This is a genomic window from Cystobacter fuscus (genome assembly GCF_002305875.1).
Taxonomy (GTDB): Bacteria; Myxococcota; Myxococcia; order Myxococcales; family Myxococcaceae; genus Cystobacter; species Cystobacter fuscus_A.
Genome location: NZ_CP022098.1, coordinates 6425451 through 6481533, shown reverse-complemented (window position 1 = coordinate 6481533; position 56083 = coordinate 6425451). Strand labels below are relative to the sequence as shown.

Annotated in this window: 47 protein-coding genes (2 of these 47 only partly in view); 20 read left to right on the top strand and 27 right to left on the bottom strand. The window is 68.7% G+C overall.

Features of this window, described 5'->3' with window-relative positions; genetic code table 11:
* Together CYFUS_RS26435 and CYFUS_RS26430 are read left to right on the top strand one after the other, a co-directional pair.
* Window positions 1-243, top strand: the 3' portion of a protein-coding gene (locus tag CYFUS_RS26435; protein ID WP_198316076.1) for a Fur family transcriptional regulator. The gene continues 201 nt to the left of window position 1, outside the view; the window shows 243 of its 444 coding nt (coding positions 202-444); its start codon lies beyond the left edge, outside the window; it ends in the stop codon at window positions 241-243.
* Entirely contained in the window at window positions 240-764 is a 525-nt protein-coding gene (locus tag CYFUS_RS26430; protein ID WP_232536811.1) for a peroxiredoxin family protein, read from the top strand. The genes CYFUS_RS26435 and CYFUS_RS26430 overlap by 4 nt, the downstream gene beginning before the upstream one ends.
* Window positions 765-776: 12 nt before the next feature.
* On the opposite strand, the gene CYFUS_RS26425 is transcribed toward CYFUS_RS26430, so the two are convergent.
* A complete protein-coding gene (locus CYFUS_RS26425) occupies window positions 777-2627 on the bottom strand; it encodes a hypothetical protein (RefSeq protein WP_095987754.1) in 1851 nt (616 codons plus the stop codon).
* 99 nt (window positions 2628-2726) lie between these two features.
* On the opposite strand from CYFUS_RS26425, the gene CYFUS_RS26420 reads away from it, so the two are divergent.
* From CYFUS_RS26420 to CYFUS_RS26410, 3 genes are all read left to right on the top strand, one after another.
* Window positions 2727-3002, top strand: a complete 276-nt coding sequence (locus CYFUS_RS26420; RefSeq protein WP_095987753.1) for an FtsB family cell division protein — start codon at window positions 2727-2729, stop codon at window positions 3000-3002.
* A gap of 4 nt (window positions 3003-3006) precedes the next feature.
* Entirely contained in the window at window positions 3007-5172 is a 2166-nt protein-coding gene (locus tag CYFUS_RS26415; protein ID WP_095987752.1) for a diguanylate cyclase, read from the top strand.
* 610 nt (window positions 5173-5782) lie between these two features.
* Window positions 5783-7555 carry a hypothetical protein gene (locus CYFUS_RS26410; RefSeq protein ID WP_095987751.1) on the top strand — a complete coding sequence of 591 codons (1773 nt, stop codon included), beginning with the start codon at window positions 5783-5785 and terminating at the stop codon, window positions 7553-7555.
* A gap of 15 nt (window positions 7556-7570) precedes the next feature.
* On the opposite strand, the gene CYFUS_RS26405 is transcribed toward CYFUS_RS26410, so the two are convergent.
* From CYFUS_RS26405 to CYFUS_RS26395, 3 genes are read right to left on the bottom strand one after another with little or no spacing between them, the layout of a single operon-like run.
* Window positions 7571-9754 (bottom strand): xanthine dehydrogenase family protein molybdopterin-binding subunit, encoded by a 2184-nt coding sequence (locus CYFUS_RS26405; protein ID WP_095987750.1) that lies wholly within the window; start codon window positions 9752-9754, stop codon window positions 7571-7573.
* Entirely contained in the window at window positions 9751-10737 is a 987-nt protein-coding gene (locus CYFUS_RS26400; RefSeq protein WP_095987749.1) for an FAD binding domain-containing protein, read from the bottom strand. The genes CYFUS_RS26405 and CYFUS_RS26400 overlap by 4 nt, the downstream gene beginning before the upstream one ends.
* Entirely contained in the window at window positions 10737-11243 is a 507-nt protein-coding gene (locus CYFUS_RS26395; protein WP_095987748.1) for a (2Fe-2S)-binding protein, read from the bottom strand. Before CYFUS_RS26395 ends, CYFUS_RS26400 begins: the two co-directional genes overlap by 1 nt.
* Window positions 11244-11544: 301 nt before the next feature.
* Between CYFUS_RS26395 and CYFUS_RS26390 the strand changes: the two genes are divergently transcribed.
* A complete protein-coding gene (locus tag CYFUS_RS26390; protein WP_332468289.1) occupies window positions 11545-12159 on the top strand; it encodes a class I SAM-dependent methyltransferase in 615 nt (204 codons plus the stop codon).
* A 3-nt stretch (window positions 12160-12162) separates the two neighbouring features.
* On the opposite strand, the gene CYFUS_RS26385 is transcribed toward CYFUS_RS26390, so the two are convergent.
* The 7 genes from CYFUS_RS26385 to CYFUS_RS26355 form a co-directional block, all read right to left on the bottom strand.
* Window positions 12163-13875 carry an HAD-IG family 5'-nucleotidase gene (locus CYFUS_RS26385; RefSeq protein ID WP_095987746.1) on the bottom strand — a complete coding sequence of 571 codons (1713 nt, stop codon included), beginning with the start codon at window positions 13873-13875 and terminating at the stop codon, window positions 12163-12165.
* Between the two features lie 61 nt (window positions 13876-13936).
* The gene (locus CYFUS_RS26380) at window positions 13937-14557 is read right to left on the bottom strand and encodes a pilus assembly FimT family protein (RefSeq protein ID WP_095987745.1); all 621 of its coding nucleotides are present in this window, start codon (window positions 14555-14557) and stop codon (window positions 13937-13939) included.
* A complete protein-coding gene (locus tag CYFUS_RS26375; protein ID WP_095987744.1) occupies window positions 14554-15828 on the bottom strand; it encodes a PilW family protein in 1275 nt (424 codons plus the stop codon). The genes CYFUS_RS26380 and CYFUS_RS26375 overlap by 4 nt, the downstream gene beginning before the upstream one ends.
* Window positions 15825-16352: a type IV pilus modification PilV family protein gene (locus tag CYFUS_RS26370; protein WP_095987743.1), complete on the bottom strand. Its 528-nt coding sequence runs from the start codon at window positions 16350-16352 to the stop codon at window positions 15825-15827. Before CYFUS_RS26370 ends, CYFUS_RS26375 begins: the two co-directional genes overlap by 4 nt.
* 14 nt (window positions 16353-16366) lie before the next feature.
* Window positions 16367-20635, bottom strand: coding sequence for a DUF4114 domain-containing protein (locus CYFUS_RS26365; protein ID WP_095987742.1), 4269 nt, complete (start codon window positions 20633-20635; stop codon window positions 16367-16369).
* Between the two features lie 21 nt (window positions 20636-20656).
* Window positions 20657-20995, bottom strand: coding sequence for a c-type cytochrome (locus CYFUS_RS26360; RefSeq protein ID WP_095987741.1), 339 nt, complete (start codon window positions 20993-20995; stop codon window positions 20657-20659).
* Between the two features lie 32 nt (window positions 20996-21027).
* On the bottom strand, window positions 21028-21804 hold the full coding sequence (locus CYFUS_RS26355) for a hypothetical protein (RefSeq protein ID WP_095987740.1): 777 nt from the start codon (window positions 21802-21804) through the stop codon (window positions 21028-21030).
* A 400-nt stretch (window positions 21805-22204) separates the two neighbouring features.
* Here CYFUS_RS26355 and CYFUS_RS26350 point away from each other — a divergent pair, with 400 nt between their 5' ends.
* From CYFUS_RS26350 to CYFUS_RS26345, 3 genes are read left to right on the top strand one after another with little or no spacing between them, the layout of a single operon-like run.
* Window positions 22205-23785: a serine/threonine protein kinase gene (locus CYFUS_RS26350; RefSeq protein WP_232536810.1), complete on the top strand. Its 1581-nt coding sequence runs from the start codon at window positions 22205-22207 to the stop codon at window positions 23783-23785.
* Window positions 23758-24321, top strand: a complete 564-nt coding sequence (locus CYFUS_RS52960; protein WP_232536809.1) for a hypothetical protein — start codon at window positions 23758-23760, stop codon at window positions 24319-24321. Before CYFUS_RS26350 ends, CYFUS_RS52960 begins: the two co-directional genes overlap by 28 nt.
* 4 nt (window positions 24322-24325) lie before the next feature.
* On the top strand, window positions 24326-24988 hold the full coding sequence (locus CYFUS_RS26345; RefSeq protein ID WP_095987739.1) for a response regulator: 663 nt from the start codon (window positions 24326-24328) through the stop codon (window positions 24986-24988).
* A gap of 6 nt (window positions 24989-24994) precedes the next feature.
* Here CYFUS_RS26345 and CYFUS_RS26340 read toward each other — a convergent pair whose 3' ends face one another.
* From CYFUS_RS26340 to CYFUS_RS26330, 3 genes are all read right to left on the bottom strand, one after another.
* On the bottom strand, window positions 24995-26236 hold the full coding sequence (locus tag CYFUS_RS26340; protein WP_095987738.1) for a cytochrome P450: 1242 nt from the start codon (window positions 26234-26236) through the stop codon (window positions 24995-24997).
* Between the two features lie 281 nt (window positions 26237-26517).
* Complete coding sequence (locus CYFUS_RS26335; protein WP_232536808.1) at window positions 26518-27072, bottom strand: hypothetical protein; 555 nt, start codon at window positions 27070-27072, stop codon at window positions 26518-26520.
* Window positions 27073-27302: 230 nt separating this feature from the next.
* Entirely contained in the window at window positions 27303-28610 is a 1308-nt protein-coding gene (locus tag CYFUS_RS26330) for a hypothetical protein (protein ID WP_232536807.1), read from the bottom strand.
* 310 nt (window positions 28611-28920) lie between these two features.
* On the opposite strand from CYFUS_RS26330, the gene CYFUS_RS26325 reads away from it, so the two are divergent.
* Together CYFUS_RS26325 and CYFUS_RS26320 are read left to right on the top strand one after the other, a co-directional pair.
* Window positions 28921-30756 (top strand): trehalase family glycosidase, encoded by a 1836-nt coding sequence (locus CYFUS_RS26325; RefSeq protein WP_232536806.1) that lies wholly within the window; start codon window positions 28921-28923, stop codon window positions 30754-30756.
* 126 nt (window positions 30757-30882) lie between these two features.
* A complete protein-coding gene (locus CYFUS_RS26320; protein WP_198316074.1) occupies window positions 30883-32616 on the top strand; it encodes an ATP-binding protein in 1734 nt (577 codons plus the stop codon).
* A 1151-nt stretch (window positions 32617-33767) separates the two neighbouring features.
* On the opposite strand, the gene CYFUS_RS26310 is transcribed toward CYFUS_RS26320, so the two are convergent.
* Window positions 33768-35183, bottom strand: a complete 1416-nt coding sequence (locus CYFUS_RS26310) for a serine/threonine protein kinase (RefSeq protein WP_095987734.1) — start codon at window positions 35181-35183, stop codon at window positions 33768-33770.
* Window positions 35184-35382: 199 nt separating this feature from the next.
* Here CYFUS_RS26310 and CYFUS_RS26305 point away from each other — a divergent pair, with 199 nt between their 5' ends.
* Both CYFUS_RS26305 and CYFUS_RS26300 read left to right on the top strand, forming a co-directional pair.
* Complete coding sequence (locus CYFUS_RS26305; protein WP_157758662.1) at window positions 35383-36009, top strand: DUF4142 domain-containing protein; 627 nt, start codon at window positions 35383-35385, stop codon at window positions 36007-36009.
* Window positions 36010-36053: 44 nt separating this feature from the next.
* Window positions 36054-36887, top strand: a complete 834-nt coding sequence (locus tag CYFUS_RS26300; protein ID WP_095987732.1) for a hypothetical protein — start codon at window positions 36054-36056, stop codon at window positions 36885-36887.
* 51 nt (window positions 36888-36938) lie between these two features.
* Here CYFUS_RS26300 and CYFUS_RS26295 read toward each other — a convergent pair whose 3' ends face one another.
* The 5 genes from CYFUS_RS26295 to CYFUS_RS26275 form a co-directional block, all read right to left on the bottom strand.
* Window positions 36939-38153, bottom strand: a complete 1215-nt coding sequence (locus CYFUS_RS26295; RefSeq protein WP_095987731.1) for a cytochrome P450 family protein — start codon at window positions 38151-38153, stop codon at window positions 36939-36941.
* Window positions 38154-38227: 74 nt separating this feature from the next.
* Window positions 38228-39142, bottom strand: a complete 915-nt coding sequence (locus tag CYFUS_RS54025) for a peptidoglycan-binding protein (protein ID WP_095987730.1) — start codon at window positions 39140-39142, stop codon at window positions 38228-38230.
* Between the two features lie 153 nt (window positions 39143-39295).
* Window positions 39296-39649, bottom strand: coding sequence for a hypothetical protein (locus tag CYFUS_RS26285; protein WP_095987729.1), 354 nt, complete (start codon window positions 39647-39649; stop codon window positions 39296-39298).
* A 225-nt stretch (window positions 39650-39874) separates the two neighbouring features.
* On the bottom strand, window positions 39875-40933 hold the full coding sequence (locus CYFUS_RS26280) for an AraC family transcriptional regulator (protein ID WP_198316072.1): 1059 nt from the start codon (window positions 40931-40933) through the stop codon (window positions 39875-39877).
* A 186-nt stretch (window positions 40934-41119) separates the two neighbouring features.
* Window positions 41120-41617 (bottom strand): NUDIX hydrolase, encoded by a 498-nt coding sequence (locus tag CYFUS_RS26275; RefSeq protein WP_095987727.1) that lies wholly within the window; start codon window positions 41615-41617, stop codon window positions 41120-41122.
* A gap of 299 nt (window positions 41618-41916) precedes the next feature.
* On the opposite strand from CYFUS_RS26275, the gene CYFUS_RS26270 reads away from it, so the two are divergent.
* Entirely contained in the window at window positions 41917-42303 is a 387-nt protein-coding gene (locus CYFUS_RS26270) for a DUF2381 family protein (protein ID WP_157758660.1), read from the top strand.
* 28 nt (window positions 42304-42331) lie between these two features.
* Here CYFUS_RS26270 and CYFUS_RS26265 read toward each other — a convergent pair whose 3' ends face one another.
* The 3 genes from CYFUS_RS26265 to CYFUS_RS26255 all read right to left on the bottom strand — a co-directional run bounded on the left by CYFUS_RS26265 (window position 42332) and on the right by CYFUS_RS26255 (window position 45413).
* Window positions 42332-43087 carry a DUF5953 family protein gene (locus CYFUS_RS26265; protein ID WP_095987726.1) on the bottom strand — a complete coding sequence of 252 codons (756 nt, stop codon included), beginning with the start codon at window positions 43085-43087 and terminating at the stop codon, window positions 42332-42334.
* Window positions 43084-44058 (bottom strand): DUF6310 domain-containing protein, encoded by a 975-nt coding sequence (locus CYFUS_RS26260; RefSeq protein ID WP_095987725.1) that lies wholly within the window; start codon window positions 44056-44058, stop codon window positions 43084-43086. Before CYFUS_RS26260 ends, CYFUS_RS26265 begins: the two co-directional genes overlap by 4 nt.
* Window positions 44059-44507: 449 nt before the next feature.
* Window positions 44508-45413 (bottom strand): LysR family transcriptional regulator, encoded by a 906-nt coding sequence (locus tag CYFUS_RS26255; protein WP_095987724.1) that lies wholly within the window; start codon window positions 45411-45413, stop codon window positions 44508-44510.
* A gap of 316 nt (window positions 45414-45729) precedes the next feature.
* Between CYFUS_RS26255 and CYFUS_RS26250 the strand changes: the two genes are divergently transcribed.
* The 3 genes from CYFUS_RS26250 (at window position 45730) to CYFUS_RS26240 (ending at window position 48908) form a co-directional block, all read left to right on the top strand.
* Window positions 45730-46827, top strand: a complete 1098-nt coding sequence (locus CYFUS_RS26250) for an alpha/beta hydrolase (protein ID WP_198316070.1) — start codon at window positions 45730-45732, stop codon at window positions 46825-46827.
* A 250-nt stretch (window positions 46828-47077) separates the two neighbouring features.
* Complete coding sequence (locus CYFUS_RS26245) at window positions 47078-47890, top strand: cupin domain-containing carboxymuconolactone decarboxylase family protein (RefSeq protein WP_095987723.1); 813 nt, start codon at window positions 47078-47080, stop codon at window positions 47888-47890.
* Between the two features lie 25 nt (window positions 47891-47915).
* Entirely contained in the window at window positions 47916-48908 is a 993-nt protein-coding gene (locus CYFUS_RS26240; RefSeq protein ID WP_095992235.1) for an aldo/keto reductase, read from the top strand.
* Between the two features lie 84 nt (window positions 48909-48992).
* Here the strand turns inward: CYFUS_RS26240 and CYFUS_RS26235 are convergent, their stop codons facing one another.
* The 4 genes from CYFUS_RS26235 to CYFUS_RS26220 all read right to left on the bottom strand — a co-directional run bounded on the left by CYFUS_RS26235 (window position 48993) and on the right by CYFUS_RS26220 (window position 53036).
* Entirely contained in the window at window positions 48993-49490 is a 498-nt protein-coding gene (locus CYFUS_RS26235) for an NUDIX hydrolase (protein ID WP_095987722.1), read from the bottom strand.
* 133 nt (window positions 49491-49623) lie between these two features.
* The gene (locus tag CYFUS_RS26230) at window positions 49624-50094 is read right to left on the bottom strand and encodes an NUDIX hydrolase (protein ID WP_095987721.1); all 471 of its coding nucleotides are present in this window, start codon (window positions 50092-50094) and stop codon (window positions 49624-49626) included.
* Entirely contained in the window at window positions 50091-51317 is a 1227-nt protein-coding gene (locus CYFUS_RS26225; RefSeq protein ID WP_232536805.1) for a TIGR02269 family lipoprotein, read from the bottom strand. Before CYFUS_RS26225 ends, CYFUS_RS26230 begins: the two co-directional genes overlap by 4 nt.
* Window positions 51318-51812: 495 nt before the next feature.
* A complete protein-coding gene (locus tag CYFUS_RS26220; protein ID WP_095987719.1) occupies window positions 51813-53036 on the bottom strand; it encodes a cytochrome P450 in 1224 nt (407 codons plus the stop codon).
* 99 nt (window positions 53037-53135) lie between these two features.
* On the opposite strand from CYFUS_RS26220, the gene CYFUS_RS26215 reads away from it, so the two are divergent.
* The 3 genes in view from CYFUS_RS26215 to CYFUS_RS26205 are tightly spaced (each overlapping or abutting the next) and all read left to right on the top strand, a layout consistent with a single transcriptional unit that may run on beyond the window.
* A complete protein-coding gene (locus tag CYFUS_RS26215) occupies window positions 53136-54488 on the top strand; it encodes a M16 family metallopeptidase (RefSeq protein ID WP_095987718.1) in 1353 nt (450 codons plus the stop codon).
* Window positions 54488-55855: a M16 family metallopeptidase gene (locus tag CYFUS_RS26210; protein WP_095987717.1), complete on the top strand. Its 1368-nt coding sequence runs from the start codon at window positions 54488-54490 to the stop codon at window positions 55853-55855. The genes CYFUS_RS26215 and CYFUS_RS26210 overlap by 1 nt, the downstream gene beginning before the upstream one ends.
* Window positions 55852-56083 carry the beginning of an RluA family pseudouridine synthase gene (locus tag CYFUS_RS26205; protein ID WP_095987716.1) on the top strand. The gene runs 476 nt beyond the window's last position, so 232 of the gene's 708 nt are visible here — the first part of the coding sequence; its start codon is at window positions 55852-55854; the stop codon falls past the right edge of the window. The genes CYFUS_RS26210 and CYFUS_RS26205 overlap by 4 nt, the downstream gene beginning before the upstream one ends.

The window sequence follows — 56083 nt, the reverse complement described above, 5'->3', positions numbered from 1 at the left end:
GCCCACGCCCGCAACTTCGGAGACGGGCAGACGCGCTACGAGGCGGCCGCGGGGCGCCACCACCACGATCACCTCATCTGCACCCACTGCGGCACCATCGTCGAGTTCGAGGACGATCGCATCGAGCAGATGCAGGAGGGCGTGGCGCGCAAGCACGGCTTCACGGTGACGTCGCACAAGATGGAGCTGTACGGGTTGTGCCGGAACTGCCAGCGCGGCGGCAAGGCCAAGAGCGAGGCATGAGGCGCGTGGGCCGGGCCTTGGGACTCGCCCTGGTGCTCGCCCTGGCCGGCTGCCACCACGCGCCCGAGGTGTCTTCGCCCGGACAGGCGGCCTCTTCCCCCTACCTGCGTGCGTTGTGGCTGCCCGCGGTGGGGCCGGCGCCCTGGAACTGGCGCGCCCTGCCGGGGAAGGTGGTGCTGGTGTCCTTCTTCGCCTCGTGGAGTTTTCCCTCCCTGGCCCAGTTGCCCACGTTGCAGGCACTCCAGAAGGAGCACGGCGCCCAGGGTCTCCAGGTGGTGCTCGTGGGGTTGGATCTCGACGGAGCCCTCACCCTGGCCCCCTTCGCCGAGCAGTACGCGCTCGAGTTCCCGGTACTGGTATCCGACACCGCCCTGCAGCAGGGCCAGAGCGCCTTCGGGCTCATCCCCGCGCTGCCCGCCACCTTCCTCCTGGACAGGCAGGGGCAGGTGGCCGGCGCCTGGCAGGGGATGGCCGGCCATGGGGCCCTGTCCGAGGCGGTCCAGACGCTGCTGAAGCGCTGACGTCCCGGGACTTCACTCCACCGGCTCGCCCGTCTTCTGGGTGTACCAGCCCTGGGGATTCATCAGATGGAGCGAGGCCGTGGAGCCCACCTCCACGCCCACGGGGAGGACGCCGAGCTTCACCAACAGCAGCGCGCTCGGCACGCCGCCCGTGCTCGACACCCGGCCCCGCACGTCGAGCCCCTGGCCCCGGGCGTGCAGGGCTTCCACCTTCGCGCCCGCCTCGCCGAGCGAGAGCGTGCCGGACAGCTCCAGATCCTTCGCCTCGAGCAGGGGAGCCAGGAGGCGGGGCAGCACGCCCTGGTGCGTGAGCAGGGCGATGAACGGAACGGCGTTGGAGAAGCGCCCCGTGAAGCGTCCCCGGAAGGAGGGCGGGGACAGGGTGAGTGTGGCCTCGGGGAAGGCGAGGGCGCCATCCCAGCCGCGCGCGTCGTCCCCGCCGGTGCGCACGGTGACGTCCTCGAGCCGCAACTGACTGCCATCGAGCACCACCGCGTCACGCTGGAAGGCCAGCTTCTGGGCATCCACGTCCAGGAGGACGCGCCCGCCCAGGGTCGCGCCCCCCCAGTGCGCCCGGAGTCCCTCGGTGCTCAGCGACAGGTGGGCCTCGCCTCGCCCCTTCTCGGGGCTGGCATACGAGGTGGCCTCCAGCAGCGCCCGTCCGGACTCCACCTGGAACGACGGGCCGATCCATCCGTTGAGCAGCCGCAACTCCACGGGCTCGCTGCGCGCCGCCCGCACCTGGAGGTGCACCTCCGGCAGGGCCGAGCCCAGGCGCGGGGGCCGGGCGCTCATCAGCAGGGCCACCTCGGGGATGCCCACCGCCGGGCCCTGTCCTCCCTCCAGCCGCGCGGGCCCCAGGGTGAGCTTGAAGCCCAGCCGCTCCTCGCCGTCCTCCCGCGTATAGATGTCCGAGGCGAAGCGCCACGGGGCCTTCAACACCAGGGGCCCCACGGGCAACTGGAGCGGCGCGCCCGCTCCCTTCAGGGAGGTGCCCGCCGCCACCCGGCCCTCCTTCACGTGCAGGTCCACCTCCACCCGGCCCGCGCCTCCGCTCATGCGCAGATCGGACAGCCGCGGCACCAGCTTCCGGAACGCGCTCGCCGACGGCACCCGGGCGGTGAGCTGGAGCCGCCCCTCGGTCAGGCCGGTGATGATGTCCAGCCCCTCGGGCTCCTGGCGCCGCACCTCGAGCGTGGCCCCCGCCGTGCCCCCCTCCACGTGCGCCACCGTGTCCTGCTCGAGGGACAGCTCGCCGGGCCCGAGCGACACCCGGGCGTCCTCCATGAGGATGCGCTCGCCGGGTTGGAGATCCAGGTTGCCCGATACCTCCGTGATGCCGGTGAGCCGGGCGCCGTTCCACGCGAACTCGTGCACCCCGTGCACCCGCACGTCCTTCAGGTGGATGCGCCAGGGCTCCTTCTCTCGCGGGGGTGGAGGTGGGGACGGCTCGCCCTTCTTCGGGGTGACGGTGTGGATGTGGGCGCGCAGCCCCCCGACGTCGACGGAGGCCGTCTCGAAGCGCCGCAGGAGCAGCGCGCTGAGCGACACGTCCACCCAGACCCGATCGATGGCGAGCCGCCAGGTGGCGTGGTTGGGTTCCTGGCGGTGCAACGAGAAGTCGCGCAGGTGGACGCGCCCGGGAACGAAGGACCAGGCCTGGCGCCAGCGCAGCTCGGTGCGGGGGATGAGGCGGTTGAGCAGTCCGGCCAGCAGCCCCGTGGCGAGCAGGACGTTGACGAGCACCTGGAAGAGCAGCAGCGCGCTCGCGAGGACGAGGAGCACGCGGCGCCACCGGACCTTGGGGCGGGGGAGGGACACGGGGGAATGGTCGGCATTCGGCGCGTGGACGGGAAGCGCCATGCTGGGGAGTGTCCTCGGGGAGAAAGAGCGCGGGGCCCGCTACAGCCCTGGAGCGGATTTCTTGCCGGAGGGGTCGCCACTGGTACCTTCCGCGCACTCATGACGGTGCGGCGAAAGCTCCTGGCGGTGGCGGCGTGCGTGGCCGCCCTCCTGACCGTGGTCTCGGCGGCGGATGCGAAGGGTTTTCGCCGCTACCTGAGCCTGCGCCAGGACGTGGAGGCCATCCACGAGCGCAACCAGGCCATCACCGCGCAGAACGAGGCCCTGCGGCGCGAGATCAACGCGCTGCGCACCGACCCTTCCGCCCTCGAGCGCGCCGCGCGCGAGGAGCTGGGCTACATCAAACCCGGCGAGATCGTCTTTCACCTGGAGTGACACCATGACCTCGCACCCGGCACTCTCCGCCGTCCTCAAGCTGCCGCGCCTCGCGGTGCGGGCCGTGCCCATCGGGGCGGTGCTGGCCACGTTCGTCCACCTGGCGCGCGGGGGCTTCCGGAGCCTGCACTCCCTGGGCTGGGACGAGGCCGGGCTCGTGCTCTTCCTGCTCGCCGGACTCGGGGTCATCGGCTGGCGGCGCTTCACCCGCGACGCCGTGGGCGCGCCGCTCTTCCTCCAGGACGACCTGGAGCTGGGCGCGGTGTTCCTCGCCTCGGCCTACATCGTGGTGGCCATCGCCGGCGCCGAGCTGTTCCCGCTCGTCTATCTGCTCATGGCGTGCCTCGTCGCCTTCCTGCCGCACCGCGCCAGCCTCGCGCTGGTGGCCGTGGCGCTCGCGTTCGACGCGCTGCTCACCCTGGGCGGCCCCGAGCGCGGTGGCCTGTCCTCCTTCCTCACCCACACGCTCTTCCTGTCGCTCTTCGCGGTCCTCAACCACCTGGTGCTCGCCGCGCGCATCGCCGCCGCGCGCCGCGCCGAGAACGCCGCGGTGGACAAGCGCATCAAGGAAGTGGAGGAGCGCGCCCGCACCTTCCGCCTCGTCAGCTCCGGCGCCCATGACAACCCTCCCGACGAGAAGGATCAGGAGAAGTGGCTGGTCGCCTCGGTGAAGGAGATCGAGGGCGCGGTGGGCGCGGCGCTGGAGATCGCCGAGACGGCGCTCAAGACGAACACCTGCGCCGCCTTCCTGCTCACCTCGGACGACAAGGGCCTCAAGCTCTACGACTGCCGCAGCGCGAGCGATCACGTGCAGCGCGAGCGCTTCAACGCGGGCGAGGGCGTGCTGGGCGGAGTGCTCAAGCGCCGGGCCCCGGTGCGGATGCACTCGGCGCACGGGCTCAAGGGCATCACCTGGTACGACGGGAGCGCGCCCACGGTGGGCGCCGTGCTGGCCGTGCCCATCATCGAGGGTGGGGGACTGGTGCGCGGCGTGCTCGTGGCGGATCGCCTCACGCACAACCCGTTCTCGGATGACGACGAGAAGCTCTTCACCACCATCGCCGCCGAGGTGCTGCGCTCCATCGAGGTGGAGCGGGTGATGTCGTACATCCGCAAGACGCGCGACGAGAAGGACAGGTTCTTCCGCGCCATCGAGGAGCTCAACCGCGCGGGCAGCCCCGAGCAGGTGTTCCTCGCGGTGCTGGAGAGCGCGCGGCAGCTCGCGGGGCTGGACTTCAGCGCCGTCACCATCGTGAGCGAGGTGGAGGGCAAGCGCGTGCACAAGGTGGCGCGGATGCTCGGCGTGAGCGCGGCGGGCAAGGCGCTCGAGGGCCGCATCTTCCCGGACAACAACGGCCTGGTCGCCAACGTGGTGCGCTACGGCGCGCCGCTGCCCGGACGGGATTTGAAGGCCATGGACCGCCAGGTCATCTTCGACGAGGAGAGCCAGATCCGGGGGCTCGCGGCGCTGAAGATCTTCCCGCTCACGGCGGGAGACCGGATCCTCGGCACGCTGGTGGCGGGCTCGCGGCGCAAGACGGCGTTGGATCACGACGTGCTGCGGATGTTGGAGGTCATCGCCATCCAGGCGGCGCAGGCGGTGCTGCGCGCCCAGCTCTACGAGCAGATGGAGCGCATGGCGACGACGGACGGCATGACGGGCCTGTACAACAACCGCACCTTCCAGGCGAAGGCGGACGAGATGCTGGCGCACTCGCGGCGCTACGGGCGCAAGTGCTCGCTGGTGCTCACGGACGTGGACCACTTCAAGAGCGTCAACGACACGTACGGCCACCTCACGGGAGACCAGGTGCTCAAGGGCGTGGCGCGCATCCTCAAGCAGCAGGCGCGCGACACGGACATCGTGGCGCGCTACGGCGGCGAGGAGTTCGCCATCCTCATGCCGGAGACGGACGCCAAGGGAGCCAAGGTCATCGCCGAGCGCATCCGCGAGGCCATCAAGGCCGAGGTGTTCCAGACGGAGATGGGCCCGCTGAAGGTGACGCTGTCGTTGGGCATCGCGACGGCGCCGGACCACGGCGTGGACAAGCTGGTGCTGGTGGAGCAGGCGGACCAGTGCCTGTACTACGCCAAGCGCCATGGCCGGAACCAGTCCGTCACCGTGGCCGAGGCGCAGGGCGGCCGCAAGCTCCAGGCCGCCGAGGGGTAGGGCGGGGGCTGAAAAACCCGCCCCCCTCGCACTCGCACGTGGTCCGATGCGCCGAGGCGAAACTGTTCAGCCATGTCTTAAAACGAGCGCGATGAAGTTACGAAGACACGGTTCGCTTACGGGTAGAACAGACATGCGAACGGGAAGGTGCGGAGTGCCCTCCGGGTAAGGCCCTGACCGATGGGCGGGTCTGCTACGGTGTGCGGCCCGGGTACTCCGGCCCCTGGACCCAGCGACAAGGCAACAAGTCGCCGCCACTTTGGATAGCCCCATGAGCAACTCCATCGACCCGTCTCGCCGATCCGCTCAGCCGAAGATTCCATCGTCCTCCCCCGAGAGGACGAAAGCCCAGTCTTCGAAAACCCAAGACGCGCGTGCCGAGGGAAACACCCACACCTCGAACGCTCAGTCGCCTTTCACGGACGTCGAGACGCCGAGCGATCAGTTCACGACCCCACCCCCCGCGTCGACCACGAGCGGTCCGTCCCTGAGCGTTCCCACCAAGGGCTCGCACGTTCCCCCCACGCGCACGGCACCGAGAATACGTGAGGCCGCGGATCCGCTGGTGCCTGGGCATGCGGTGCCTCGCACCATTCGCGCTCGTACACCCATGCCCGTCGAGCACCAGGGCGGCAAATGGGATGTGGCCGAGGTCGTGATGAAGAACAACGAGCCTCATGTCCGCCTTCAGTCCGCGGGCATTCAGCCTCGTCATCTCTTGATGGAGGAGTACCTGAAGGGCCGCATCGTGGAGTACCAGGGCCAGCCGTACCGGTTGGCTGGTACCACCGCCCCTTCCTGGGGTGGCGTGCCCAGCGAGCACCACCTGCTGCTGCATCCCCTCGACCCCCATCAGCTGGAGAACGAACCCAGACGGGTCGTCCCCCAGAATGATCTCTTCAAACTCTCTTCTTCCAAGTCGCCGAAGAGCCCTCCGGGGCGGGTCAAAGTGCGCATGGACGATGCGGATCAGGTCGCCTACCGCTTTTCCGCATCAGGTGAGGTCTACACGTTCGGTGCCATGAAGCACGGCGTCTTCCGGCTGAACCCGGCCACTCCCGCGGAGACCGTGGAAGTCCCCTTGAAGGATTTGAACCAGGTCCAGGTGCGGCTCAAGGGTCGAGAGCTGGAAGGGCTCTTCACTCTCGCGCAGGGTCCAGATGGCCGCCTGCAAGCCTCCGGAACGGACAGAACAGGCAAGCAGCGCACACTCACCATCCGTCCAGAGAATGTCGCGGCTCGCTATGTCCAGGTGTACTCGCCGGACTTCGAGGAGCCCGTCGCGGTGGACGCATTCGTTCATCGCGAGGCCAAGGTGCGTGGCACGGCGCTCCAGGGCACGGGGACCACTCCCCTCCGAGACCCACTCATCGGCTCACAGCCCCAAACCGTCCGCTCGAAGCTGGGACCTGGCGCGAGCACGCTCCCCCAGTTGGAAGAGTTCCTGAGAGAGCCCACCCAGAAGGGTCCCGTGGACTTCTTCAGCATGGGTCTGAGCAGTGACGGAGAAGCCGGCAAGGTCATGGAGGCGCTGTTCGACTACCGGAGCCGTCACCCGGATGAGCGCATCCGCGTCATTGGCAACGAGTCGGAATGGAGCGCCTTCCCCAGCAACAAGGAGCTGGGTCAGCGCTTCAAGGAGGCCAACATCGAACTGGTCTTCCCACAGACCACGTCCAAGCAGGTGATCAACCACGCCAAGGGCATCTTGATCGGAGACCGCGCGATCTTCACCACGGCTTCGGTGATACCCAAGGCCATGAAGAAGCTCGACATCACCACCGAGCTGCCCTCGGGCGTGGCGCCGCTCTACAGGAAGTATCTCGACCTGGCCCTGAAGCCGGGCTACCTGCCCACCCAGGGCAAGCAGGAGCTGGTGGGTCTGTTGAGCGAGCTCGCCGAAAAGGGCGTGGTGGTGAACGACCCTGTTGCCAAGCACCCCTACGTGTCACGCACCATCGATGGTCTCATCACCGGTGCCCAGGACAGCATCCGCTTCGTTGGCAGCGATCTCAAGGACACGAACACCGCGCGCAAGCTCATCGAGCAAGCGAAAGCAGGACGCGACGTTCTCATCCAACACCGGGGTCTGGATCCAGAGTCGGAGCGCCTGCTGTCCGAAGCCCAGCAAGAGCACCTCAACCTGCAGGTGGAAGACATCAGCGACTGGAAGCCCTACCCGCACTTCAACACCGTCATCGCGGACGGCAAGCAAGCCTATGTGGGAACCGCGTTCCTCTGGTCCAACCAGCTCCAGATGGTGCACCACGGTCTTTCCTACGAAAACGGCGTGGTGTTGGAGGGCGAGTCCGTGAAGGACCTGCTGCGCCAGCTCGATGAAACAGAGGCCTCGGTACGTTCCTCTCCCCAGGCCTCCTCGTGATGCTCGGTAAGGCGTCTACCGGGCGAGCAGCTTGTCCGGAGTAATGGGCAACTCCCTCACCCGGATGCCCACCGCGTCGTAGACGGCGTTGGCGATCGCGGCGGAGACCCCGGTGGCGCCAATCTCTCCCAGGCCCTTGGCGCCCAGCGGACTCACCTTGTCGTCGAACTCGTCCACGAAGATGACGTCGAGCGCCGAGGGGATGTCCGCGTTCACCGGAATGGCCACGCCCGCCAGGTTCTTCGACAGCCACCGGCCGAGCTTCGGCTCGTACGCGCTCTGCTCCATGGCCGCCATGCCCCAGCCCCAGATCATCCCTCCGATGATCTGCGAGCGCGCCGTGCGCGGATTGATGACTCGGCCCACGCTGTAGGCCCCCACCATCCGCCGCAGGCGCAGCAGTCCAAGCTCCGGATCCACCGCCACCTCGACGAACACCGCGCCGAACGTCCGCATCGCATAGGGCGTGCCCAGGCCGCTCATGTTCGCGGCCTCTCCATTCGGCGCGAACTTCCCCTCGGCGGCCAGCTCGCTCAGCCTGGCCCGCCGCAGCACCTCGCCGAGCGGCCGCCCCGCGCCTCCTCCCTTGCGGCGCACCCTGCCATCCCGGAGTTCGAGTTCCTCCGGGCGCAGGTCGGCGGCGCGTGCCACCTGCTCGCGGATCTTCGTCGCCGCGTCGAGGATCGCCGAGCCCGTGCAGACAATCGTCGAGGAGCCATAGGTGGGCCCCGTGGAGGGCAGCCGCGAGTCGCCGGCCGTGAAGGTCACCGCCTCCACCGGGATGCCCAGGGACTCGGAGACAATCTGGGGAAGTGCGGTCAGGCCACCGGTGCCGATGTCCGCGCTGGAGCCTTCCAGCAACGCCGTGCCATCCGCCCGGAGCCGGAGGCGAACCGTCGAGCCGAAGCGGAACGCCCCCATCGTGCAGTCCGCCATGCCGCAGCCGAGCAGCCAGTCGCCCTCGCGGGTTCCTCCCCTGGCGCGTGTGCGCCAGCCGAAGCGCCGCGCCCCCTCGTCGTAGGCCTCGCGCAGCTTCTTCGACGACCAGGGCTTGCCATCCGCCGGATCGTTCTCCGCGTAGTTGAGCAGCCGGAAGTCGAGTGGATCGATGCCCACCTGGCGCGACAGCTCGTCCACCGCGCAGCCCATGGCGAAGGAGCCCGGGCCCTCGACGGGAGCGCGCATCGGGCTGGGAACGTTGACGTGGCCCCGCCGCACCCGCTGGGACGTGCGCAGGGTGGGGGATGCGTAGAGTGCCCGGCCCGCCTCGGTGGCGTACTCGACGTAGTCGTCGGACACGCTCGTCTGGTTGATGACGTCCTGCCCGATGCCCGTCAGCCGCCCCTCGGACGTCGCCCCGAGCGTGACCGTTTGTTCCACGCGCGGCTGATAGGAAACGTTGGCGTACATCTGCGCGCGCGTCAGCACGAGCTTCACCGGTCGCCCGGCCACCTTCGCCGCCGCCGCCGCCAGGAACTCGTGCGGCCAGGTGTAGGCCTTGCAACCAAAGGCGCCACCGGTATGCGGGCAGATGACCCGAACCTGCTCGGGCTTCAGGCCGAAGGCCTCCGCGAGCGTGCCCTGCGTGCCGGCGATGTGCTGCACGGAATCGAAGACCGTGAGCTGATCACCGTCCCACCGCGCGAGCGTGGCGCAGGGCTCCATGGGGTTGTGGTGGCGGCTGGGCTGGGTGTAGCGCGCCTCGTGCCGCAGCGCCGCGGTGGCGAGGCCCGCGTCGAGGTCTCCCTTGGCGAAGTCGGCGGGGCCCATGATGTAGCCGCTGTCCCGAGGCTTCACCGGCTCCCCGGCCCCCTGTGGAATGAACGCGCCCGGCGCATAGCCGACGCGCACCAGCCGCGCACCGTGCTCGGCCGCCTGCAACGTCTCGGCGAGCACGAGCGCCACGGGTTGTCCCTCGTGCCGGATTTCATCCCCCTGGAGGGGCATGAAGACACTCGCGGCGGGTGGGGCGGAGGCGGCCTTCAGCCGGGGCATGTCCCGGGCGGTGAGCACGCGGACGACGCCCGGGTGGGCGAGCGCCTCGGCCGTGTCGAGCGACGTGACGCGTCCCGCGGGAATGGGCGCCGTCACGTAGACGGCGTGCAGCGCGTCGGGGAGCGGCTGATCGGCCGCGTAGCGCGCCTTGCCGGTGACCTTGTCCGCCCCATCCAATCGGGTGAGAGGCTTTCCCATGCTCATGACGCACCTCGCGCCGCATCGCGCACCGCCCGGGCCGCCGCGTTGCGGGCCAGGGGAACCTTGAAACCGTTGTGTTCGAGCGCACGCGCCTCGGTGAACCCGAGCGCGAGCGCCGCCTGCGCCTCCTTGCTGTCGGGCCGGGTGCCCACCAGGGCCCGTTCCGCCTCCACCAGCCGCCAGGGCTTCATCGCCACCGAGCCGAGCGCCACGCGTGCCGAGCGGATGACGCCGTTCTCCAGGGTGAGGGCCGCCGCCGCGGAGACGAGCGCGTACTCGTAGGACTCGCGCTCGCGGACCTTGACGTAGGCGGAGTGGGGCGCGGGAGCCGCCAGCTCCACGGCGATGATCAGCTCACCCGGCTCGAGCACGTGGTGCTTCTCGGGAGCCTGCCCGGGCAGCACGTGGAGCTCGCCGATGGGAATACGACGGCCTCCCTTGGGGCGCTCGGTGATGACAACGGCGTCCAGGGCGGCGAGGGCCACCGCGGGATCCGACGGCTGGGTGGCCACGCAGGCATCGGTCCACCCGAAGATCGCGTGCCGCTCGTTGGAGCCGTGGCGGGCGGCGCATCCGCTGCCGGCGACGCGCTTGTTGCAGGGGAGGGTCTCCTCGGCCCGGAAATAGGGACAGCGGGTGCGCTGGAGCAGGTTGCCGCCGATCGTCGCCAGGTTGCGAATCTGCGGAGAGGCCGCCTTGAGGATGGCCTGGGAGAGCACCGGGTAGTCCCGCACCACGGCCTCGTGTTCGCCGATGTCTGAGAGCCGGGCGAGCGCGCCCAGGCGCAGTCCTCCCCCGGTGGTGCGCTCGATGCGCTCCAGGCCCTCGACGCGGCCGATGTCGACGAGCGCCGCCGGGGCGATGATTCCCAGGCGCATCCAGTTGAGCAGCTCGGTGCCTCCGGCGAGGAACGAAGCCTCGGGTTTCGACGCGGCCTCGAGCGCCTGCCGCGGAGACGTGGCACGGGAGTAGTCGAAGGGTCGCATCAGGGCACCTCGGCCTTCTTGTCCGCCGCCGCCCGGACGGCGTCGACGATCTGGGGGTAGCAGGCGCAGCGGCACAGGTTGCCACTCATCCACTCTCGGATCTCCGCCTCGCTGCGCGTGTGTCCCTCGGCGATGCAGGCCGTCGCGCTCATCACCTGGCCCGGCGTGCAGAAGCCGCACTGGAGGCCGTCATGATCGATGAAGGCCCGCTGCACGGCGGAGAGCTGTCCATCCCGGGCGAGCCCCTCGATGGTCGTCACCTCGCGTCCGTCCGCCTGCACGGCCAGCATCAGGCAGCCGTTCACCCGGCGGCCGTCCAGGTGGACCGTGCACGCGCCGCACTCGCCCTGGTTGCAGCCCTTCTTCGTTCCGGTCAGGTGAAGCTGCTCGCGCAGCAGATCCAGGAGCGTGGTCCGGACGTCGACGGTCACGCTCCGACGCTCGCCGTTCAGGACGAGGGTGATGTTTCGCGTCCACTTCGAGATGCTGGGATCAGGGGAACTCACGCACGCTCTCCTTGAGGAACACGTCCGGAGCAACGTGGGCAGGGCGCTCCTGCTGACGAAGCTTCGAAAGCAACACGAGGGCGGCCTGGGGTAGGGTCTGGCGGTGACTTCGAGCGAACAGGGCCGTGTGCCCCTGGCGGTGACGACGAGCGGCAAGCCTCGAGAGGGTCTGATCCTCCAGGCCCGCGAGGCTGCTCGGGCCTGGGGTCTGCCATTTATTCCCAGGCGCAAGAAGGCGCCGCTCGGCCCGCTGCTCGCGACCACGGCCGAGGCCCTGCTCGTCTTCGAGCGCGAGGGCGAGGTGTCCCTCTGGGATTCGGAGAACTCCTTCAGCTTCAATCCGGGCATGGCGCACCTGCGCCGGTTGCGCTGGCTCGAGGGCGATCGCGGTGACGCCCTGGCGCGCGTGGCCGAGTTGCGCGCCGGGGATCACGTGCTCGACTGCACGTTGGGGCTCGGCCAGGACGCGCTCGTGGCTGCGGTGGTGGTGGGCCAGCAGGGGAGGGTGGTGGCGCTGGAGAAGAGCCTCGCGCTGTACGCCGTGGTCTCCGAGGGCCTGAAGACCTACGACGCCGGCCCCGAGTCCTGCCGCGTGGAGCCGGTGCACACCGGCGCGCACGCGTACCTGCGCGCGCTGCCCTCGGGCTCCTTCGATGTCGTCTTCTTCGATCCGATGTTCGAGAAGCCCAAGAAGTCCCAGCCCGCCTTCGAGATGCTCCGGCGCTTCGCCGAGCATGCCCCCCTGACGCCCGAGGTGCTGGAGGAGGCCCGGCGCGTGGCGCGGCGGTGGGTGGTAGTCAAGGGCGCCAAACACTCGGAGGATCTGCGCAAGCTGGGGCTCGAGGCCGAGCCCGGCTCGCGCTACACCTCGGTCATCTGGGGCCGCGTTCCCGCGCTGCCGCCCGCGCGGGAGTGAGTCTCAGCCTTCTCCCGGAGGCGGCTCCTCGCCGCCCTCGGGGGACAGCTTCGCGCTCCACGCGCCCGCCTGCTCGTGGGGCATCAAGTTCCGTGACGAGCGGTAGTACTGCAGGGGCGAGTCGTAGAGGAAGTTGGACACCCGGCTCGTGTACAGACACGCGTAGCGCTCCACCTGCTCGCCGAACCGGCTGTTCTCACTGCCCTCCTTGAAGAGCAGCCCCCAGTACGGGTTGAAGCCTTCCTCCACCTCGCGCTCGAGCGCATCGGCGATCTCCGTCGCCTCGCGCAGCGCCCGGCGCAGCGTGTCCAGCGCCACCTTGGCCCCGCGCCGCTGCTCCTCCAGCGCCGTCTGGGCCTCGGCCGTGAGGCCCCCGCGCTCCAGCGTGCGATCCAACTGGTTGAGCAGGTTCTTGTGGTCGCCCACCTCTTCTTCCAGCCGCGCGCGCGTGCGCTCCACCTCGGCCAGACGCTCAATCCGCTCGCGCTGGCCATACGTGTAGGTGATCTCGTCCTCGATCTCCTGGACGATCATGCACGTGCGCCACAGCGAGGTCTTCTTGGACTTGAGGATGTCGCCGTAGATGTGGTCGCCCACGTAGAGGATGCGCTCGCCCGAGCGGCGCGTGTACTGCTCGAACTGCACCAGGTTGCCGCCCTGGTACACCTTGCCGCGCTCCAGCCCCGAGGCCTCGCCCACCACGCGCGCCTGCTCGCCAGGCCCGGCCACCTCCAGCTCCAGGAAGGGCCGCTGCTCGGCGAAGAAGGCCGGCTTGGAGGCGAGCGTCACCACATAGTCGAAGTAGTTGCGCCAGTTCGGGTACTCCGCGAGCTGCCCGTCCAGCAGGTAGCGCATCACCACGTCCGTGTAGTCCCAGGCCGAGTTGGTCAGCAGGAACAACCGCTTGCCGCCCGAGCGCAGCTTGTGCAGCGCGGGACCCAGCTCCGGGTCCTGGAAGATGTAGCGCGACAAGTCCTTGCGCACCTCGCGCTTGAGCGAGTTGTCGCGGTGCACCGAGTCGATGGCCTCGCGGATGTCGTCGTTCAGCCGGCCATAGTCCACGCGCTGGCCGAGCGACTCGAGCAGCTCGATGATGCCCGCGAACAGCCAGGCCTCTGGCAGGGCGAAGAGCGTGTCGATCCACGCGAAGCGTGGCTCCTTCAGCCGCACGCGCTGGTTGCGGTAGAGCGCGCGCCACACCTCGCGATCCAACGGCCGCAGTCCGTGCCAGGCCCGCCCCACGTAGCCGAAGCGGTCCATCTTCAGCAGGTTGCCGTTCTCCTTGTCCACGGCCAGCCCGCGCATGACGAAGTGGTGGTCGTACTGCAGGCGGCCGATGATGGAAGGGTAGCCCCGCTCGCTGATGAGCCGCGCGAGCGTCATGTCATACGCGAGCTCTTCCAGCCGGCGCATGTGGTAGATGGCCAGCGTGTAGTCCATGTCGAAGCCCACCAGCTCGATGCCCGACATGCGCAGGTTGCGGTTGACGAAGATGTCGCGCGCGCGCGGGCCCTCGTGCGGCCCGTGTTGCGGGACACTCAGCAGGCGGTGGAGTTCGGCGTCGGCGAGGAGGGCCTGGGCGCGGTGCTCGGCTTCTTCGGCATGGGCCTGACTGCGCGAGGAGCGGAAGCTGCCGTGCAGCGGATCCGAGGTCGTCGGACTGCCGGGGATGGGGCCAGTCGGAGAGAGTTTGGAAGACAAGGGACAGACAGACATACCACGCGGCCCGGGGGGTCAACCACCAGGCCCGGGCTCCCCATCCCCGTGTCCACGTCCCTCACGGAACGTTGCAGGTGGGATCCACCGGCTGCTGCGTGCAGTCCACCATGCGCGGCTTGCCCGTGAGGCCGTCCACCTGGAGCACGTGATCGAGCTTGCCGCTCTGGCTCTGGGTGATCTTCAGGGGCTTCTGGGGCGGATTTCCCGTCACCTGGCACGTGGGGTTGCCCGGGGTCTGGTGGCGGGGCGCTCCGCCCCGGCCCAGCCAGCACAGGCCGTCGAGGGCGGACACGTCCAGGGTGGCGGGGATGGCGATGCCCTCGCCCTGCGCCACGCACTGGCAGCCGCCCTTGTTGCAGGCGTTGGTCAGACAGGCCGCGGCGGGGCAGGAGTCGCCCCAGCGGTGGGCCGTATCGCACGGCAACTGCTCCCAGCGCAGCACGGTGGCGCCCATGACGTTGGTGGTCACGGACAGACGCACCGGGTACTGACTCGTGCGCGCATACGTGCGGGCCTGGTTGGCCAGGGAGGAGATCTCCCGGAGCGCGTTGCGCTCGCTCTGGCGGCGCTTGACGATATCCATGTTCATCACGGCCATCGAGGCGAACACGCCCGCGATCGCCACCGTCACCAGGATCTCCAGGGTGGTGAGTCCCGCGCGAGCACGTCTCGTCTTCATTGCAGCACTCCCGCCAGGGCGAAGTTGCGCGGCATGATCTCCAGGGTGGAGGAGCGCCGCTTGTAGCCATCCTGCGGATGCTTGTCCGCGTCGAGGATGTACTCGCCGGCGCCGTCCTTGCGGACGAGCGACGAGTCCAGGCGCGCCGTGCGGGTGATGACCTGCACCTGCACCATGCGCACGCGGCTCATCAACGCGTCACGCGCGGTGGGCGAATTGATGGGGTCCACCGTCCACCCCCCGGGCACCAGGGGGCCACACTTCACGTCCGTGCACTTCTCCAGATGCGGGCGCTCGGGCGTGGTTTCCGGGAACCACAGCACGGGCGACTTGGGCAACTTGAGGTCCTCCATCACGCCCAGGCGCAGCCGGATCATCTCGACGTCGTGCGACAGGGTCACCCAGTCAGGGGTCGCCGCGGGATTGGCGACCGAGGAGATGTCCCTGCGCTCCAACACGGGCGTGCCGGTCCTCCAGTTGACGCGGAAGGCCGAGCCGCGCATGAGGAGGATGAAGCCGCCGGAGCGGTCCGCCCCCCAGTAATCCAGCGTGCCATCGTTGGGACGCGCGCCAGCGGCCAGGCTCATGCACGGGTTGTTGTTGGAGGCCTGGCCCTCGGTGATGCCCGGGCTGACCACGATGCGCGCGTAGGGGGCCGACGCGTCCTGGTTCACCGCCGTCACCCGCATGATGCAGGCGATGCGCGTCTCGGGTTTGACGACCATCACCAGCCGATTCATGAGGCCCACGGGCACCGTGCTCGCGCACAGCTCGTTGCCCGAGCGGTACAGGTCCGAGGCGTTGGCCGCGTGGGTGCACAGCGTCAGGGGCACCATGCCAATGGGATTGGCGCCGTTCATGGCCTCGGAGTCCCAGCTCCACACCTGGAGGACGTCCGAGATGCGCCCGGCGTAGGCGCCCGTGGGGGGCGCGAAGGTGGGGTCCGCGGGGAACGCCCCCGTGCCGTCGAAGCGCTCCTCGGGGCTGACGTTGATGGCGTAGCGCACGTCGTCGGCGGCGCCCAGCCTGCCGAACACCATGCGCGCGCTGCCCACGCCCATACCCGCGCGTTGCAGCTCCACCACGAGCATCTCGCGCACGGCGCGCAGGGTGTTCTGCGCCTCCATGAGCGATTCCTCGAACGTGCCGCGCCGCTGCAGCTCGGCGGCGCTCCACAGTGCCGCGGCGAGCACGATGAGCGACAGGGAGCTGGCCACCATCAGCTCCAGCAGCGTGAAGCCCCCAAGAGGGGAGGGGAGGCGCCGCTTCATGGCCCCACCCGCGTCTGCAGCGCCACGGCGTGGTAGTCGTCGCGGCTCAGCTCGTCCTGCCAGCTCACCGTCACCCGCACGTTGAGCGTGTTCTTCAAGGGCATATCCTTGATGACCTCGCGGTCCACGGCTGGACTCCCTTTTTCATTGCCTTCGAAGGGCGGATCCACGTCGATCGTCACCCGGTAGGGACGCGCCACTTCCGAGTTTGCTCCGGCCACGGGCGGCGTCTCGGAGGGGATGCCGCTGGCGTTCCAGTACAGGGTGATGGGCGGGTCATCATCCAAATCCTTGATTTCTTTGCAGGGTTCGAGCTCGCCGGCCTTGCATCCCATGCGGGTGACGCGCTCCAGCCACCACTCGGCGATGGTGTAGGCCTGGGCCTGGGCGAGGTTGCGCCGGTTGAGCCGCACGATGGACACCACGGTGCTGGCGACCACGCCGATGCCCAGGATGAGCACCGCCGCGGTCATCAACGTCTCCAGCAGCGTGATGCCACGCCGGCGCCGCGAGGGACGCCTCATGCTCGCCGCCTTCCTCACGGCTTCACGACACCGGAGGGATCCGCGTCCCACATGTGGACACGCACCTGGCCCCCGCCGGAGCCACTGGCCTCGTTGTTCCACTTCTTCGGGTCTCCCCGCACCAGCACCTTGCCGTCCGCGGTCAGCATGATCATGTGCCCATCATGCATCACCGGGGTAGCCAGGCTGTGGCCGCCCAGCTCGGTGCCGGTCGCCTGCTTGTCCGGCTCCGGCTTCGCGGAGTTGATGCTGTAGAACATGCCGCTCTCGGTGCCGCTGAGCGAGCAGGCATTGGCCGCCTTGCCCACCGCGGTGCTGGTGTTGACCAGCTCGTTGCCCGTGCTGTCCCGGGCGAGCGCGATGCCGCCCCACACCATCTGACCCACGCCCAGCTGCTTGATCCACAGGGGGACGGCGGTGTTGCAGCTGGCGCCCGTGGGGTTGCGATCCTCGAAGGCGAGCACGTAGCCGTGGGGCGGGGTCTTCAGCAGGTCCGCGGGCTCGTCGGAGATGTCCGGGTTGTTGGCGGTGCCCACGAACAGGCGCACGCCCTTGCCCGTGGTCTCGCGGTAAAGCGTCGCGGACATGGTCGAGTAGACGCCCTGGTACTTCGCCTCGTTCTGGTACTCGGTCTTCGGGCTGTTCTTCAGCTCCGTCTGGACGTCCGCGATCTTGCACACCTGGAGCACCCGGCCGAAGCCGCCCGCGGCGTCCACCTTGTTGGTGGCGATGCGGTAGATCTTGCCCTGCGTCGTGGCGGCGTAGATGAGCTCGGCGGTGCCGTCATCGTTGGCGTCCACGGCCAGGGGCTCACCCGAGATGCCCTCGTTGAGGGCCAGGGGGATCACGCCCGCGGTCTTGGTGGCCGCTTGCGTGCCCGGCACCTGCACCGGCATGCCCGTCTTCACGTCCACCAGGAAGATCGATCCGGCGGTGTTGGGGTTGGGGACGTAGTCGGTGCCCACCAGCGCCACCCAGCGCAGGCCGCCCTTGGGGCCGAAGTCCATGCGCGCCACGGTGGGGGCATGGCGCGAGCCGCGCGTGTCCGGCAGCAGGGTGCTCGTGGTGCCCAGGTCGTCGAAGGCGTCCTCCACGGTGAGCTTGCCGGTCTGTCCGCCGAAGTCGACCTTGTCCGAGGCCATGTCGAACTCCCACATGGGCTGGGGGAAGGAGCTGCTGGTGGGATCGGTGACGTCGAGCGCGAACACCACGCTGTGCGAGGGGCCGGTGGGGGCCACGAGCACCGTCTTGGCGCCCTCGGTGGAGCCCACCGTGTCCTTGGGGCCGATCGTCCACGCCTTGTCGGACACGGCGTTGGCGGAGAAGCCCTTGGTGGGATCGTAGGCGCCAAAGCCCAGGTCCACGTCCGCCACCGTCGGAGACGCGTCCACGGAGGCACGCTTGCCATTGCCCTGACGCAGGTAGGTCTCCACGTAGAAGGGCAGCAGCTTGCGCGGCATGTAGGCGAACTTCTCCACGGCCTCGCCGTACTCGCGGGGGTAGGGCTTGGGATCGCTGGGGTTGGCGGGGCACTTCTGCGACGACTTCACCTTGAAGTAGCCATTGGCCTCGGTGGTGGGGGTGCAGGCGTCATTGCCCATGCGCAGCACGCCGGCCTCCACGCCATACAGGAAGCCCTGGGTGGAGCCCACGTAGGACATGGTGGAGCGCTCGCTCACGCGCAGATCCTTCATGAAGTTGTTCACGTAGGCGTTCTGCTCCTGGCCCTTGGCGAGCGACACCCAGGAGGGCATCGCGGAGGCGCCGATGATGGCCGCGGTGGACAGCTGCACGCCGCCCATGGCCCAGGTGCGCTTGGTGTCCTGGGCGCCGCCGGTGCGCCGCTCCCAGCCATACAGCCAGTTGCGCAGCAGCGCGCGGTCCGCGTCGTCGGGAGGGCCTCCGCTGGCATCCAGGTCGCACACCCAGTTGCCGCCGTTGTTCGTTCCGCAGTTGTTGCTGGAGAAGGCCTCTCCGCCGTTGGTGTTGGTCAGCACGCTCTTCAACTCGGTGCGCTCACCCTGCGGATTCATGGTGATGAGCTTGCGCCAGTTGATCGGATCCGGCGCGCTCGAGGAGCGCAGGTCGCTCGCGAGCTTGTCGCCGCTGTCCCACTGCACGCCGTTCGTGGTCAGGGTGCTGGTGGGCAGCTCCGGATGGAAGAGCTTGCGCAGGTAGAGGTGGCCGCGCTCCGACAGGTCCGGCCGGCCATCCACCACGCGCACGGAGGGCTGCTGCTTGCCGGGCTCGAACCACTTGCGGCCGGGCGTCTCGAAGGTGCCGTAGAGGACCGTGTTGGCCACCGCGGACACGGCCGCACGGCCGTAGTCTCCCGCCTTCACCGCCTTGTAGTAGACGTTGATGTTCTTGATGGTCGGCTGGCACTGGTCGTACTTGCTCTCCATGATGGCCTGCCAGCACAGCTGCGAGCCGGTGAGGCTGCGCTCCAGGAAGTCGCGCAGCGTCACCGTCTGATCGCGCTTGCCGTTGGTGGGCGGGGAGTCGAGCGGCACGTCCACCCAGGTGGGGTTGGGGTTGACCGTCATGACCGGGCTGGTCGAGGAGCAGTTGGACGTGCAGACCTTGCAGTCGAGCGCGACCTGGTAGCGGATGCGCGGCTGCTCCCCCGCGGGGCGCGAGCTGCAGAACGCCGCGTCGGTGCTGCTCGACGCGTAGTAGGACTCGTCCTGGGCCCGGAACGTCACCTCGGTGATGGTGAAGTCCTGGGCGATGTCCGGGGTGAGATCGCCCGACACCACGCCCGAGCGCACCCGGCCGCCGTTGGACTTGTGGATCATGAAGCTCACGTCGTTGAAGTCGCGGTCACCGCCACCGGGCAGGTCCTCGAAGCCGAGCACCCAGCGGTACTTGTCGGTGGAGGGCGCGCCCACCAGCACGTGGGGCATCAGGTCCTTGCCACTGGTGTCCGCCTTCACGAACGCGCGCTCGTGCGGCATGATCAGCTTGTTGTAGGCCGGCACGTTCTTGAGGCGATCCAGCGTCGCCTGGTCCAGCCAGCCCGACAGCCCCAGCTCGCACTTCTTCTGGTCGGTGGTGTAGGCGCAGCCGATGTCCAGCTCGGCCACCGACTTGAAGCTCTGGCCGTCCACCGTCTTGGTGGTGGAGGGCTGGGGGTTCTGATCCAGGTTGAGGAACGTCTTGGAGAAATAGACGTAGGTGGGCGTCTTCAGGTACAGCGCGCAGACGTTGGTGTTGGCCTTGAAGCTCAGGCAGGGGTAGACCTTGGCGCTGCCGGTGCTCACCGGACCGTGCCCGGCCGAGCCCCACGACACGGCGAAGAAGACGAGCTCCCGGTCGCCCTGGATCTCCCCCAGGTTCACCGTGCGATCGTTCTCCTGCTCGAGCGTGTTGTCCGGCGCGGGGGACAGGGGCCGGCCATCGGCGTCATAGGCGGAGACGTTGTAGTCGGGAATGCCATTGAGGGAGTTGGTGACGTCCGCCACCGGACCCAGGTTGCCGCCGGTGTTCTTGTCGCTGTCGTCGTCGGAGTGCAGGAAGACCAGGTGGCCGATGCCCCCGTTCTTGTTCTTCGGGTCGCGGGGCTCGAGCAGGTTGGGCACGCTGCGGTAGAGGCCCCGGTCGCTGAACTGATCGGCGCTGTCCGCGTTGCCATCCACGCCCAGCAGGCCGACCGTGATGTTCGGACGCGTGGCGTTGGCGGCCACGGGCTGCCCGCTCGAGAGAGTGGTCGAGGCCGTGAAGTGGGCGCCGCAATCCTTCGAGGCCAGCTCCGGCACGTAGAGGGTGGTCTTCTTGCTCCCGTACGTGTAGTCGAACTTGTTGCCGCAGCGCCGCCCCGAGCTGTCCAGGGAGGTTTTGTCGGTCATCTGGAACAGCGCTTCGTGGAAGTCCGCGATGCCGTTGCCGTCGTTGTCGGCGAGCGTGTCATCCGAGCTGTCGGCCAGGTTGGCGCCTTGGTTGATGAAGTCGCGGTCGACCAGGTCCTTGTAATAGAAGTAGCCGAGCGCCGTGGAGTTGCCGGCCTCCTCGTACAGGTAGCTGACGCGCACCTGCTGGGAGAAGGGGAAGTAGATGCGCTCGGGGTTGAGCACCTCGAGGTTGGTGTCCAGGCGCAGCGCCGGCGGGTTGTCCTTGGTGAGCGAGATGGAGCTCAGGTCCTTGAAGTCCAGGGCCTTGAAGTCGGGCTGCCGGTCCTGCTCGGTGGCGTCATGACAGAGCTCGAGCGATCCCGGACTCGATTGGGCCCAGGACGAAGAGGCGCACAGCAGTCCCAGAAGCAGGGTAGGGCGTGAGGCGTGCATGCGTGTATCTCCTGGAGGCCGTCAGGGCGCGGGAGCGGAAGGGGCGGGGGATTGGGCACCGCGCAGGAAGGACAGCAAATCATCGACGTCCTTGGGCTGCAGTTGCCTCGGATCACACAACGTCTTGGGATTCACCGCCCAGGGATCCTTCACCCACTGGCGCAGCTCACTGCTCTTGTGCGAGGCCAGCCACGTGGCCAGGTTGTCCGTGGCCTTGGCCCCCGGAGAATCATTCCGGGCGGGCTGGGCCACGTGACAGTTGCTGCACGCGCTGGTGAAGACCTTCTTGCCATGGCTGGCATCTCCTGCTTTGGCAGGGAGTGCCATCAGGAGGACGAGGAGCGGGAAGGAGCGATTCATCACGGGCCTCCAGGGGAAAACCACGGGGAACTTCAGAGCTTCGTGCCTTGGGACAGATCGATGTCGTTCTTCGGCGTCGGAATCGAACTGGCGCTGCTGACCGGGCCGCAGACCTTCTGAGCGCCGCCACCACAGCCGTTGTTGATTGGAGCCACCGGGTCGGCGAACACGAGCGCGCGCACCACCGAGCGCGCCAGCACCACTTCCCCGGTGCCCCGCACCTCACCCACCGACACCACCCACACCGCGTGGTTGTTGTCGATGCGCGGATCATTCACCACGAACGCGCCCTCGTCTTCGTCGTCGTGCACGAAGACCCGGTAGGTGACGTTGCGCTGCTCGGGGAAGGACAGGTAGGGCTTGTTGTTGATGGCGCGCGTTTCCTTCGCGGCCGTGCTCACGTTGGGATCCACCGCCTGGCCTGCTCCCGGCAACAACGTATAGGGGGTGTTGGGGATGACCTCGTACCAGCTGCGCCCGGTACCCGGGAAGTTCGCCTCGTCCACCTCGCCCCGGGCGTTGTACCCCGGCTTGGAGGCCATGAGCGTGCCCAGCTTGAACATCACGTCCGTGAAGTTGGAGGCCTTCCCCTGGTAGGCGGAGTTCTCGTTACCGAAGTCGCTGTGCTTGGACAGCAGCATCGTGAGCACCTCGCGCCCCTCGGCCAGCCCCGCCTCCGCCGCGAAGAACGCCTCGCGCGAGTGCCGCTCGCGCCCCTGCAGCTCGCTCTCCTGGCTCACCACGCGCAGGCTGACCAGCGTCGCCGCCGTCACCACCGAGATCACCGCGAGTGCGATGAGCAACGTCATGCCGCGGGGGGAGCGTCGGCCTGCGCGCACCTTTTTCATCTGGGAGCCTCTCCGGCGTGGGGGGCGAGGTCCTCGGAAGGTGACGGGGGGCACACTCCGAGTTTCGCATTTCACATGCAAATACCAGCTCTTCCCATCCTCCCATCTCTTTACAGTCTGTCAAGAAGTGACTGTTCGGGATCGACCGGAAGTCTGGCCAGGCAGGCGGGGGAGGGGGAGCCCGGCAGCGCGTGCGGGGCCGGAAAATCCGCCTTCCGCCGGGTTTCGAGGAGCAAAGCACGGGCAGGCACCGGAATGACAGCGTCCAGGCGGGGGGCGCTGCGTCCTTGCTTGCCGGTGGATGAGCCGGCGTGGCACGCTCACGGCCCCCCCGACGTCCCCGCCCGCGTGAAAGGAAGGGATGAGCAGCGCCTACCGGTTGAATGGACGCATCGAGGCCGGCGAGCTCGCCGAGCTGTATGACGCCGTCCAGGAGCCCGGTGGGTCCGGGGTGGTCATCAAGCTCTTCCACCCGAAGACGTCGGATCCGCGCTACGCCACCACGCTCGCCGCGACGTACAGCGTGCTCAACCCGCTGCGCTCCGAGGGCATCGTCCACGTGCTGGACGTGGGCTTCGTGAAGAACCGGCTCGTCGTGGTGCGCGAGGCGGTGGACGGCTCCAACCTGGGCGTCGCGCTGCAGCGGCTCAACACCAAGGAGGTCCTCCTCCCGCCGGCCGTCGCGCTCAACCTCGTCATCCAGTTGCTCGAGTCGGTGGAGCGCGCCCACGCGGAGGGCATCGTCCATGGCGCCCTCACCCCGGGCAACGTGCTGCTGTCGCGCTCGGGCGCGCCCCACGTGTGCGACTTCGGAGCGCTCCACGCGCTCCTGGCGGTACCGGAGCTCAAGCGCGCCTTCGTGGGCCGCGGCCGCAGCGCCTACCGGGCGCCGGAAGTGGGGCGGGGGGGCGAGCCCGACGTGCTCTCGGATGTCTACTCCATCGGCGCCATCGCCTACGAGCTGCTCACCCTGCGCGAGGCCGTCATTCCCGAGGGGGGCATCAGCACCCGCCGCGCCGGACTGCCTCCGCCCAGCCGCCTGGATCGGCGCGTCCACGCGCGGTTGGATCCCCTCATCCTGCGCGCCCTGGAGCCCACGCCCACGCGGCGCTTCCGCTCCTGCGCCGAGTTCGCCACCGCGCTGCGCGGCTTCCTGGCCAACCAGGGTGGACTGCCCGGCACCGAGGAGCAACGCCGTTTCATGACGGAGCTGCTGCCCAACCAGGTGTCCTTCGGCGCCTCCGGCCCGGTGCCCATCACCGAGCGCTTCACCCTCACGCCCATCTCCGGCGTGACCCTGGCCCAGGTGAGCGCGGACGCCCTGGACAAGTCCGTGGTGGCGCGCCCCTCCTTCAGCCCGGCGCTCAGTGAAGCGGACACCATGGACGCGCCGCCCGCCTTCGAGGAGTACTCGGGCTCGTTCCAGAGCGGTCCCTCCCCCGCGCCGCCGGAGCCCGCCCTTCACGCCCCTCCCGTTTCCGGGCACCCCACGCTCGATCGGACGGGCTCCGCGGATACCCACATCCGCGACAGGGTGTTGATCCATCCCTCGGACGCCGAGTCCGCCGAGAGCGAGGACGACGCGCCTTCGAGCGTGGGCAGGAGCCCCCTCGGGGCCCCGGGGGATGAGGCGCCCACCTGGGTGGCTCCTCCCGGCGCCGCGCCGGTCAGGTCCCGCCGTGCGGCCGTGTCCCAGGGCTCGTCCCGGGAGGGGACGCGCACGGGCAGGAATCCCCGCCTGCGCGTGGTGGAGGACTTCACCCGGCCCGTGGCCCGGCCGGACACGGATGATCTGATCGACACCGCGCCGCTGCGCTCGCGCCCCGCGCCGGCGCGTGTCGCGGCGCCGCCCCCGAGCCCACGCCCGCGCCAGAGCCAGCGCCCCCCACGGCCACCGCCCCGGAAATGCCCGCGGTGCTCGCCGAGCGCCAGCGCATGTTGACCGAGGAGCGCAACCTCCTGGAGGACGCGTGGAGCCGGAGGCGGATGCTGGCCGTGGCCAGCGCCATCGCGCTGGTGGGCCTCGCGTGCTTCGCCCTCGGGGTGTGGAAGTTCTCCCAACCGCCCCCGGTGGACACGGATCCCAAGGTGGACGCGGTCAGCGGCGCCGTGCAGCAGTACCTCCAGGAGCCGCCGCCCGCCGTGCAGCCCATCTCCCCGCCGCCGCCCGCGCTCCCGCCTCCCGAGCCCGCCCCCGAGCCTCCCGCCGCCTCCAGCCTCGAGCCCGCTTCCGCGCCCTCCAAGGCCAACCTGGCGTGGATCACCCTCGAGGCCAACCGCCCGGCGCGCGCCTACATCGATGGCGTGCGCGTCAAGCGTCCGCTGCCCCTGGTGCACTATCCGCTCAAGCCGGGCATGCGCGAGGTCACCGTGGAGACGCTGCGCACCCCGCGTCAGCGCGAGGTGTTCAAGCTGCGCCTGGAGCGTGGCGAGCACAAGAAGGTCGAGCAGATTTTCCCCGCCCCCCGCCGTCGCTGAGGCCATGGACCGCACCCGCGTCTTCATCGTCGAGGATCAACCGACCCTCTTGCGCAACCTCCTCAAGGTGCTCGGCACCTTCGCCGAACTGGAGCTGGTGGGCAGTGCCCAGCAGGGCGAGGAGGCGGTGGAGGAGGTGGTGCGCACGCGTCCGGAGCTGGTGCTGTTGGACCTGGAGCTGCCGGACGTGCATGGCATCGAGGTCACCCGGCGGCTCAAGCGCCGCGCGCCCGAGGTGGAGGTGCTCATCCTCACCTCCTTCGAGGACGAGCAGAAGGTGTACGAGGCCATCCAGGCGGGCGCCTCGGGCTATCTCGTCAAGCGGGTGGGGCCGGAGAAGATCCGCTCGGCCATTCGCGAGGTGATGGAGGGGGGCACGGTGCTCGAGCCCCTCATCGCCAAACGCTTCTGGAACTACTTCCACTCGCTCCAGGCCCGGCCCCCCGAGCCCGAGCGGGCCCCCAACCCCTGGGGCCTGACGCCCGCGGAGTTCGAGGTGCTGCGCTACGTGGCCAAGGGCCTGTCCAACGCCGAGGTGGGCCGGGTGATGACGCTGGAGCGGCGCACGGTGCGCACGCACCTGTCCCATATCTACCGGAAGATGGGGGTGCACTCGCACGTGGAGGCGGTGGTGCTCGCCCTGCGCGCGGGGCTCGTGGAGCTGTGAGGCCCTTCACCAGCGCACGGGCAGCACATCGAAGCCGCGGAAGTTGAGGCTGTGGCACTTGAGGCGCGCGGGCCGCGTCTCGTCCAGGCGCAGCCCGGGCAGGTGCTCGAGCAGCAGGGTGATGCCGGTCTCCAGCTCGCGGCGCGCCAGGCCCGCGCCCATGCAGTGGTGCGTGCCGAAGCCGAAGGACAGGTGGCGGTGCTGGGTATGGTCCCGGGTGATGTCGAAGCGGTCCGGCTCGGGGAAGGCCCGGGGGTCGCGGTTGGCGGCGGCCATGCCCAGGAATACCACGTCGCCCGCGTGGATGAGCCGGCCACGCAGCTCCACGTCCGCGACGGCCACGCGGAAGATGAAGGGCACCGCCGGGTGGAAGCGCACGCTCTCCTCCACCGCGGCACGCACCCGCTCCGGCTCCTCGCGCAGCACCTGGAGCTGCTCGGGGTGGGTGAGCAGATCATGCACGCAGTTGCTCAGCTGATCCGTCGTGGTGGTGTGGCCAGCGAACATCAGCAGGATGGCGTTGGCCACCAGCTCGCCCGCGGTCATGTGGCCCACCTCCTCCGCCTGCACCATCATGCCGAGCGCGTCCGGAGTGGGGTGGGCGCGGCGCTGCTCGATGAGGGGCAGGAAGTACGCCTTCATCTCCATCATGGCCTGGTTGGCCCGGCGCGCCGCGCCCAGCATGCTGGCCCCCGCCGCGGGCGCGGCGAACTCCGCCAGCGTGTCCGACCAGCGCCGGAAGCGGTCACGATCCTCCGCGGGCACCCCCAGCAGCTCGGCGATCACGCGCGTGGGCAGCGGGTAGGAGATCTCCTGGGCGAGGTTCATCCCGTGCCGCTCGCGCACGCCCTCCAACAGCTCCGCCATGGTGTGGTGGATGCAGGCGCGCATCTCCTCCAGCTTCATGGGCGTGAAGCCCGCGCTCGCCTGCCGGCGCACCCGCGTGTGCTCCGGGCCCACGCGCATGGCCATCTGGTCGCGCGTGGTCTCCATGAACTCGCGGATCGTCTCCGGCTCCAGGCCCTGGATCTGGTACTCGAAGAACTTCCAGCGCTCGGCGCTCAGGCGCGGATCCCGGAAGCAGGCCATCACATCTTCGTGGCGGGTGACGACCCAGGCCTGGAGCGGCTCGGACCAGTGCACCGGCTCGTGCTCGCGCAGCTCGTGGTAGAGCGGAATGGGATTGTTCAGGTTCTGCGGACTGACCGGATTGCGGTCCATCCCCACCAAGGCGACAGTGCTCTGCATGGGCGACTCCCTCGAGGCGCGCAGCCCGGTGGAGCCGTGTGCCCGCTGGGCACGGTCACGGCCACGGACTCCGCGTGCCGGGAGCTGTCAGCAGAGGCTGTGCCAGCGTCTGTCCCAGCGCGGGAGCGCGCAGACGGACTGGAAAGATGCGAGCCGGTTCACGCTGGCCTCCCTCGCGCGTGAACCCGGGGGCAGGGCGGCTTTCGGCTCGTCAACAGTCCCGCTGGAGTAGGAAGCACCCCGAGGGTCGGACCACACCCGCCCGTCCTGGTGCGCGAGGACTAGCAGGTGGTATCGCGCACCAGACGCAGGTGGGACTTCTTGCCGCGCGGGGACGAGGCGGCGGAGCGTGCGTGCGCCGAGCGGCCCGGCGACGGGCGCTGGGCGTACTCCGGGGCGTGTCGCTCCGGCACGAACGGGTCCGCCGGTCCGCGCAGCCCCGAGCGCAGGAAGACCAGGAAGAGCACCGGCAGCAGCAGGGACACGAGCACCAGGGGCAGGAAGGCGCTGGTGAAGAGCTGATCGAGCGCGGGCGCGGGATCCGGCATGACGAGCAGGGCGGTGAGCAGCAGCCACCACAGGCCGCACCCCAGCAGGCCCAGGCCACCCACCCACAGCTTCACCCGCGACCAGAACGTGCGCTGATCGGGAAAGGCGAGCAGCTTGCCCGCCTCCGGCTCTCGCCGCAGGGGCCTGGCCTCCTGGGAGCGTGCCAGCCGCCAGGTGCCTTCCGTCGCCCCCGCGCTCCGGCCCGAGCGGACCGCGCTCCGGTGGCGCCAGCGCATCACCAGCGCCGACGACAGCAGCACGTAGGCCACGAACACCGGGGGCCCCATCCCGAACGCGTCCCCGGCGCCATGGAGCATCGCCGCGCAGCCAAGGCCCGACAACAAACGCCCGAGGACAGGAGAGGAGGGAAACACCGGCATTCCCCAACGGTAGCAGACATGCCGACCATCTCCAGTTTGCCGCCCCCGGGGGATGCGGGAAGGTGGACGTTCGCGCGGGAGGTTTCCGCTGGGAGTGAAGCGGGTTCAACCCCGCTCCTCTTCCTTCCGTGGGCCGCTCAGGGGAGGGGGCTCACGATGGGGTCGGGCATCACCCAGAGCGCGGAGGGATCGGTATAGGCCTGGTCGAAGGCGTAGAGGATGCCCGACCAGCGATCCCAGAAGACGGACCAGCTGTACTCGGTGGGCGGCGAGGTGAGCAGGTTGCCGTCGCGATCCGGCTGGCTGTAGGCGTAGTCGGCATAGGTCCACTCCTGGGTGCCGAAGTCCGTCTTGAGCAGGGGCGTGAGGGCTTGCAGCAGGGCGGAGCGGGACACCTCGCCCGGCAGGACTTGCGCCGGGGCGAAGACGGGCTGCGCCATGTCATGCTGCTCGCGCCAGGCCACGTAGTTGTTGCCCACGGCGATGAGCGCGTCGCGCCAGGCGGGCGTGGACGCGTGGCGGGCCTCCTCGTAGAGCGCGAAGGCCGCCACGAGCAGGCTCTTCCAGCTCATCGCCGGCAGCACTTCCTCCAGCCGGTGGGGCCGGGGCGTGTCGTGGGCGTGTGCGAGGGCGTACGCGTAGGCCAGCCGCGCCTCGGACTCCACGGCCCCCGCGAGCTGGAACTCCGCCAGCACGCGCTCCGACGTCACCTCGCCCGTGAGGCCCCGGCGCCAGTCCAGGAACAGCCGCGCCGAGCCGCCAATGTCCGTGAAGATGGCCAGGTTGCCCTCGTGGAGCACCCGCTCGAGGGAGAGGGCCAGCGCCTCCGCCTTGTCGAGCGGATGGACGCCCGGCGCGCTCCAGTAGAGCGCGGCGAGGCGCGAGGAGGTGGTGAGCAGCGTGCGGACATCCAGCAGCGCCGCGCCGTTGAGGGACGTGGTGAGCGAGGCGACGGACGTGGCCGCGTCGATGCTCAGCCCCTGGAGGACGAGCTCCAGGGAGAGCTGCTCCAGGGTGGCCAGCACCGTGCCCGTGATGCCCGCGCGGGTGAGCGATTGCAGGACCGAGAACGCGGGCTCGCCCCGGGCGGTGGTGATGATCTTCCGCGCGAGCGCGGCGGAGAGCATGCCCTGGCCTCCCGTGCGCGAGGCATGGGGCGCGAAGACGAACCAGTTGGGCCGCACGAGGCTGCTGCCGCCCGGCTGGAGCGTGGGATCCAGCAGCCCGCCCAGCTCATAGGCGATCTCGATGTAACCCAGGGTGATGCGGCGGTTGTCGTCGAGCGGGGTGGGCTCGGCTTCGGCGTGGGCGCGCGGAAGCAGGACCAGGGAGGCCAGCACCAGGGCGGCGGGGGCCCAGGTGGACACGGTGCGACGAAGAGGGTGGTTCACGGCGATGCGCTCCAAGGTGGGCGGGCGGGGTGGGGCGGCGCGCAAGATACTCATCGCCTCCCACCCGCCAAGCCGTACCCCCTCCAGCCGTGAAGAATTTTGGGAATCAAATATCATTTTTGAGTGCAAACATTCTTGCTTGGTAGGAATTGCGGCGCCCCGGTGGTGGACGGTCTGTCTGGTATTGGGAGATGTCGAGGAGTCGTGTACCTTGCCACGGCGTATTTCCTGCCGAAGGTCGAACGTGCCCCACCGGACGCCGTCTCTCCCTGCTCCTTCCGCTCCTCTTCTCCCGACTGCTCACACGCCGCCCGGCGCCGCCATCCGCGCCCCGGAGTCCGCCCCCGCGTCCGTCGCGAACGTGGTGTCGGCGCCCCTGCCTGTCGCCACGGCCTCGGCGCGTCTGGCTTTCGAGCTGTTGATGGCCCTGGATCTCGATGGGGATGGGCGGCTCACGCAGCGCGATGCCGGCCTGGCGCGCGAGGCGGGGCTGCGCTTCGCGGTGGATCTGGAGCTGGGCCCGGGCGTGCGGCTGGAGCTGGCCGGCGCGGAGCGGCTGGCGCACGCCGCGGACGTGCTCGCCGAGGCGGTGCTCGAGGGGCGGGGGGACGAGCCCGGACTGCCCCTGGAGCGCCTGCTGGAGTCGCGCACCACGGCGATGCGCAAGTTGCTGGACCGGGGCTGGGAGGGGCTCGTGCGCCGCTCGGACCGGGCCGTGGATTTGAAGAAGGCCCTCGAGGTGATGCCCGTGAAGGATCCCCAGGGCCGCGCGCGCGTGTACGTGCCCGCGCGCGACCGCCAGGCGCTCAAGAAGCTGCGCGCCGAGGCCCGCCGCGTGGGCGGCCTGGAGACGGTGCCGCTGCACAAGCCCCGCGGCGCCGAGGACTGGCGCACCCTCATGCGCGAGCCGGGCATGCTCTACCTGCCCAAGCCCTACATCGTCCCGGGCGGCCGCTTCGTGCAGATGTTCGGCTGGGACAGCTACTTCAATGCCCGGGGCGCCCTGTCCTCCGGCCGCGTCGAGCTCGCCCGGGACATGCTCGAGAACCAGCTCTACGAGATCGAGCACTACGGGAAGATTCCCAACTCCAACCTCAGCTACCACCTGTCACGCACCCAGCCGCCGCTCATGCCCCGGCTGGCGTTGGAGGTGAACGCGGCGCGCTCGGATCGGCGGCTGCTCAAGCGCGTGGCCCGCGTGGCCGAGATGGAGTGGGAGGAAGTCTTCCGCACCGGACCCCGCGCCACGCCTGGCGGCCTGTCGCGCTACCTGGACGACGCCGAGGGGCCCGACGCCGAGGACCTGTCCGCCTTCTACGACGGCGCGCGGCCGGACGACGCCGAGTTCCACCGCCATGACCGGGCCATCCGCGAGAGCGGCTGGGACATGTGCCACCGCTTCGCCACCGCCACCCACCACCACGAGCCGGTGTGTCTCAACTCGCTCCTGTTCCAGTACGAGATGGACCTGGCGGCGGTGTGGCGGCGGCTCGAGGGAGAGGGCAGCTCGCGCGCGGCCCGCTTCACCCGGGCGGCCCGGGCCCGGGCGCGCACCATGCGCGCGCGCTTCTGGGACGCCGAGCGGGGCCTCTTCTTCGACCATGACTTCGTGGCCGGACAGCGCTCCACCTACGAGAGCCTCGCCACCTTCTATCCGCTGTGGACGGGCTGGGCCTCGCGCGAGGAGGCCGCCAGCGTGGCCGCCGCGCTCCCTCGCTTCCTGCACGACGGCGGATTGACCTCGAGCACCCGCGCCTCGCGCGAGGCCGTCGGGGGCGAGGACCTCCAGTGGGACTGGCCCTTTGGCTGGGCGCCGCACCAGGTCATCGCCGTGGAGGGCCTGCGCCGCTACGGCTTCCACGCCGAGGCCGACGCGGTGGCCTACCGCTGGCTGTCCATGGTGCTGGACATCGCCGGGGGCCACAACGGCCTCGTCAAGGAGAAGTACGACGTGGTGCGCTGCTCGGCCGAGGTCCCCGTCGAGTACGGCAACCAGGGCGCCGACCGCGGCGCGCTCCTCACGTCCCGGAGCGAGCGCACCCTGGGCTTCGCCTGGACGAATGCCTCGGTGCTCCTGCTGCTCGGCGGCCTGTCGCCCGGGCTGCGCGAGGCGCTCGACGCCGGCATCCCCGCCGACCGGGTGCTCGGGCCGCGGGACCTGGTGGGCTCCAGAGGCCCCCGCGGCAAGCGCGCCGCCTGAGCCTCCCGCCCACCTCCTGGAGAAATTCAGCGGCCGGATTGACCCCCTGGTGGGTAGAGGTTGACCCATCCGTTGTTCTAGAGGATGGTCGAGCCCGCGAACGGACACGAGCGGGTGAGCGGACGGATGGAACGGCCCGAGAATCCCGGCACTCCGGGTGAAGAGGTGCCAGAGGAGGCACAGCGGGACGGGGCGCCCACGGCGGAGCAATCGCTGCGGGCGAGCAACCTGCTGTTGCACGCGCTCACGGAGGTGCAGACGGAGTTCATCCAGGGCCACGACACGCACCAGCTCTTCGACAAGCTGTTGTCGGTGCTGCTCAAGCTCACGCACAGCGAGTACGGCTTCATTGGCGAGGTGCTGTTCACGCCCGAGGGCACGCCCTTCCTGCGCACGCGTGCCGTGGCCCACGTGGAGTGGACGGACACGCTGCGCGAGTTCTACCGCCGCGAGGTGTCCACGGGGCTGGAGTTCCCCCACCTGCAGAAGCTCTTCGGCGCCGTCATGGTGAGTGGCCGGCCGGTGCTGGACAACGCGCCGTGCCGGGAGGAGTTCGACACGCGGCTCGAGGGCCACCCGCCGCTGAGCAGCTTCCTGGGGCTGCCCTTCCACTCGCCCACGGAGATGGTGGGCATGGTGGGGCTGGCCAACCGGGCGGGGGGCTTCGACACCGGGGTCATCACCTTCCTGCGGCCCGTGCTGGCCACGTGCTGCGCCATCCTCCAGGGCCTGCGCAACGAGCAGCGGCGCCGACGGGCCGAGGACGCGCAACGGCGCTCGGCGGAGAGCTTCCGCCTGCTCATCGAGCGCTCGCCGGACGCCATCTTCATCCACCGCCGCGGCACGCTGCTCTTCGCCAACTCGGCCGCGGTGCGGCTCTTGGGGTACACGAGCGGCGAGCAGCTGCGGGGCCGCGAACTCGAGACGTTCGTGCTGGCCGGGGGCGAGGTGATGCTGCGCGAGTCCCCCGGGAGCAGTGGGCTGCTCGAGGTGCGCTTCCGCCACCGTCAGGGCCACGAGGTGGTGGGCGAGGTGGTGACGTTGTCGCTCGTGTTCGACGGGCGGCCCGCGGAGGTGTGCATCGCGCGCGACATGACCGAGCGCCGCCAGGTGCAGCAGAAGCTGCGCGCCACCGAGCGCATGGTGTCGCTGGGCACGCTGGCGGCGGGCGTGGCGCATGAAATCAACAATCCCTTGTCCTATCTGCTGAGCAACCTGCACTTCGTGGAGGACGAGCTGTCGGCCATGGCCGAGGCGGGCGAGCCACTGGGGAGCGAGCGGGGAGGGGAGTTGCGCGAGGCGCTCAAGGAGGCGCTGTCGGGCAGCCATCGGGTGCGCGACATCGTGAGGGACTTGAAGACGTTCTCGCGCGACACCGAGGATCAACGCGGCTGGGTGGACGTGCGGGGCGTGCTCGACTCGTGCGTGAACATCGCCTGGAGTGAGATTCGCCACCGGGCGCGGCTGGAGAAGGACTACGGCGAGGTGCCACCGGTGGAGGCCAACGAGTCCCGGCTGGCGCAGATCTTCCTCAACCTGCTCGTCAACGCGGCGCAGGCGATTCCGCACGGGGATCTGCGGGCGAATGAGATCCGCATCTCCACGTACCACGAGGGCGAGGAGGTGGTGGTGTCGGTGAAGGACACGGGGGCGGGCATCTCCGAGGAGAACCTCCGCCGGCTGTTCGAGCCGTTCTTCACGACCAAGCCGGTGGGCGTGGGCACGGGACTGGGATTGTCCATCTGCCATGGCATCGTCACGGGCATGGGCGGACGCATCACCGTGGACAGCACGCTGGGCCAGGGCACCACGTTCCGGGTATTCCTGCCCATCAAGCGCCCCGTGGGCGTGTCCGCGTAGGGCCGCGGGGTTTCTCCTTCGCCGGCCGCGAAATGGTGATAGATGCCAAGGCCCATGCCCATTTCCAGGCTAATCATTGCTGGCTTCGCCTTACTGTTGCTCTCCTGCGGCAGTACTCGCCATGCTGAACCTTCACACGCCGAGGAACTCACCGGATTCGTGCTCATCATCGAGGAGGCATCGGATGGTCAGGTTCACCACTCCTGGCAACGCGCTGCCGGGTTCGACCTGTCGGGGTATGGCAGTCTCTCCAGTCATGGGAGCACGAGCGGACGCACATTGTTCTGATAAGTGTTTGGAAGAGTATATGGTTTGCCTCAGGCTGCAAGAGCTGAATGCCTTGGAGTTTTCCGCCGCGAGTGGCGCGGCCGAATGGTTGAAACGGAACCGAAAGGAACTCCTTGTCGGAACGATCGTCATCATCGCAGGTGTTGCTTTCGTCACTCTCTCGGCCGGCGCTGGTCTAGTGATTCTGGCGCCTGTGGTCCTCGTGGCGGGTTGAAAAAGGATGCCCATCTCACGACACGCTGGAGCACACACATGAATTCCGAGCCACTCATGCTTACCCTGCGCCTTCTCCACGATGGAGATCGTCGTGCCACCACTTTGAGCAACACGAGGCGCTCAAGAGCTCGAGGATCGCGCTTTATTTCATCCTGGAGCGGAACGAGGCAGGGGAGTTCGAGGAGTACCTCAAGAATTTCAATACGGGCCCTTTGACTCCGGTTCTCTCCTTCCCGACGAAGGAAGAGGCCGACGCATGGCTTGAGTCCCACCCCGCACCACCTCACGGAGCGTACATTGGGGTAGGGAAGTTGCTCTATCACCTCGCATACGCCCGCGAACTCAAGCACCGGAAGTTGCTCCCTCTTCCCACCCGGGAAGAGTGGGCACGGATGGCGGAGGAGCCCGAGGAAGAAGAGGCTGAGGAGGAATCTAATCATCCCCCTCCAAAACTCGGCACGGAGTTCCACCTCTTCGACCTCTTCTTCCGGCAGTGGTCTCCATCGGGAATGACCTCTACTCCGTGGGGTACAATCGCAGACACCGGATGCGCTTGCTGCTGCGCATTCCCACGCCCCAGGAGTTGGACACCAGAGCGCCGTGACATGACTCCTGGCGTGAGCCGGGCATGACGCGGGGCAGGGGATTCACGGCACCCCGCCATCCACGCTGGTCGGAACAGGGCGGGAATTCGTTACCGGTAACAGGCACTCCCCTTTGTAAGCGACCGTCTGGGGTGGGCAGTCTGGAGGTCGCTGCTTGAGTGAAAGCCAGCACGCGCCGGACAGCTCTACTTCAAGTCTTGCCGTACAGGGTGCCAGCTTCTGATTCCTCACCGGCAACGGCGCCTGCTCGTGTTGGGCAGTTCCCGGACCGACCCGCACATCCGTGGCCCACTCTTCATCTGGCACCCGGACACCCGGCGCGACAGATGTAACAAGCCTCACGGCCACCAGGGCCAGCAGCACCGCCGTGGCGAACACGAGCCTTCTGGGCCAGCAACTCCGCCGCTCCACTCGCGTGGGAGTAGGAGCGGGTGCGGAAGGCCGAACAGACCAGGACGGCTTGGGCCTCGGAGGCCGGAGGAGGTGCCGCTCAGGGGGGCCCCCCTCCTGTGTCGGCGGCACCTCTTCCCACTCGAAGATGCTCGCGTCCCATGTGGCTTCCTCACCGGCAACTGCCTCGCTCAACGCCGCATGGAGCGCCGCGCCACTCGCGTAGCGCTCCGAGGGGTCCTTCGCCAGCAGCCGGACAATCACGTCACTCAGCGCCCGAGGCACCCGGGGATTGACGAGCGCGGGCGCCACCGGGCGCGCCTCGACGATCGCCATCTGCAACATGTCCGCTGGCAGCCATTCGGAGAAGGGTTGATGCCCGGTAGTCGCCCGGTAGAGGCAGACGCCCAGGGCATACAGATCATCGGTGGGTTGGAAGGCGTAGTGGGTGTCGGGGTACTCGCGGCTCTTCCACAGGAAGCGTACCGCCTCGGGGCTGAGCTGGTGCAGGGTGGCCGGAGGCAAGGGGCCCGTGGTGAGCGGGGCCGCGCCCTCGTACCAGCCCACGCCGAAGTCCAGCAGTACCGGCTGCCCATCCGACTTCCGAATGAGGATGTGCTCGGGCTTGAGGTCGCGGTGCAGCACGCCCCGCGCATGCAACTCGCCCAAGGTGCGCGCCACCGTGGCCCCCGCCGTGGCGAGCTGACGGAAGGTGGTGCCGTCCGTCTCGGCCCACACGTCCAGGGCCAGGCCGGGCACCCAGTCCATGACGAAGCCCAGATAACCCTCGCGAGGGTGAGGCCAGCGCGCGCAGCCGTGGAAACCCACCACGTGAGGGTGCGCCGCCTGGCTCATCATCAGCGCCACCTCGCGCTCGGCGCGTCCGTCACGTGCATACAGCGCGAGCTTGAGCGCGTAGAAGTCACCCGGGCGGTCCACGTCCTCCACGAGGTAGACGGCGCCCTGGCCGCCCACGCCCAACCGTTTCACCACGCGCCAGCGGCCCACCTGGGTGCCCAGTTCCAATGCGTCCGGGTACGGCGTCATCTCTCCATGGTTCGTGGTCATCCTCGCACCTCCGCGCTCGTCTGGTACCCAGCCAGTGGCCCTCATACTACGGGATGTTGGCGGACGTAACCTCGGACGGAGGGTTTTCTCCCCACGGAGAGATGACACGAGAGGTAGGGTTGCAAAGCCCCACCGCGGGACAATGGCCTGGGGCTCCCCCCGGATTCACCTTGAGCGCGGACCAGGTGGAGGGGAATCCATGCTCCAGAAGAACCCGCCGCGCTCCGTCGCTCGGCTGCTCCTGCTCTCGCTCGCGGTGCTGGGGGTTGGCGCGTGTGTGGAAGGCCCGACCACCACCGACGGCAGTACCCATCTCAACACCAATGGAACGTCATGCCCGGTGGCCGCGGATATCGGCCTGCCCGCCCTGAGCGACGAGGAGATCGCCCAGGTGCTCCTCAACGTGAACATGGGCGAAATCCAACAAGGCGAGCTCGCGCGACAGCAGGCGACGAACTCGGAGGTTCGGCGATTCGCCGAGCAGATGGTCCAGGAGCACACGGCGGCCCACCAGGAACTCCAGGCGCGCCTGCAAGCCCTGGGCATCACGCCCCGCGAAAGCCCACTCAGTCAGCAGCTCATGGCGGAGTCGAACCAGCTCCTCATGATCCTCCGCGCGAGTGCCGACACGGGGACATTCGATCTGGCCTACATGGACGTGCAGGTCTTCCTCCATGCGAAGACCTTGTTCCTGATGGACAGCGTGCTCCAGCCCCAGCTCCGAAATGCCGAGCTGCGCGATTTCGCCCTGGCGATCCGAGGAGCGGTGCAACGCCATCTCGACACCGCCATCGCCCTCCAGAAGAACCTTTCCCCGAGCCCATGACGGAGGACCGGCTGGTCCGGACCCGAATGGCTTAGAGTGTCCGCATGCTCTGGCTCCGGCTCCTGGGGGTACTCGTCTTCCTCGTCCCATTCGCGTGGACCTCGGAGGCACGGGCGTGCAGTTGCGGGCGCGAGCCGGACGACCGGGTCGCCTTCCAGAAGGCTCGCGCGCGGGCCTCCACCATCTTCCGGGGGCGGGTCGAGGACCTCCAGCCCGTGGGGGGCGAGGGGCATCCGCTCGAGCATCGCGTCACCTTCACCGTGACCGAGACCTTCAAGGGCAAGGCCCGGACCCAGCGCACCGTCACCACGAGCGTGTTCGGCACCGCGTGTGGCTACCAGTTCAAGAAGGGTGTCGACTACCTCGTGTACGCCGAGGGCTCCGAGTCCAAGGGCCTGAGCACCCACAGTTGTTCGCGCACCCGCCCCGCGGACCAGGCCGCCGCCGAGCTCGACTTCCTGCGCGGCGGTGCCTCGCCCTTTTTCCAACGCTCGAAGGTCAGCTGCACCCGGTGCGACCTGGAGGCCACGGCGCGTGTCCTGGTGTGTCCGGGCGCCGGGCCCTGTCCGCCCCTGCCCGAGGCCGAGGTGGCGGAGGCCCTGGCACAGGCCCGCCCCTTCTGGACGACTCCCGTGAAGGCACGGGCGTTCCCCTACGGTCCCCTGGTGTCGGGCGTGGCCTCGGGAGGGCGGGCGTTCCAGCTCGAACTCCGACAGCCCTCCCGAGCGGAAGAGGCCTGTGTGCACCGGGTGCTGCGGCGCTGGTGCGAGCGGCTCGTTCCGGCCCGCTCGGAAACGGAGCCGGGCCTGAAGTGCGTCGGCCCGTCCGGCGAGGAAACCCTCTGCAATGAGTGGATCACCCGCCATCCCCCGGGATGACGGTGCCAGCACGGGGATGGCGGGTGCGTCACGGAGCTCGCTCCGGCGGGCTCAGGACAGCGAGACCGGCAGCCGCTGGGGCCCGCGCATCAACACACCCGTGCGCCACTTGAGCGACTGCGCCGACGTGGCCAGGCGCAGCTTCGGAAACCGGTTCACCAGCGTCTGCAGGGCGATCTGCCCCTCGAGCCGCGCCAGCGGCGCTCCCAGGCAGTAGTGGATGCCCATTCCGAAGGACAGGTGCCGGTTGGGCTCGCGGCCCAGGTCGAGCGTGTCCGGATCCTTGAACTGGCGCTCGTCGCGGTTGGCCGAGCCGATCGCCGCGAAGACCAGATGCCCTCGCGGAATCGTCACCCCGCCCACGGTGATGTCCTCCTTCGTGAAGCGCTCGGTGGAGACCTCCACCGGGCTCGCGTAGCGCAGCAGCTCCTCGACCGCCGGCGCGATGAGCCCGGGCTCCTTCCTCAGCCGCTCCAACTGCTCGGGGTGTTGCAAGAGGGCGAGCGTGCCGCCGGAGATCAGGTTCACCGTGGTCTCGTGCCCGGCCACCAGCAGCAGGAACACCATGCTGACCAGCTCGTCCGCGTTCAGCTTGTCTCCCGCCTCCTCCGCCTGGATGAGGGCCGAGAGCAGATCGTCTCCCAGCGACGAGCGCCGCCGCGCGATGAGCTGGCGCAGGTAGCGGGTGAACATCACCACGCTCGGGACGGAGAGGATCACGTCCCACAGGCTCGTGTTCGAGATGAGCCGGTTGGACCAGTGCTGGAACTTCCGGTAGTCGCTCGGGGGCACGCCCAGCATCTCGGCGATGATGGTCACGGGGACGATCAGCGCGTACTCCGAGACGAGATCCATGGAGCCCTTGCGCGCGGCCTCGTCCAGCAGCCGGTCCGACAGCGCCTGGACGCGCGAGCGCAACTGCTCGATCAACCGCGGCGTGAAGGCCTTGTGCACGAGCGAGCGCAGCCGGGTGTGATCCGGCGGATCCTTGCTCAGCATGTTCTGCGAGACCGGCTCGAAGATCTTCAGGAGCCAGGGCATCTGGGCCCTGCGCTCCGCACCGGCGGCGCCGAAGACATCCTTGCTGAGGCTCGCGTGCTTCAAGACCTGGGAGACGTCCTCGTAGCGCGTCACCAGCCAGGTCGGCTCCTTCGTGAGGCTGGTGAAGTGGTAGACGGGCGCTTCCTGGCGCAGGCGCGCGTAGAACGGAAACGGGTTGGCCTTGAATTGCTGCGAACTGAAATCAGGCGGCGTGATGGTCGGCATGAAGGTCCTCGCCCGGAAGGATTTATCACGCTCCGGACGGGGACGCGGCGGGGGGGGCGCCGCTCAGCACGGGCTCACGGCCGGAATTCCCAGTGCCAGGGCTCGGAGGGCACGGTGCGCTTGAAGCCGAACTCGGCGGCGTGGGCGGCCATCCACCGGTAGGTGGCGCTGCTGGTGCTGCCCACGTTGACGTCCACGGCGATGCCGCCCTGGTGGTTGGAGTAGCCCGGCTTGGCGGCGAGGTTGCCGGTGCCGTTCAAGTACTTGCGGTAGAGCTCCTGCTGCTCGGCCATGGAGCGGAAGCCGCTGTTGACGTGCAGGTTGATGCCGGCGCGGGCGGCCGCGGCGTGCATGCGGTTGAAGGCGGCCGCCGCGTCCGAGCGCATCTCCTTGCCATTGGGAATGCCGCTGAGGTTGATCTGCCGGGGCACGCCGTTGACGTAGCCGGTGACGGCGCGGCCACCGCCCGAGGGGGCGGAGGGGCCCGAGCCGCCGCTCACCTTGATGCCCAGCTTGTCCCACGTCTTGGGGCCCACGATGCCGTCGGCGGTGAGACCGCGGGCCTTCTGGAAGGCCTTCACCGCCGCCTCCGTCTTGGGGCCGAAGGCGCCATCCGCGCTCCCCGCGTTGAAGCCCAGGGCGTTGAGCCGGTTCTGCAGGGCGCGCACCGCCTCGCCCCTGGCGCCCTCGCGCAGCGTGGGGCCCGAGCCCCCCGAGGACGCTCCCGCCTTGTTGAGGGCGCCCCACGTCTTGGGGCCCACGATGCCGTCGGTCGCGAGGCCGTGCGCCTTCTGGAAGGCCTTCACCGCCGCTTCCGTCTTGGGCCCGAAGGCGCCATCCACCGCGCCCGGGTTGAAGCCCGCCGCCTTGAGCTTGTTCTGCAGCGCGGTGACGGAGGCGCCCCGGGCCCCCTCGCGCAACACGGGGTTGGACAGGGCCGCGGTGGTGCGGAGGGCGGCGGAGGGGGCGGCGCGGGAAATGGCGACCATGGGGGCGGACTCGCTTGTTCGCAGGGGGAGCAACTGTTCCTATTTTCGTAGGTCCTGAAAAAAAGTTTCCTCCCCATGTGAGGAAAAGGGGCTGAGCCGCGGCGAGCCCCTTCCCGGGCGAGGCTCGACCCTTCGTGGTCGCCCCCACTCCCGCTAGCAGGAGACGAGGGTGCACGACGTCGCCGACGTGCAGCTCCAGCACTTCGTCTGCGGGTAGAAGGGGTTATCGAAGCCGGGGCAGTCGTAATAGAACATCTTGTAATAGTTCGACTTGTCGCCCTCCAACGTCCGGTAGTCGGGATCGCAGTCGTACTGCTCGATGCCCACCACCGTCGTGCGCGTGGCATCGCTGTAATAGGTCCGGGTCCAGCCAGACGAGGGCAGCGGCTGCTGCACGGACTCCACGGGCTGCGCGCCAGCTTCGGCGCTCTCGGCGTCGTCCGGCGGGCCCATGCAGGCGGCGAGGGAGAGGGCGAAGCCCACGGCGATGAGGCTCTTCTTCAACATGCTCATTCTCCTGGTGCGACACGCCGCGGGGACGCGGGTGTCCGGTGGCGAGCACGGCGGCACGCGGCGGCGCGGAGTGGACTGCCATGTCCGCGCGAACCAGGCGCTGGGTGTGCCCTGTGCTCGTGTCTCAGTCATGACTGTTTCCGGCTCCACCCACCAGTGTCCGCGCCCGACAAAGGTGTGGCGTCTGGCGACAGCGCCGTGGCCTGGGCTGAGACTGGCTCAGACGGACGCGTGGCGTGACTCGCCCGCCGTGAACCGGAGGGAGTGCTGACGGGCGCGCAGTTCCTGCGGCGTCGTTCCCGTCCAGCGGCGGAACGCGCGGTAGAACCCGCTCGGCTCCGCGTACCCCAGGAGGAACGCCACCTGCTGCACGGAGAGGGATTGATCCTTCAGGTGCATCAGGCACAGCTCCCTGCGCAGCTCGTCGAGCAGATCGTTGAACGCGACCCCCTCGTCCTTGAGCCGGCGTTGCAGGGTTCGCGTGCCCAGGGCGAGGCCTCTGGCGATGCGCTCCTGGGAGGGATCTCCGCCGCGCAGCTCCTCCCTCAACAGGCCGCGCACCCGGTGGGCGAGGGGCTCCTCCCCTGGGACGCGCTCGAGGAGCGCCGCGGCATGGCGCTCGAGGTGGGCGCACAGCAGGGCATCGGCGTGGCGCAGCGGTATGTCGAGCACCGAGGGATCGGCGCTCACCCGCGTCCTCGGCCGCTCGAACCGCACCGGACAGTGAAAGGCCTCGGAATAGACGCTCGGCTCGAAGGCACACGCGTGTTGGAATTCGATCTCTCGCGGCCAGCCGTCTCTTCCGGTGAGCTGGCGGGCGGTGGTGAGCCACATCATCACGAGCATCTCGGCGAGGGCGCCCACCTCCGCGATGGCCGGAGGCAGCTCCCGCTGGAAATGAACGACGTCGCCGTCCCGTACCCGCTCGGGGATGAAGAGTTCATGGGCGAGACGCTGGTGGCGCCGCACGCGCGTCAGTCCGTCCTCCAGCGTGGCGCTGTGGCCCAGGAGGTACATGAGCACCCCTCCGTATTCGGGACGGTGCTCCCGGCCGACGACGAGGCCCAGGGGAGCGGAGGTGGCGTGCGCCGAGGCCGCCTTCCACAGCGCCACATAGCGCTCCAGGGGAACGCGCCCGTCCAGGTCGGTGAGCGCGGCTTCCGGGATGTCCAGTCCGGCCAGGAGCGGCCGTACATCCAGGCCAGCGCGCTCGGCCCCTTCCACGAGGTGCCGGACCGCGCCGGCGTGCACGCTGCCCGCGAGCTCCGGTGGCGTCACGCCTTGTCTCCGGAGTCCTTCCCGCCGTCGCCCGGGGACACCGTCAGTCGGGCCCGCGGGAGTCCTGAATGCAGATCGGTCCATTCCATCTCCGCGTGAGAGCTGAATCCGCGGAACACTCGATTGATGTGTCCCGTGCGTGCATCGGTAGCAACAGGGGCGTGATGGGAGCGTGATGGGTTGGGCTCAACGGCGGGGGGGCGGGTCGTCCGCTTCGTCACGGAAGACGAAGTGCCTGGGGACTGGCGAGGTCGAGCCCAACGCGCGCTTGAGGAAGGCGGGGCGCACGTCGAGTCGCTCGAGTTCCTCGAGGGCGAACCATTGGAATCTCAGCACGACCCCGGACTCCGAGCCGAAGTACGGACCGGGGCCGGTCAACACGGGGCTGTCGTCTGGGAGGGTGACCTCGAAGTACATGCCGAGCTCGTGGTAGTGGCGGCCCGCGTGCGGGAAGAAGTTCTCGGCCACCCACAGCAGACGGCACACGGCGGCCTCGAGCCCCAATTCCTCTCGCAGCTCGCGGAGCACGGTGGCCGCGGATTCTTCTCCGGGCTCCACGCGCCCGCCTGGTAGCGCCCAGATGGTGTCTGACTCCAGGCGGTGGAGCAGCACGCGCGTGCCCTGGCGGATGACGGCGGCGGCGCGCAGGTGGAAGCGATGCGTCGGCGTGTCGAAGGAGAGCATGGGCGGCGAGCATACCCAGCGAGCCAGGGGAGGGGAGTCCCCTGGTCCGGGCCGCCTCTCAGGGCCATGGGGTTCACGGGTCCTCTGGAACTAGGCATTGCCCTTTGTACGCGACCGTCACGGGGGACGCGGCGCGTAGAGGTGTTCCGCCAACCGCGCCCGCCCGCGGTGTTCAAGAAAGAGCGTGACGAAGCACAGGCCGAAGCGCGCCAGTGCCAGGAGGACAAAGCGCGGCTTCTGGCCGAGCGTCAGGAGCCGGGCGGGCTCATGGGGGCCGCCTGGCTGAGGGGGGCGGGGTCGTGGCGTCCAAGAAGCTTGGCTCGTGGGTGAGGGAGCAGCCAGCAAACGCGCTGCGGCTCGATGAAGCCTGGAGCTACAGCTACACCGTTAAGGGCGAGACCCGCCCGGCAAGCGTGGCTGTGCGGCTGGGCCTCTCCAACCCCGGCGCTGAGCCCTGGACGCTGGCGGGGGCGGCGTTGGTGGACTCTACGGGGGAAGAGGTGGAACTTTCCCGGTGGCAAGAGGCACCCATTCCCGCGAATGGTGCCGGTGCCGTCGTGGTGGGCATCGAGGGGAACCCGCAGCTCGGCTACCCCTGTACCCTCAAACTCTGGGAGGCAGGGGGGCCACGCACCGTCACCCTTGGGAACGTCACCTTCCCGGTGAGCCAGAAGGCGGCGCCCTGAGCACGGCCACCGCGAGCAGTGCCGAGCCTCACGGGGCCGAGCGCCCGCCGATCTCTGGGAAGCGCTCGTAGGCCCGTTTGAGCGCGTCCAGGTGCGCGGGGTTGTCCAGGTCGAGCGGCGCATCGGTGAGCTGTACAACCCACCCTCCCGTCACGGTACGCCGTGAGCGTGACAGTAGCTCCGCGTCGCGGGCCGGGTCCGGAAAGCCGATAGCCCGTGCGGCAGCGGCCGACCAGTAGTTCAGCCATCCAAGGTAGTAGGGAATCTCTGGCGAGCGGATGTGCTCGAAGAGCTTGAGGGCGGGCAACCCCCGGCGTGGGGACGGCGGCCCTTCAAGCGTGGGTGCTGTCTGATACGCGATGTCCCCTTCAGCGTCGTCTGGCGTCGCACGCCCCCATAGCGCACACGCCCCCTCCGCCACGCCCTCAAGCACAGCCGCCGCTGACGCGATCACGGGCTCGTCCAGTGGCAGTCTTGCATGCACTTCAAGCTGGTCCTGACCGCCTGGGCTGAAGAGTCCCGATCTCCCCCTTCCCGAAACCGTCACGGGATAGCTCTCGTCGCCATTGCACAGGAGCGGGAATCCCCCGTCCTCAATCCTTTCTACGAGCCACGCGTCGCGCTGCGGCAACGCGGCAAGCCGTCGCCTCTCGGTAACTCTCCACTCCAAGCGCAAGCCGGGGAGCGCCCTTTCCATTCCATGGACGCTATCAAGCGCGCGGCGGTCGTTGCCCACGAGCGCAGGCGCGTAGACGACGATTCCGAGTCTTTTTCGCGTAGTCATCGTTTGCACCCCGTGACGGCGATCTTGAAGGTGGAATCTCGCTTGAGCAGCGCGAGTTTGTGCGCGTCGGTGCTCACGCCAACTACGAAGTCATATCCACATGCCGCCGCAGCTTTTCGCTCCTTGTCCAGTTGCTTCATTTCCTTATCAATCTCCTTGTCCTGGATAAAGTCAGGGTACGTATCAAATTGATGGGTCTTGATCTCCCACAGCACACGCACGCCGACTTGCAGCGCATCGAAGCTCACACCGTCCACGAGCACGTCCATTCCGGGATAGCGGTTGGGCGGAAACTGATCGGCGCACTGGTTATGTGCGTCATCCTTGCCCTCGTGTGGCACCGGGATGGGTTCGCACCTGCGGCGGCGTTCTCGCTCCAAAGCCTCGGGTGGCTCCAGCGGCGGGAAAAAATCCGGCCCCTTGGGCTCCGGCTTGGGCCCTTTTTCCGGCGAGGTCTCCTGCGGGGCGGGCTTCACTTCAGGCACGGGCTTCACTTCAGGCACGGGCCGCGCTTCCGGCACCGGCTGCGTCTCCGGCACCGGCAGCGTAGGCGGCCGAACCTGGGGACGGCCCCTCTTCTCGTAAGCCTCCAGGGCCTCTTTGATGGCGAAGCCCACCACCACCACGCCCGCCACAACTACCGCGCCCACCACGAGCTCCGGCGCCGCGAGGACGCAGACCCCGAGCCCCATGGCCGCGGCGCCCGCGGAGGCCAACGCGCATCGTCCCGTGAGGTCGTGAAACTCGAGCCGGTCATGGTCGAGGGCCTGATAGCACCGCTCCGCCAGCACGGGCCAGGGCTCGGAAGCTTCGCGGACGGCACACCGCCCCCCGTCCGTCCAGGGCAGCGTCGCCGCTCGCTGGAGGTTGGCGAGCCTCGGGTCTCGGGCCGCTGGCTCTCTTGGGCTCGGCGCTGACGTAGCGCAGGCGGAGACGTAGAGCAGCAGGGCGATGCACGCTCGGAAACGCATGGCTACATCCTCCAACCAGGTCAGGACCTGGCGGGTCCTGGTGGGACTGTTCGGAGTATGACAGCCCGCCCCGACAGCAAGGGACGAGCCTGCGGGGGGAGCGGCACACGGTAGCCGCAACCCGGGCCTGTGGAGGGCTCCCAGGGCGGTAGCGGTGCCAGCGGGCGCGCTCTCGCGGACAGTGAGGAGGCCCCCGCCTGTCGCACACCGCCCGGCTTGGGGGAGTTCCATCGCCTTGTTCACGGGTTCGATTCCCGCCACCTCCATGCAGAGCAACCCGCCGCTTTGAGCCGAGCCCACTCTTAACGATGAGGCGCGGATCGCCTTGGGGGACCCGCTGGTTGGCGGTGTCTGACAAACCGCTCGCGGCCCCTGCCGTCCAAGGCCGCGCCATTCATCCAGGCGGAGTTTCTTCTGACGCGTGCTGCCGCTGGCCGATCGCGTGAGTGTCATCCTTTCTGCATCAGCAGCTCCTTGGCCGTCTCGAGGAAGAGCCGGAGTGGCCCGGAGCGCTGCGCACGGCTGGGAAAGTAGAGGAAGAAGCCTGGGACGGTAGGGGCATAGGCCTCGAGCACCCGCACGAGCCGCCCGGTGCGCAGCTGATCCTCCAGCGCTGGCTCGAAGGCGTACGTCAGCCCCAGGCCCTGTTCCACCAGGGACAGCCTCAGCGCGTTGTCGTTGGTGACGATGCTCCCGCGCACCGGCACGCGCCAGTTCTTGCGCCCGCGCTCCAGCTCCCAGGCGAAGAGCGCCCCCGTCGTCGGCACGCGGAGGGTGAAGCACTCGTGGCGCAGCAGGTCCTCGGGGCGCTCGGGCGTCCCATGCCGCTCGAGGTAGCCGGGCGCACCCACCACCACGAAGCGGAAGGCGTTGGAGAGCCGCACCTGCACCATGTCGCGCTCGATGGCCTCGCTCAGACGCACGCCCGCGTCGTAGCCCTCCGCCACGATGTCCACGAAGCGATTCTCGACGACGACCTCCACCTCCACCCGAGGGTGGCGCGCGCGGAAGGTAGGAAGCACCGGGGTGATGACGTAGGGCACCGCGACCCCCGGCACCGTCAGCCGCAGCTGCCCCACGACTTCTCCCGGCTGGGCCGACACCTCCTTGAGGGCCTCGAACGCCTGGCCCAGCCCGGGCCCCGCGCCCTCTACCAGGCGCCGCCCCGCTTCCGTCAGTGCCACGCTGCGCGTGGTGCGGGTGAGCAGCACGACACGCAGTTGTCCCTCGAGCTGGCGCACGGAGTGACTGACCGCGGCCGTGGAGACGCCCAGCTCGCGTGCCGCGGCGCTGAAGCTGCGCAGGCGCGCCACATCGAGGAATACCTGGAGGTGCGGGAGGACGGCCGTCTTCATCAGGAGAGCTCCTGCGGGCCCCGGTGGGCCTCGCCTCATGCGTGTGCGCCCCCGCCTCGCGAGGCGGGGGGCGGCTGCTCGGCGGACTGCTCGAGGACCCCCAAGGCCCGTGGAGTTCGCGCCGCATTGTCAAAGCTGATTTAACAGCCCATCAACACCTCGCCGTCTAGTCCCTGGCGGCAGCGGGCCGTATTTCTCTGGACGTCAACGGAGGGTCCCTCCGGTCCCCAGGGAGAGACGTGATGCGGGTGCTTCAGCGAAATACGGCGCTGATGCGTGGACGGCGCTGTTCCAGGCCACAGAAGGGATTGGACCGATGAAATACCTCACTGCCTTTGCGCTGATCACCGTCGCGCTCATTACCTCCGCGTGTGCAACCACGGCCGGAGACAATCAACCCGGGCCGCTGCTCATTCAGGAGCAAGGCAGCTTCGCAGCCGGCGGAACGGTCATCACCGCGCCCGGCACGTTCGACCCAATCAAACAGGGCGGTTACAACCCCGCGGGGCCCGACTCCGCGGGGCAGACGTTGCACGGCGATCACGTTTCTGTGTCCTATGAGCTCCCGGCAAGTGCCAGAAAGCTTCCGCTCGTGTTCTGGCACGGCCATGGCCAGTCCGCGAGGACGTGGGAGAGCACGCCGGATGGCCGAGAGGGATTCCAGAACATCTTCCTGCGCCGTCGCTTTCCGGTGTATTTGATCGATCAACCACGACGCGGCCGCGCGGCACGCAGCACTCAGCCCATCACGATTACGGCTGCGCCTGACGAACAGCTCTGGTTCGGCATCTTCCGCCTTGGCCTGTGGCCGGACTTCTACCCAGGCGTGCAGTTCTCGCGCGATCCGGAGGCACTCAACCAGTTCTTCCGGCAGATGGTGCCCAACACGGGCCCCTACGACGCGGAAGTCAATTCCAACGCGGTTTCCGCACTCTTCGACCGGATCGGGCCCGGCATTCTCGTCACGCACTCACAGAGCGGTGGACTCGGCTGGAGCACGGCGATCAAGAACAGAAATGTGCGAGCCATCGTTTCCTACGAACCGGGTGCTGGCTTCGCCTTCCCGCCGGGCGAAGCACCTGAGTTGACGACGTTCACCGGCGCCACGGTCAGAGGCGTCGAGGTGCCGCTGTCGGACTTCATGCAGCTCACGAAGATCCCGATCGTCATGTATTACGGCGACTTCATCGCTGAAAATCCAACCATGAATCCGGGCCAGGACCAGTGGCGAGTCACGCTCGCCATGGCAAGGCAGTTCCGCGATGCGGTGAACCGCCACGGCGGTGACGCGACTGTCGTGCATCTGCCCGAGGCCGGGGTTCGCGGCAATACGCACTTCCCCATGTCGGATCTCAACAATGTCCAGATCGCCGACCTTCTGTCTCGGTTTCTCGCGCAGAAGGGGCTGGATTGAGCTGGGTTGAGATGTACCACCGAAGAGCAGACGTCGTAGGACGATGAAGGGAGCAACACACATGCGTTCGAAGAGGAATCAGCCCGAGCGTCCCGGCACGGCAGGAAGCAGCCGGCGTGACGTTCTCAAGGGTGTGGTGGCGATGGGTGCAACTCCGCTCGTGGCCGGGCTCGCAGGATGCGCGGGGCCGACTTCATCGCTGAAAATCCAACCATGAAGGGGCTGGATTGAACCTCCAAGAGGAACTCCCATGAACGTGTTCGCTACGGTCGTTCTCTCCCTATTTCTCGCCGCTTCCGCATCCGCTCAAACCATCACCATCGCTCGGCGCGGCACGCAGCCGTCGCGGCAGGGGCCGGCCGAAAACTTCACCGGCTCCGTCCGCGTCGACCCGCTGTTTCAGGCCAGCGATCCGGCGCGGGCGGCGGGCGCGCTCGTCACGTTCGAGGCGGGCGCGCGCTCCGCATGGCACAGCCATCCGCTCGGTCAGATCCTCATCGTCACGGCCGGAACCGGGCGCGTGCAGCAGTGGGGCGGACTGGTCGACGAGATCCGGCACGGGGACGTCGTCCGCATTCCGCCGAACGTGAAGCACTGGCATGGAGCGGCGCCGACAACGTCGATGGCGCATATCGCCATCGTGGAACAGCTCGAGGGCAAGAGCACCGATTGGCTGGAGAAGGTCACCGAGGAGCAATACCGCATGCCCGTAAGGGGACCATCCGCTCCCCAGGCATCAACGCAAACCGCGCAACCGACGCCCGCCCAGAAACTGATCGGCGACTTCTCGCCGAAGCTGGTCGAACTGACCGACGAAGTGCTCTTCGGTGATGTGTGGACGCGCCCTCAGCTCTCGCCTCGCGACCGCAGCCTCGTGACTGTCAGCGCGCTCATCGCCATGAACCGTCCCGACCAGCTCCGCTCGCACCTCGCCCGCGCCCGCGACAACGGCGTGACGCAGGAGGAACTGGTCGAGACGATCACGCACCTCGCCTTCTATGCCGGCTGGCCGAGTGCAATCACCGCCGTGACCGTGGCCAAAGAGGTCTTCGAAAAGAAATGAGGTCCTACGACGTATGGGAGGAGAGATGCAGAAACGCAGACTCGGAAACAGCGACCTGGAAGTCTCTGCGATCGGGTACGGCAGCATGGGGCTCAGCGCAAATTACGGCCCACCGGTCGACCAGCAGGAAGGAGTCAAGATCATTCGCGCTGCCGTCGAACTCGGCGTCACCTTCTTCGACACCGCCGAAGCCTACGGCCCCTTCAGGAACGAGGAGTTGGTAGGCGAGGCGCTTGCCCCCTTCCGAGAACAGGTGACGATCGCCACCAAGTTCGGCTTCGGGCTCAACCCGGACGGTAGTCGCTACGGACTCGACAGTCGGCCCGCGCACATCCGGCAGGTGACGGAGGGCTCGCTCAAGCGGCTCGGGGTCGAAACGATCGACCTTCTGTATCAGCACCGCGTCGACCCGAATGTGCCGATCGAGGACGTCGCCGGCACGGTGAAGGAGCTGATTCAGGAGGGCAAGGTCAAGCACTTTGGTCTATCGGAGGCAAGCGCGAAGACGATCCGCCGTGCACACGCGGTTCATCCGCTCACCGCAGTGCAGAGCGAGTACTCACTGTGGACGCGGGATCCGGAACAGAACGGCGTGCTGGCGATGTGTGAGGCGTTGGGGATCGGCTTCGTGCCATTCAGCCCGTTAGGCGCGGGCTTTCTCACAGGAAAGATCGATACCACCACTCAGTTTGACAGCACCGACTTCCGCAATCAGGTCCCGCGCTTTGCTCCTGAGGTCCGCGCGGCAAATCTGGCCCTGGTCGATCTGCTGAAGCGGATCGCCGAGAGGAAGAGGGCGACGCCCGCACAAATCGCACTCGCCTGGTTGCTCGCCCAGAAGCCGTGGATCGTGCCAATTCCCGGGACCACGAAGCTGCACCGGTTGGAGGAGAACGTCGGCGCGGCGGATGTCGAACTCACGGCGGACGACCTCCGAGAGATCGAGGTCGCGGCTGCGAAGATCACGGTGCAGGGAGCGCGGCTTCCCGAGTCGGTGCTGAGGCTGACGGACGGCTGAGCATCGCCCGCAGTATAGATGTTGATCACCTATGATGATGCCGCGGTAGCAACAGGGGCGTAATGGGAGCGTGATGGGTTGGGCTCAACGGCGGGGGGGCGGGTCGTCCGCTTCGTCACGGAAGACGAAGTGCCTGGGGACTGGCGAGCTCGAGCCCAACGCGCGCTTGAGGAAGGCGGGGCGCACGTCGAGTCGCTCGAGTTCCTCGAGGGCGAACCATTGGAATCTCAGCACGACCCCGGACTCCGAGCCGAAGTACGGACCGGGGCCGGTCAACACGGGGCTGTCGTCCGGGAGGGTGACCTCGAAGTACATGCCGAGCTCGTGGTAGTGACGGCCCGCGTGCGGGAAGAAGTTCTCGGCCACCCACAGCAGACGGCTCACGGCGGCCTCGAGCCCCAATTCCTCTCGCAGCTCGCGGAGCACGGTGGCCGCGGATTCTTCTCCGGGCTCCACGCGCCCGCCTGGTAGCGCCCAGATGGTGTCTGACTCCAGGCGGTGGAGCAGCACGCGCGTGCCCTGGCGGATGACGGCGGCGGCGCGCAGGTGGAAGCGATGCGTCGGCGTGTCGAAGGAGAGCATGGGCGGCGAGCATACCCAGCGAGCCAGGGGAGGGGAGTGTCCCCTGGTTCGGGCCGCCTCTCAGGGCCATGGGGTTCACGGGTCCTCTGGAACTCCGCCATCCACGCTGGATGGTTCTCTCCAGGGGTGAAGCTCAGGCTTCTTCGTCAGGCAGGAGAGTCAGCAGCAGTTCGTCGTCGGGCCCGTGCGGGAGCCATCCGGGAAGCGGCGGCGTGGCGAGGAGTGAATCGCCAACCTTGTCAACGCGCTCTTTATGGGTTTCAGGAGTGTAGGCAAACCACGTGCCGAGCGCCACGGCAACCTTGAGGCGGTTTGCGTCGTCGAGCACGGCCGGCCAGCCGTTGGGAAGACGCTGAGACAGTTCGCGCACGAGTTGCCCACGCACCAAACGCGTGACCTTGCGGCTTCGCTCAGCCTCGGCCACCAACCCACTGAACACCTGCACTGCCGCGATGTCGTCCGGACCAAGCTCGTCCGCCAGCGCCACCAGTGAAGCGGTGGGGCGCGCCTCGGCGAAGGCGGTGAGCGAATCGTAACCTCGCTCGCGGACCCGCGCATACAGGCGCGCCTTCACATTGCCCTCCCAAGCACGCCCGTCGCTCATCTCCCACCACAGCGGACAAAATTCATTGAGATTCTGTACTTCATCATTTGCTCCGCGACGACCTCCAGGATCGTGTTCCGCGTCAACATCCGGCCGGCCTTGGACTCAGCCTTGAGCAGCGCATCCATGAGCATCTGGTTCCATTCGCCGGGCCACTTGCGCCCCAACTTCCAGTTCCCACCACCGTGGATTGCCTGGTGGTGTGCCTGCTGCAGCGTGACACAGAACTTGTTGATGTCCATCTCGCCGGTGAACCCGCGCTTCTCGAACCACTCGCGGAACTCTTTCGGCATGACGTGGTGCCGAGGGGGCTCGGCCATGCCGGCCCCTGTTTTGCCCGTCACGCGCATGCCCCGCACCTCGGGGCTGTCGCCCAGCGCCTCGCGCACGCCCCTGGGTAGCTCGCCGTGTGCCTCGGCCATCATCACCTGGCCGGCCTGAATCCGCACGGTGGCGCTGATGGCGGGCACGGAGAGGACGCCCGCCCGCACCAACTGGCGCATCATCTCCACCCACTCGGCGGAGACGACAATCCGTGTGCCCATCATCACGCCGTTGGAACTCACCATGAAGCCCACGCCGAGCGTGGCGGGGCCGGCTCGCGGCAGCAGCCGGGGTAGGGAGAACCTCAGCGCCGACAGCATGGTGAGCGCCTCCATGGCCTCCTTCAGTGCCAGCGCCTTCTGGAGGACTTCCGCCCCCTTGCGTATGGCCTCACGGAGTGCGGCGAACTCGCCGGTGAGGTGTCCTACCAGGGCGGGCACGTCTTGCGCCGCGGCCTCCACTTGCTCTGGCTCCAACGAGGAGAGCGCCGTCATGGTGGGCTCGAGCATCTTCTGGAGGCGGTCCATGTTCATGAACAGCGTCTCCACGCCATAGAGGTGCCGGGAGAGCGCGGCGTCGGTGAGGTGGAGGAAGTCGAACCACACGGCCATCAGGAAGGAGCCCATCATGGCGGCCTCCAGCCGTGGGCCGGCGAGGCGCAGGAGGGCAAGCTGCATGTCCGGGTCCTCCACCTCCGAGGCGGTGGTGGCCAGCCGGGTGGCGGCTGCGAGCTCGGCGTCAATCCACCGCAGTTGACGTTCGCCGTAGTCGACGTAGCGGACGAAGATGCCGTTGCCGACACCGGCAACGCCCGGGTGGCTGGCCTTGAGCCTGGAGAGCTCGCTGGATAGGCGGCGCGAGGAGCCGGACACTTCGTCCAGGGCACCGAGAAACGCCACGTGGGCCGCAAGGGCGCTCAGCCACGCATTCCCCTCAACCCTGCCAGGGCCCGCCGCTATCACGGCCTCCCGCGAGTCCCGGCGCCGGTGCAGCCGCTCCGGTGCCTCGGGTCCAGGCGGGGAGGGTGGCGGGGAGGAGCGGGCAAGCCGAGACTCCTCGCTCGGCCCTGCGACCGCCGCGGACCCTGTGGCCTCGTGCGGCGTGTAGTGCAGCCTCATCCCCCGGCCGGGCGGAGGCCTCAGCGACGCACAGGCGTTGGACAGCAATGCCAGAACGAGCAACAGCCCCGTTCCCATTGCCCCTGGCGAGTCAGCGCGGATTGTCCACTCCCAGGCCCATGGAAGCGAAGGCGCCCGGGCGCAGCGCGCCTGCGCCTTCCGGAAACAGCAACGTACCGCCGGTGCAGCCTGCGGCTGTTGATGACGAGCTGGGGCGCGCCGAGCGATGGGGGGTGGTCATATCGTCCTCGGTCGTTCGAGGGATGGCGGGGCTTCTCAGGGGGTGGGGCGCCGCTCGGCCCTCAAGCGCAGGGCGCGGGGGCCGCGCAGTTGCAGCGAGTTGCCCCAGTTCAAGCTCTGCTCCTGGCCGGGAGCGAACGAGACGTGGCGCACCCGCGAGACGAACTCCTCGAGCACCACCTTCGCCTCCAGCCTCGCCAGGGGCGCGCCGAGGCAGAAATGCACGCCATGCCCGAATGACAACGAGCCCGGATTGTCGCGGGTGATGTCGAACCGGTCCGGCTCCACGAAGCGGCGGGGGTCGCGGTTGGCGCCCGCGATCAGCAGCATGACGCGCACTCCCTCGGGAATGGGATGGCCCGCGACCTGGGTGTCCTCCGAGGTCACCCGCACGATCGCCTGCAGGGGCCCGTCATAGCGCAGCGCCTCCTCGACGGCGGAGGGGGTGAGCGAGGGATTGCCCAGCAGCCGCTCCAGCTCCCGGGGGTGGCGCAGCAGGGCCACCAGGGCGTTTCCCAACAGGTTGGTCGTGGTCTCGTTGCCCGCGACGAGCAGCAGCCGGGTGAAGGAGATGAGATCCGGCACGTCCAGGTAGCCCTCGCTGGCCTCGAGCAGGGCACTGATGAGATCCCCGCGTGGCTCGTGCCGTCGCTGCTCGATGATCTGCTCCAGGTAGGCGTGGAACTCCTGGAGGCCCGCGAGGATGGGGGCCGGGTCGCGCGTGCCCACGCTCATGGCCATCGTCTGCACGACGTGGTCCGACCAGCGCTTGAAGTCCTCGCGGCGCTCGGGCTCCACGCCGAGCAGCTCGCTGATGACGATGACGGGCAGGGGAATGGCCAGCTCCTCCATCAGGTCGAACTCCTCCCGGGCGAGCATGCGATCGAGCAGCTCGCGCGTGAGGGCGCGCATCCACGGCTCCAGCTCGGCGACGCGGCGGGGGGTGAAGGCCCGTCCCACCAGGGCGCGCAGGCGCGTGTGCTCGGGCGGGTCCGCGGAGATGAGGTTCTTCGTGTTGCCGAAGTACCCGCGCGCCTTCTCGCCGCTCTCCGCCTTCAGCGACACCACGGGGGCCACGCGTTGGGAGGAGAATATTCCCGGGTTCTTCAGTGCGGCGGTGATGTCGTCGTAGCGGGTGATGGCGTAGGCCCCTCCGAAGGCCTCCACCTGGAGGACGGGGGCGGCCTCTCGAAGCGAGGCATAGAAGGGGTAGGGGTCGCGCAGGTGCTCGGACGACCACGGCATGGCGGCAGGGGGCATGGGGAACTCCGGCGGGGGGGCGAAAGGGAAGTATGCCCGACAGTTCCCACGTGAAAGGCGTGCTTGCCCTGGCGAGGAGTCGTTATACGGTGAGCCTCTATGGCGAAGGCTCCCGCGAAACCCGCCGCGCGTAAGGCGGATCCCGTCCTCCTCTCCCTGTTCGACGTCCAGGAGGCCACGCTGCCCAATGGCCTCCGGGTACGCCTGCTGGCCAACCACCAGACTCCGGTGGTGAGTCTCTACACCTTCTTCCAGGTGGGCAGTCGCAACGAGCGGCCCGGCATCACCGGCATCAGCCACCTGTTCGAGCACATGATGTTCAACGGGGCCAAGAAGTACGGCCCCAAGAAGTTCGATCAGACGCTCGAGTCCAACGGCGGCCGCTCCAATGCCTACACGTCCACGGACATGACCGTGTACTACGAGGACTTCGCCTCGGACGCGCTGGAGACGGTGCTCGACCTGGAGTCGGACCGGATGCGCTCCCTGCGCATCAACGACGTGGCGCTCCAGAGCGAGCGCCAGGTGGTGCTGGAAGAGCGCCGCGTGCGCGTGGACAACGACATCACCGGCATCATGGACGAGGAGCTGGGCACGCTCGTGTGGAAGGCGCACGCCTACCGCTGGCCCGTCATCGGCTGGCAGAAGGACATCGAGAACATCTCCCGCCAGGACTGCGAGCAGTACTTCCGCACCTACTACGCGCCCAACAACGCGGTGCTCTACATCGTCGGGGACATCGATCCGAAGAAGACGCTGGCGCTGGTGCGCAAGTACTACGGGGACATCCCCAAGGGCCCCACGCCCGCGCCCGTGCTCGACGCCGAGCCCGAGCAGAAGGGCGAGCGCCGCGCCGAGGTGCGCCACCCCGCCCAGTCCCCGGCCCTGATGATCGCCTACCGCGGCCCGGCCGCGCGCGACGAGGACACGCTCCTGCTGGACGTCATCCAATACGCGCTGGCCAAGGGCGAGGGCAGCCGGCTCACCAAGAAGCTCGTCTATGACACCCAGCTCGCCGTGTCGGTGGGCGTGGACTGGGGCTGGCGCGTGGACCCGGGCATCATCCTCTTCTTCCTGGAGCTCAAGCCGGACTCGGATCCGCGCAAGGTGGAGGAGGCGCTCTACGCGGAGCTCGAGCGTCTGGTGGCCGAGGGCCTCACGGAGCGCGAGCTGCAGAAGGCGAAGAACAACCTGCGCGCGGACCACCTGCGCGAGCTGGCCACCAACAGCGGCCGGGCCCACGCCATGGGCCACTACGAGGCGCTGCTGGGCTCGTGGCGGGACGGGCTGAGCCTGCCGAGCGTGTACGCGGCCGCGACGAACGAGCAGGTGCGCGCGGTGGCGGCGAAGTACTTCGCGCCCGAGCGCCGCTCGGTGGTGACGGTGCGGCCCACGGCCCCCGTGGACCGGGCCGGGGATGAGGCGGCGGTGGACGCGAAGGAGGTCGCGTGATGGCGGCCCGGAAGAGCACGACCCAGAAGAAGCCAGCCGCCCCGGCGACGAGCGCGCTGATGTTGCCCGCCCTGCACGAGAGCACCACCTCCAGCGGGCTGACGGTGCTGGCGGCCGAGCGGGGACCGCTGCCGCTCGTCGCCATGCGGCTCGTCGTGCGCGCGGGCAGCGCGGTGGACCCCAAGGACAAGCACGGCCTGGCGGACTTCACCGCGCGGCTCATGCGCCGCGGGACGCTCAAGCGCAGCGCGGACGAGATCGACGAGGCCATCGAGTTCGTCGGCGCGAGCTTCTCGGTGGGCAGCAACGAGGACCTGCTGTCGTTCTTCGTCACCACGCCCGCCGAGCACTTCCCGGCGATGATCGGGCTGCTCGGGGAGATCCTCCGCGAGCCGTCCTTCCCCGAGCGCGAGGTGGCGCTGGCGCGCGAGCGCACCCTGGCGGGCTTCGCCAACGATCTGGATGATCCGTCGACGATCGCCGATCGGGCCTTCACCCGGGCGCTGTGGGGCGGGCATCCCTACGGCCATGACATCGGCGGCAGCTCGGCGCACGTGCGCACCTTCACGCGCGAGGATCTCGTGCGCTTCCACGGCGAGCGGCTGGGGCCCAAGGTGGCGCTCCTGTCGGTGGTGGGCGCGGTGGATCCGAAGCTCGTGCTGGACGAGGCGGAGAAGGCCTTCGCGGGCTGGACGGGCGGACCGGAAGTGGCACCGCGGATCGCCGAACTGGGGAAGATGGCCTCGGGCCGCATCCTGCTCGTGGACAAGCCGGATCAGACGCAGACGCAGGTGCGCATCGGGGGCCCGGGCTTCCGCATGGGGCATCCGGACTACTTCCCGTCCACGGCGATGAACAACGTGCTCGGCGGTGGCTTCACCTCGCGGCTGGTGAACGAGGTGCGCGTGGAGCGCGGCCTGACGTACGGCATCAGCAGCTACTTCGACATGCTCAACGTGGGCGGCGTGTTCGCCATCTCCACCTTCACCCAGACGGAGCGCACGCGGGAGATGATCGACGTGACGCTCGCCGAGGTGGCCAAGGTGCGCGAGGGCGGCATCGGCGCGGCGGAGCTGAAGAAGGCGCAGCGCTACCTGGCGGGGCTCTACCCCATGCGCACCGAGACGAACGAGTCGGTGGCGTCCATCATCGGCGACATCCGGGTGCACGCGCTCGGGGACGACTGGGTGGAGAAGTTCCGCGAGCGCCTGCACGCGGTGAAGCCCCGGCAGACGCTGGAGGTGGCGGCGAAGTACCTCTTCCCCAACCCCCCGCTCATCGTGCTCTTGGGCAAGGCGTCCGCGGTGAAGAAGCAGCTCAAGGGGCTGGGGTCGGTGAAGGTGGTGCCGGCCTCGGACTACGAGTGAGCGGCGCGCGCGTCCCCGTCCTCTTCGAGGGCGGGGGAGTGCTCGCGGTGGACAAGCCCGCGGGGATGCTCGTCATCCCCGGGCGCTCCGAGGACAGCGCCCCCTCGCTGCGCGAGGTGCTGGAGGTTGAGCTCGAGCGCAAGGTGTTCGTGGTGCACCGGTTGGATCGGGACACCTCGGGCGTGGTGGTGTTCGCCCTGACGCCCGAGGTCCACCGCACGCTGTCCA

Bases quoted from the DNA above. Each gene is read 5' to 3' on its own strand.
- CYFUS_RS26430 (WP_232536811.1), top strand. From the start codon at position 240: ATGAGGCGCGTGGGCCGGGCCTTGGGACTCGCCCTGGTGCTCGCCCTG.
- CYFUS_RS26425 (WP_095987754.1), bottom strand. From the start codon at position 2,627: ATGGCGCTTCCCGTCCACGCGCCGAATGCCGACCATTCCCCCGTGTCC.
- CYFUS_RS26420 (WP_095987753.1), top strand. From the start codon at position 2,727: ATGACGGTGCGGCGAAAGCTCCTGGCGGTGGCGGCGTGCGTGGCCGCC.
- CYFUS_RS26415 (WP_095987752.1), top strand. From the start codon at position 3,007: ATGACCTCGCACCCGGCACTCTCCGCCGTCCTCAAGCTGCCGCGCCTC.
- CYFUS_RS26410 (WP_095987751.1), top strand. From the start codon at position 5,783: ATGCCCGTCGAGCACCAGGGCGGCAAATGGGATGTGGCCGAGGTCGTG.
- CYFUS_RS26405 (WP_095987750.1), bottom strand. From the start codon at position 9,754: ATGAGCATGGGAAAGCCTCTCACCCGATTGGATGGGGCGGACAAGGTC.
- CYFUS_RS26400 (WP_095987749.1), bottom strand. From the start codon at position 10,737: ATGCGACCCTTCGACTACTCCCGTGCCACGTCTCCGCGGCAGGCGCTC.
- CYFUS_RS26385 (WP_095987746.1), bottom strand. From the start codon at position 13,875: ATGTCTGTCTGTCCCTTGTCTTCCAAACTCTCTCCGACTGGCCCCATC.
- CYFUS_RS26380 (WP_095987745.1), bottom strand. From the start codon at position 14,557: ATGAAGACGAGACGTGCTCGCGCGGGACTCACCACCCTGGAGATCCTG.
- CYFUS_RS26375 (WP_095987744.1), bottom strand. From the start codon at position 15,828: ATGAAGCGGCGCCTCCCCTCCCCTCTTGGGGGCTTCACGCTGCTGGAG.
- CYFUS_RS26370 (WP_095987743.1), bottom strand. From the start codon at position 16,352: ATGAGGCGTCCCTCGCGGCGCCGGCGTGGCATCACGCTGCTGGAGACG.
- CYFUS_RS26365 (WP_095987742.1), bottom strand. From the start codon at position 20,635: ATGCACGCCTCACGCCCTACCCTGCTTCTGGGACTGCTGTGCGCCTCT.
- CYFUS_RS26360 (WP_095987741.1), bottom strand. From the start codon at position 20,995: ATGAATCGCTCCTTCCCGCTCCTCGTCCTCCTGATGGCACTCCCTGCC.
- CYFUS_RS26355 (WP_095987740.1), bottom strand. From the start codon at position 21,804: ATGACGTTGCTCATCGCACTCGCGGTGATCTCGGTGGTGACGGCGGCG.
- CYFUS_RS26350 (WP_232536810.1), top strand. From the start codon at position 22,205: ATGAGCAGCGCCTACCGGTTGAATGGACGCATCGAGGCCGGCGAGCTC.
- CYFUS_RS26345 (WP_095987739.1), top strand. From the start codon at position 24,326: ATGGACCGCACCCGCGTCTTCATCGTCGAGGATCAACCGACCCTCTTG.
- CYFUS_RS26340 (WP_095987738.1), bottom strand. From the start codon at position 26,236: ATGCAGAGCACTGTCGCCTTGGTGGGGATGGACCGCAATCCGGTCAGT.
- CYFUS_RS26335 (WP_232536808.1), bottom strand. From the start codon at position 27,072: ATGGGGCCCCCGGTGTTCGTGGCCTACGTGCTGCTGTCGTCGGCGCTG.
- CYFUS_RS26330 (WP_232536807.1), bottom strand. From the start codon at position 28,610: ATGAGTATCTTGCGCGCCGCCCCACCCCGCCCGCCCACCTTGGAGCGC.
- CYFUS_RS26320 (WP_198316074.1), top strand. From the start codon at position 30,883: ATGGAACGGCCCGAGAATCCCGGCACTCCGGGTGAAGAGGTGCCAGAG.
- CYFUS_RS26310 (WP_095987734.1), bottom strand. From the start codon at position 35,183: ATGACCACGAACCATGGAGAGATGACGCCGTACCCGGACGCATTGGAA.
- CYFUS_RS26305 (WP_157758662.1), top strand. From the start codon at position 35,383: ATGCTCCAGAAGAACCCGCCGCGCTCCGTCGCTCGGCTGCTCCTGCTC.
- CYFUS_RS26300 (WP_095987732.1), top strand. From the start codon at position 36,054: ATGCTCTGGCTCCGGCTCCTGGGGGTACTCGTCTTCCTCGTCCCATTC.
- CYFUS_RS26295 (WP_095987731.1), bottom strand. From the start codon at position 38,153: ATGCCGACCATCACGCCGCCTGATTTCAGTTCGCAGCAATTCAAGGCC.
- CYFUS_RS54025 (WP_095987730.1), bottom strand. From the start codon at position 39,142: ATGGTCGCCATTTCCCGCGCCGCCCCCTCCGCCGCCCTCCGCACCACC.
- CYFUS_RS26285 (WP_095987729.1), bottom strand. From the start codon at position 39,649: ATGTTGAAGAAGAGCCTCATCGCCGTGGGCTTCGCCCTCTCCCTCGCC.
- CYFUS_RS26275 (WP_095987727.1), bottom strand. From the start codon at position 41,617: ATGCTCTCCTTCGACACGCCGACGCATCGCTTCCACCTGCGCGCCGCC.
- CYFUS_RS26265 (WP_095987726.1), bottom strand. From the start codon at position 43,087: ATGACTACGCGAAAAAGACTCGGAATCGTCGTCTACGCGCCTGCGCTC.
- CYFUS_RS26260 (WP_095987725.1), bottom strand. From the start codon at position 44,058: ATGCGTTTCCGAGCGTGCATCGCCCTGCTGCTCTACGTCTCCGCCTGC.
- CYFUS_RS26255 (WP_095987724.1), bottom strand. From the start codon at position 45,413: ATGAAGACGGCCGTCCTCCCGCACCTCCAGGTATTCCTCGATGTGGCG.
- CYFUS_RS26250 (WP_198316070.1), top strand. From the start codon at position 45,730: ATGAAATACCTCACTGCCTTTGCGCTGATCACCGTCGCGCTCATTACC.
- CYFUS_RS26245 (WP_095987723.1), top strand. From the start codon at position 47,078: ATGAACGTGTTCGCTACGGTCGTTCTCTCCCTATTTCTCGCCGCTTCC.
- CYFUS_RS26240 (WP_095992235.1), top strand. From the start codon at position 47,916: ATGCAGAAACGCAGACTCGGAAACAGCGACCTGGAAGTCTCTGCGATC.
- CYFUS_RS26235 (WP_095987722.1), bottom strand. From the start codon at position 49,490: ATGCTCTCCTTCGACACGCCGACGCATCGCTTCCACCTGCGCGCCGCC.
- CYFUS_RS26230 (WP_095987721.1), bottom strand. From the start codon at position 50,094: ATGAGCGACGGGCGTGCTTGGGAGGGCAATGTGAAGGCGCGCCTGTAT.
- CYFUS_RS26220 (WP_095987719.1), bottom strand. From the start codon at position 53,036: ATGCCCCCTGCCGCCATGCCGTGGTCGTCCGAGCACCTGCGCGACCCC.
- CYFUS_RS26215 (WP_095987718.1), top strand. From the start codon at position 53,136: ATGGCGAAGGCTCCCGCGAAACCCGCCGCGCGTAAGGCGGATCCCGTC.
- CYFUS_RS26210 (WP_095987717.1), top strand. From the start codon at position 54,488: ATGGCGGCCCGGAAGAGCACGACCCAGAAGAAGCCAGCCGCCCCGGCG.